The organism is Prevotella sp. CAG:592 (assembly GCF_000436015.1).
Classification (GTDB): domain Bacteria; phylum Bacteroidota; class Bacteroidia; order Bacteroidales; family Bacteroidaceae; genus Prevotella; species Prevotella pectinovora.
The window spans coordinates 1-45,011 of record NZ_FR892623.1; the positions used below are offsets into that span (position 1 = coordinate 1).

Here is a 45,011-nt window from a genome sequence, read left to right on the forward strand (position 1 = left end):
AGACAATGCTCGTGCCGAGCATACAACATAAAGGGAGCCATATCAAAGAAAAATATTGATATGACTCCCTTTAACTATATTTTACTTGACAGGAATGATAATTCTTGCTTACAGCAGACAGACCGCTAACATCATTCCATGTCATTATATAAGATTTTCATCTTATTCTGTCGGCTGCACGGATAAGAGCCTCGTCTGCCTTTATGGCTTTGCGGGCCATGAATATCAATATCATTGAAACCAATGGCAGTACTGATACAAAACCGATTTTGAAGTCTGCATCCAACTCCCCTTTGAACATCCATGCGAAAACAGCATAAGCTATATACCATACGACTATGAGCAAATTGTTCCATCCGCAAAGCTTTATCTGCAATTTTCTGTTGTTAAACTTGAATATAGTGAAGAAGCTTGTAACAGTAGCCAGGAGCAATATGCAGAAGAGAGGACATACAGTATAGCTTACGCTTCCGTTGCCGTATTGAATCCACAGATTATACATTGCCGTATCCACTCCAAGATTCTTGGGATGAAATACTCCTATGGGAAGACACAAGCATACAATCGTCAGAATAGCCGCTACCAAGAGGAAAACGGACTGTTTGCGCTGTATCATATTTAGTTGTTGTCTTTTGATGGGTCGCGCCAATAAATCTTTCCCTCAACGAATTCCTGGGTAGCAAGCAATGTTGGCTTTGGAAGTTTCTCGTAGTAACGGGAAATCTCTATCTGCTCACGGTTCTCGAATACTTCCTCAAGGCTGTCATTGTAGGAAGCAAACTCTGCCAGCTTCTTGCTGAGATCCTGCTTGATCTCAATTGAAATCTGGTTGGCACGTTTGCCGATGATGGCTACACTCTCGTAAATATTATCGGTCTCATCGCAAAGATCCATAATATTGCGCGTAACGGTATTTACCGGTGCTTTTGACTTTTTGTAATCCATTCTTTAAAATTATTATTATTGTTTTCTGTTTTTATTCTCAAGATGGCAAGACCACTTGCTCGAAATGGAGGCCGTACCGATTGTTAGTCTTTAACGTATTTCTTGCAGATATTGATGTATTTCTCAGCCAGGCTGCGGCTCTTGGAGTCTGGATATTCGTTAATGAATCCATAGCATTCATCCTCTGCGTCTCTATAGCGGTCGATGCGTTTTGACTCTACGCTCTGTTCTGCCAACTCGAACTTACTCTTAACGATAAGCAACGCGAAGTCTTCTCTCAGTTCGCTGTACGGATAGTCGTTCAGCGCATTCTGCGCTGTGATGATACATGCCTGATAATTGCTGCCTCCGTTAGTGCAGTTGCCGAAATATGTTCCGAGATTATAATACAGCTGTGCGGAATATAATTCTTTCTTTACCAACTTATCCTGCAACTGGAAGAGTCTGCCCTGCGCTTTGTCTTTCATCCTGGCATCCTGAAACAAATCCATATAATCCTGAAAGGCCGATATGGCTGACACCGTCTGAGACTGGTCAAGACGAGGTTCCGGAGTGCACATATACAGACTTTCGCCGATGTAGTAAGAAGCAAGTTCTGCATACATGCCCTTAGGATACGACTTGTAATACTTCTTGAAATATTCAGCAGCGGTTTCATAGTCTTTGTCCTTGAACTCAGCCATTGCCAACATGAAGAGAGACTCCTCAGCATTGTCTGTACCCTTCTGTATTGTCACAAGCTCCCGCAGAAGTGTCGTGGCCTTGACATATTTGCCACGAGCATAGCACTCCTTGGCATACTCGTATTTCAAATCGTTGTCTGTCGACTTATATATCTGGTTGAATTGGTTCACGCAACTCGTGAAAAGGAGCATCGCTCCGGCCATTACGACGATTATCTTTTTCATATAAGCAAATTAATTCGAGTTGCAAAAATACACATAATAATTTATACTTCAAAATATTAGCTTTCGATTTACCTGAAATATCCGCATTTTTAGCCGTTTATTCGATTTTTTACAATTCCTTAAACACAAAACGGCGATTAGGGCTTGCTTGTATTTTGTTTTTTAGAAGAGTGGATTTTGTTTGGCTTTTTAACCAAGACTCGAATAAACCGCAATGCAATGAGGACATTTACAATCAACAGTATTACGTATAAGAAAACGCTTGTCTACATGGCAAGAACTATAGGAATACAACTATGGAAGCGGCAAGTTGCAACTGCGAATACGGCTTTTCCTTGATATTCCCAAAAAGTTAATTCTCCATCTCCTTTGTGGCTTATGATAAAATGAGTACTTTTGCAATTCGGACATGTTCTTCGCCTTTTGAAGTCATGCTTAACAACATAAGGAAGAATCATTAAACGATGGATAAATTCACTCTCACTTCTAAATACCAGCCAACTGGTGACCAGCCTGAAGCAATCCGCCAGCTCACCGACGGATTGAATAATGGAGACAAGGCACAGGTGCTGCTTGGCGTAACGGGTTCAGGTAAGACATTTACAGTAGCAAACGTAATTGCCAACGTGAACCGCCCTACTCTTGTGCTTAGCCATAACAAGACATTGGCTGCACAGTTGTATGAAGAGATGAAAGGATTCTTCCCGGAAAATGCCGTGGAATATTATGTCTCATATTATGATTATTACCAGCCAGAAGCATATCTTCCGCAGACAGATACATATATAGAGAAAGACCTTGCCATCAATGAAGAGATAGACAAGCTGAGGCTGTCTGCCGTGTCTGCGTTGCTCTCTGGAAGAAAGGATGTCATTGTAGTGTCTTCCGTTTCATGCATTTACGGTATGGGTGGTCCTGCTGCCATGGCGCAAAGCGTGATAACGGTCAAACGAGGACAGGTTCTTTCGCGCAACATGTTCCTTCGCCGTCTTGTAGACTCGCTTTATGTGAGGAACGACTTGGAGCTGCAGCGTGGCAATTTCAGGGTTAAAGGCGACACAGTGGACATATTCATGGCATATAGCGACAACGTGTTGCGCGTTACGTTCTGGGATGACGAAATCGATTCCATCGAGGAAGTTGACTCTGTAACGTTCCACAAACTTGCATCATTCAACGAGTATCAGATTTATCCAGCCAATCTGTTCATTACTTCAAAGGAACAGACACAGGAAGCCATCAGCGAAATATCCAAAGATCTTGACGAACGCATTGAATTCTTTAACGAAATTGGCGACAACATTAAGGCACAGAGAATTAAAGAGCGTGTAGAATATGATATTGAGATGATAAAAGAGCTTGGACATTGTTCTGGAATAGAGAATTATTCAAGGTATTTTGACGGACGCTCGGCAGGTGACAAGCCTTATTGTCTTTTGGACTTCTTCCCTAAAGATTATCTCATGGTCATTGACGAAAGCCACGTCAGCGTGCCTCAAATAAGAGCAATGTATGGTGGCGACAGGGCACGCAAGCAGAATCTCGTGGAGTTTGGCTTCAGACTACCTGCCGCATTCGACAACCGTCCTCTGAAGTTTGAGGAATTTCAAGAAATGACAAATCAGGTGATTTACGTATCTGCCACTCCCGCAGACTTTGAACTGCAGGAAGCAGAAGGTGTCGTAGTGGAACAGGTGATACGCCCTACAGGACTGTTGGATCCGGAGATTGAAGTGAGGCCAAGCGAGAATCAGATTGACGACCTGATGAACGAAATACTGATACGTTGCGAAAAAGATGAGCGTGTGCTGGTGACCACTCTGACAAAGCGTATGGCGGAAGAGCTGACTGAATATCTTTTGAACCATGAAGTGAGGGCAAATTATATACATAGCGACGTGGCAACTCTTGACCGTGTGAAGATAATGAATGATTTGCGGGCCGGTCTCTTCGATGTCCTGGTTGGTGTGAACCTTTTGCGCGAAGGACTTGATCTGCCGGAAGTGTCATTGGTTGCCATTCTCGATGCTGACAAAGAAGGGTTTCTGCGTTCTCATCGCTCGTTGACACAGACTGCGGGTCGTGCTGCACGAAATGTTAATGGCAAAGTCATCATGTATGCTGACACCATCACAGAAAGCATGCAATTGACAATCGACGAGACGGAACGTCGCAGAATGAAACAAATGGCGTATAACAAGGAACATCATCTCACGCCAAAGAAAATCGAGAAGGAAATCAAGACAAGCGCCCTGGGAGTCCAACGCAATGACTCTAATGAAATGGAAACAAAGGTTGGACACAAGACCACCACGTACGCTCCATACGTTGAAAAAGATTCGTTGGCATTTGCAGCTGATCCTATAATGATGAAGATGAGCAAGGCTGAAATCGAGACAAGCATTGCCGACACTACGGAATTGATGAAGAAGGCTGCAAAGAATCTTGACTTCATTCAGGCTGCGCAATACAGAGATGAGATATTGCGCATGGAGAAATTATTGGATGAGAAGCGATAAACCATCATATTGGCGCTTAATCAGACAATTTGTCGATTTCCTCAATATCGATGTATCCTTGCATTACTGCATAAACCGTGAGTGCGCCCACACTTTTGCGCTTCAGCTTTTCCGTGATGTTCTTTCTGTGGGTAATTACAGTAGACAGGCTGATGCACAGCTTGTCAGCGATTTCCTTGTTGATATACCCACGCACAATATGAGTCAGGACCTCTATTTCCCTTGGAGACAAACCCTTTGACATTTCTTTTGCGGTGTGTTCAGGAAACTTGTTGCCATGTGCATGTGCACTCTGTTCAAGATGAAGCAGAGATTTTACGAGTTCACTTTCTGATACATTCACGTTAACGCTGTGGAATTTTTCCACTACCAGACTTGGTTCATTGGTGGATGTCAACACAATAGTCTTTTTCTTGTTATCTCTGAAGAACTGCAGGTTTGTGAACAATATGTGTTCGGTCACGAAGAAGTGATAGTACAATTGCATGTCATTTGTTTCCAATTCAGAAAACGAGCGGAAACAATCAACAGTAATTTCTGGCATTATGTCCTTCAATAATGATCTCAATCCAATTGCCGCAAAAGTGTTTGAATCAATGATTGCGACCTGTGGCTGCTGTGGTAGTGTGGAATGTGCTGTATTCATCAATTAAACGTGTTGAACTAATAATTGTACATTGATTAAATTATGCATGATGCTATAAAATTGCATGACAACATATGGATAATTGCATGACGATAATGGATTGTAGCATGACACATAAGGATTGTAACATATGAAAACAACAAGCAGGAGATAGTCGTTATCTCCTGCTATTATTTATTTGCCATAACAGATTCTGCTGTCAGGTCAGCTTTATGAGAAGAATCCCAACAATGCTCCTGCTGCTACAGCAGAACCGATCACTCCTGCCACATTCGGTCCCATGGCATGCATGAGAAGGAAATTATGGCGGTCGTATTCAAGTCCCATGTTGTTTGAGATACGTGCACTCATCGGAACGGCACTCACTCCGGCATTACCAATCAGCGGATTTATCTTCTTGTGCCTTGGCAGGAAGATGTTCATGAATTTCACGAAAAGAATACCCGTAGATGAAGCAATGATGAATGCGAAAGCACCAAGAAGGAATATGAATACCGTATTCATCGTCAAGAACTCACTCGCCTGTGTAGAGCATCCTACAGTCAGACCAAGGAGAACAACTACGACATCATTGAGCGCACTTCCCGCAGTCTTTGCCAATCGTGTGGTCTTGCCAGACTCTTTAAGAAGATTTCCGAAGAAGAGCATTCCGAGAAGCGGAAGACCTGACGGCACCATGAAAGTAGTGAGCAGCAATCCAATGATAGGGAACATGATTCTTTCCAACTGGCTTACCCTTCTTGCAGGCTGCATACGGATATGTCTTTCCTTCTTTGTGGTGAGAAGACGCATCAATGGAGGCTGGATAACAGGAACCAGCGCCATATATGAATACGCACATACAGCGATTGCTCCCATCAGGTTAGGACTGAGCTTGGAAGACAGGAAGATAGCCGTAGGACCATCTGCTCCTCCGATAATGGCTATGCCGGCAGCCTGGTTGGGTTCAAAGCCCAGAGCCAAGGCAATCATATAAGCTCCAAAGATTCCGAACTGGGCAGCAGCACCTATAAGGATAAGCTTAGGGTTGCTGATAAGTGCAGAGAAATCTGTCATCGCTCCGATACCCAAAAACACGAGTGGTGGATACCATCCCTGACGCACGCCCTGATAGAATATGTTGAGTACGGAGTTGTCTTCATACAATCCTATCTCAAGTCCGGCATCTGCACGGAAAGGTATGTTACCCAAAACTATACCTAAGCCTATAGGCACCAACAGCAACGGTTCGAAATCCTTCTTGATTGCCAACCAGATGAAGAAGATTCCAACAACGATCATGATGATGTTTCCCACTGTGGCATTGGCAAAACCAGTAAAGGAAAGGAATTCATTAAAGTTGGAAACTATGAAATCTATAATGTTCATAATGTTCTATTCTATATTTTATAATAACTCGAACTATCTTGAACCTTTATCAGGCGATTGTTATCAAAGCGTCACCTTCCATAACGGTATCGCCCTCTTTCACGAGAACAGAGCTAACGGTACCAGACACCTCAGCCTCTATGTTGTTCTGCATCTTCATTGCCTCAAGAATGATGACAGCATCACCGGCTTTAACGGTGTCACCCACTTTCACCTTCACTTCCGTGATAGTTCCTGGCAATGGTGCTCCGACCTTCGTTCCGGCTCCTGCCGCCGGCTTGGCTGCAACAGGTGCCGGAGCCGGAGAAGCGGCTGCTGCAGGTGCTACACTTGCAACCGGTTTCTTCACAGCTATTGGATGCTTAGGCATTGTCGAGGCATGGATAGGCTCTTTCAGCTCCACCTCAAACTCGATGCCATTGACTTTGACTTTTGCGATATTGCCTTCCACTTCAACGATTTCTACATCGTAATCTACACCTTGTACTTTATATTGATATTTGTTCATGATTTTTTATGCTGTTATTAAATTGTACAATCATTAAAAATGTTTCTCTTCGATATGGGCATTCCACATAGTGCTATGCGGCTTGATGGTAATGATATTGCTTTCATTGTCATGCACATCATCCAGATATTGCTTGAGAGCCATTGATATCACGGCAATATAGACCTCTTTATCAATACCCGACGACTGCAGACCGTCCTTCAATATCACTTTTGTCTTGTGTCCAGTCTCTGCGATCACCTCTCCGGCAGCTACGGCAGCCTTTACAGGCTGTTTGTTCTTTGCCTTCTTGATGGTCTGCTTGTGAGACATGAATATACCCAAAACACGGAAGAAAACATAAAGCAAGGCAAGGCAAGAGAATACGATTCCCATTGACAGGATGGCAATGCCAAATCCGTATGGATCTTCTCGTTTCAGTTTAGCCACTTTTGATTCACCTTCTTTCAACAAGTTGTTCGTACCAGGAGTCACTTCTGCCGGGCTTTTGATTTCCCATTTCACAGAGCCGTCCTTTTCTCTGGCAAATGAGCAATCATCCTTCAGAGCAGGTACGCTGACTGAATCAATCAGGTCAACAGCATTACCGTCATAGATGGCAATCCACATCGGCTCGTTTGGCATAGCCTTCTCGCCGATATAGAAAGAACCTTCGGCTCTATGTGAATCAAGATAGAACACGACATGAGTCCTGGCGGTAAGCAAAGTGCGGTCATCTCCACTTGGAATAATGCTCATCATCGAAATCCTCTGTGGAACAGTCAACGACTTGTCCAACACTTTCCTGTCCGTAGTGATATACATGCCACGGATGTTGTAGGAAGAGTATGCGATGTTTGAAAGCTCTACCCAAGGCTTGTGCCTTCCATACTCATCTGTGATACTTGCTTTATTACTCGTCATCACCTCGTTGATCTTGATGTTTCTGGCACCTTGACCATATGCGGATAATAATGTAGTAAGTGCAGCAAAGAGAATTAAACTGAACTTTTTCATACGAATTATATAAGTTATTTATATGCAATCATCGCTACAGACCGCAGAAGAACAACACAATGATCTGTGCGGTAAATATTCTAAGGAACATACTCAGCGGATAGACTGTTGAATATCCTACAGCTGGTGCTTCCTTTGAGCATAATGAGTTGGCATATGCCAATGCTGGTGGATCGGTACATGTACCAGCCAGCATACCCATGATAGTGAAATAGTTGAACTTGTATTTCATTCTTGCTATCGTTCCGATTACCAATATTGGTATGATGGTGATGAGGAAACCGGTGAATACATATTTCAGACCGTCTCCCTGTGCTACAGTGTCCCAGAAACTGTTACCTGCTTTTACACCTACACTCGCCAGGAACAAAACCAGTCCTATTTCTCTCAACATCATATTGGCACTTGTCGTGGTATACGTTACAAGATGGAACTTGTATCCATATCTACCGATGAGGATGGCTATGATAAGCGGTCCACCTGCGATACCAAGTTTGATAGGCACAGGAATGCCATGAATGGCAAAAGGCAGACTTCCGAAAATGATACCAAGGATAATTCCTACGAATATAGTCGCGATGTTAGGAGCCTCAAGACGCTTGATAGAGTTACCCATCACAGATGCCACCCTGTTGACTGCGTTCTCTGGTCCGACTGCCATGATTCTGTCGCCCACCTGAAGAGCAAGGCTTGGACTTGCGAAGATATCCATTCCCTGACGTGTCACTCTAGTCACGTTTACGCCATAGACACTTGGGAGATGCATCTGTCCCAAAGTCTTTCCGTTGATAGAAGAACGGGTAACGAGTATTCTCTTGCTTACCATAGGTTCATCCTGTTCATTCCAGTCAACTTCAATCTCCGGTCCGATGAAAGCGTTGATCGGCTCGGCATCATCCTCTGCACAAACGATGAAGAGCAAGTCTCCCATATGGAGTCTGCTTTCGCCTGTAGGAATCGTCACGTGGCCTTCATGAAGTATGCGTGTACATACAAAATCCCTGTTGAGGAATTCATGAACCTGTTCTACCGTGCGGTCTTCAAGATACGAGTTGGTGACCTTGAGGTGCATCATGTACGGTTTCACCGCTGTATTCTCAGCTTCCTCCTCTTCCAACTTCTTTTCTTCACTTTCAAGCTTCACCCTGCAGATATATCTGACGGCGATAGTAGCGCCAATAATACCGAGCACGCCAAGCGGGTATGCGCAGGCATATCCGTTTGCAATCTGAGGTACCTGTCCGGCAGGGAAGATTGTAGACAAAGCCTCATTGGCGGCACCAAGGCCAGGAGTGTTGGTCACGGCTCCATAGAGCGTTCCAACCATCATTGGCAGGTTGTTGTGGTCGCTTGTGTCGAAGAAAATGAAATAGCATGCGAACATAACTGCGATATTAAGCAGGATCATGCATGCAGACAGGGCGTTAAGCGTAACGCCACCTTTTCTGAAACTTTCTAAGAAACCAGGACCAACCTGAAGTCCAATCATGAACACGAACAAGATAAGTCCGAAATCCTGTATGAAAGACAGGATATTCGTAGGAGCTGTAAATCCGACATGGCCTGCGGCGATGCCTGCAAACAATACGAATGTCACTCCAAGTGAGATACCACCCAGCTTGATCTTGCCAAGATAAACACCAACAGCTATGACAATAGCGTATAGCAATGCTATATGCGCTATCGAGTCAGTTGTTGTGAATAAAGCTATTAGCCATTCCATCTCTTAGTAATTTAATTTTTCTCTTAGGTTTTAGATAAAAAAATGTTTTAAAAAATTATGTGCGCAAAGGTAATGAAAAAAAAGTGTTATTGCTAATTTTTATCAATTTGTTTTCGCTATATGCCAAAAAAGTAGGGATTGCAAACAATTTGCAACCCCCACTCTCTTTATTTTATGGTCAGTTCCCTATTCTTCAATGCCGTTTAGGTGTATGTCGAATATAGAACTGACATTATGTCAACCTATTGACAGTTCTGTCTGATTAAGCCTCTGTAGCGTCAGACCAATCCTCCTTAGACTTGCGGATATAGCTTTCGTAGCGGAGCTGGGCCATTCTCTGAGTAGCAGCGAAGAGTTCGTCAGCCTCGTTAGGATAAGCCTTCTTGACAGACATGAAGCGCACCTCATTCATCAGGTAATCCTGGAACAGACTCCAGTCCGGCTCCTTAGAGTCGAGTGTGAATGGATTCTTGCCCTCGTTTGCCAACTCTGGGTTGAAACGCCACAGATGCCAGTAACCGCATGCTACGGCACGAGCCTCCTCAGCCTGGCTGCGTCCCATACCACCCTTGATCTTCAGACCGTGGTTGATACATGGAGCATAAGCGATTATGAGTGATGGTCCAGGATAAGCCTCTGCCTCACGGATAGCCTTCAGACACTGAGCGTTGTCAGCACCCATGGCAACCTGAGCTACGTATACATAACCGTAAGTAGTAGCGATCATACCGAGGTCCTTCTTGCGGATTCTCTTTCCACGGGCAGCGAACTGTGCGATGGCGCCAAGTGGAGTAGCCTTAGAAGACTGACCACCGGTGTTAGAGTAAACCTCTGTATCGAGAACAAGCAGGTTCACATCCTCACCAGAAGCGATAACGTGGTCGAGACCACCGTAACCGATATCATAAGAAGCACCGTCACCACCGATGATCCACTGTGAACGCTTAACGAGATAGTGGTCGAGAGTCTTCAGCTCCTTGCAAACATCACAGCCAGCAGCAGCACCCTCCTCGAAGAATGGCTTCAGCTTGGCGGCAGCAGCCTTAGAAGCTTCAACATCATCCTTGCCGGCAATCCACTCCTTGGCTGCAGCCTTGAAGTCGTCGGCAACCTTCTCGTTTGCGATAATCTCATTGAGAAGACCTTCAACACGCTCCTTCATCTTCTTGTTAGCCATCACCATACCGAGACCGAACTCGCAGAAGTCCTCGAACAGAGAGTTAGCGAATGCAGGACCCTGTCCCTTCTCGTTTGTTGTATATGGAGTAGATGGTACAGAAGCTGAATAGATTGAAGAGCAACCAGTAGCGTTAGCGATCATCTCGCGGTCACCGAAGAGCTGAGAAACCAACTTCACGTATGGAGTCTCACCACATCCTGAGCAAGCGCCAGAGAATTCGAACAATGGCTGTGCGAACTGTGAGTTCTTAGGATTAGACTTCACGTCTACGAGATCCTGCTTAGACTTCACGTTCTTAACCAGATAGCTCCAACCGGCAGCGAGGTCTATCATATCCTTTGCGTCTGGGTTGTAAGGAACCATCTTGAGAGCCTTGACAAGCTCACCAGTCTCCTTATCCTTCTTGCCAGGACATACGTCAACACAGTTGCCGCATCCCAGACAGTCGAGTGGAGATGGCTCGATAACGAAGTGCATACCCTTCATTGCTGCAGGAGCCTTCATCTCGATAGTGTTGCCGTTGAAGCCAGCCTTCTCCTCGTCAGTGAGCACGAATGGACGGATTGCAGCGTGAGGACAAACGAATGAACACTTGTTACACTGGATACAGTTCTCAGAGTTCCATACAGGTACGAATGCCTCTACACCACGCTTCTCATAAGCAGCAGTTCCGTTCTTCCATGTACCATCGGCAGTACCGTGGTTAACGAAGTCAGAAACCTTGAGCAGGTCACCAGCCTGTGCGTTGATAGGACGAACGAGTTCCTTAACGAATGCAGGTGCGTCATCCTTCTTCACTTCATCGTCTGGCAGGTTAGCCCATGCCGGATCAACGGTGAGCTGCTTGTACTCACCACCGCGGTCAACAGCCTGGTAGTTCTTGTTCACAACGTCCTCACCCTTCTTGCCGTAAGACTTCACGATGAACTTCTTCATCTGCTCAACAGCGAGGTCTACAGGGATAACTCCTGTGATGCGGAAGAATGCGCTCTGCAGGATGGTGTTTGTACGGTTGCCGAGACCAATCTCCTGGGCGATCTTTGTAGCGTTGATTGTGTAAACGGTGATATTGTTCTGTGCGAAGTAACGCTTTACCTTGTTAGGCATGAAGTCAACAAGCTCCTGTCCGTCGAAGATTGTGTTCAGCAGGAATGTACCGTTCTTGCGGAGTCCACGTGTCACGTCATACATGTGGAGATATGCCTGTACGTGGCAAGCCACGAAGTTAGGAGTGTTCACCAGATATGTAGAGCGGATTTCCTCGTCGCCGAAACGGAGGTGCGAGCATGTGAAACCACCAGACTTCTTAGAGTCATAAGAGAAGTATGCCTGGCAGTACTTGTCTGTATTGTCACCGATGATCTTCACAGAGTTCTTGTTAGCACCTACAGTACCGTCAGCACCGAGTCCGTAGAACTTAGCCTCGAAGAGACCCTCGCCACCCATTGGGATTTCCTCAACGGCAGGAAGAGAAGTGAATGTAACATCATCAATGATACCCAGAGTGAAGTGATCCTTTGGCTCTGGCAAATTGAGGTTGTCGAATACAGAGATGATTCTGGCCGGAGTAGTGTCGCAGCCTCCGATACCGAAGCGTCCGCCAACAATTACAGGTCTGTTCTCTACGTTGTAGAATGCGTTCTTCACGTCGAGATACAATGGCTCTGCATCAGCTCCTGGCTCCTTTGTACGGTCGAGCACAGCAATCTTCTTGACTGTCTTAGGAACGGCAGCCAGCAAGTGCTTGTTGCTGAACGGACGGAAGAGGTGTACGCTTACCATACCTACCTTTTCGCCCTTCTTTGTCATATAGTCGATAGCCTCGCGAGCAGCCTCAGAACCAGAACCCATGAGGATGATCACGCGCTCAGCGTCCTCAGCTCCGTAGTAGTCGAAGATGTGGTGCTCACGACCTGTGATCTTTGTCATCTCGTTCATGTAGTGCTCTACGATTTCCGGCAACTTCTCATAAACATCGTTGCGAGACTCACAATGAGTGAAGAAAGTCTCAGGGTTCTCAGCTGTACCGCGTGTTACAGGGCGCTCAGGTGTGAGTGCGCGGTCGCGGAAACGCTTAACGTCAGCTGGGTCTACGAGCTTGGCAACATCCTCCTGGTCGAGGAGCTCTATCTTGTGGTACTCGTGTGATGTACGGAAACCGTCGAAGAAGTTTACGAAAGGAATTTCAGACTTCAGCGCTGCGAGATGAGGAACTGCCGAGAGGTCCATAACCTCCTGTACAGAACCAGAGCAGAACATGGCGAAACCTGTCTGGCGGCAAGCCATGACGTCCATGTGGTCACCGAAGATACACAACGACTGCGTAGCCAATGAACGTGCAGAAACATTGAATACGCATGGAAGCATCTCACCTGCGATCTTGTACATATTAGGGATCATGAGCAACAAGCCCTGTGAAGCTGTGTATGTGCTTGTAAGCACACCAGCCTGCAGTGAGCCGTGCACAGCACCAGCGGCACCACCCTCTGACTGCATTTCCTGTACGCTAACAGTCTGTCCCCAAATGTTCTTTCTGCCACGTGCAGACCATTCGTCAACATGCTCAGCCATTGGAGACGATGGTGTGATAGGATAAATGGCAGCTACCTCTGTAAACATATAGCTTACGTGAGCGGCAGCCTCGTTACCATCACAAGTGATAAACTTTTTTTCTTTTGCCATTTTAGTAAAATATTAATGTTAATGTATTTGTTGTTTACTTATTTAATTATTACACTTTAAATAAATAATATATTAGCCTCTTCTGTCAATACAGGAATCCGAGCAGCCACAGCGGCATTTGGTTCCCCTGTCCTATTTCCGTGTTGTATCTTGCGGAATACGTGTTCGCCGAGCCTCTCGACCTTGATGAATGTGTGGCGTCGGATATGGTGAAGTCGTATTTCTCGTCCACGATGAAATGTCCGTTCTTGTTTCCCTTGTTCACCACATGATCTTTCCACAACGCATTGATGAAGAAATTCTCCATCACAGCCTGCTTGTCGGCGATTATCGGATATATCGCATACATGAGGTTAGGGTTGTGCATCACCACCATCGGTGGTTTTTTCGGGAACTCCTGCCCCACCGGATACAATATGTTTATAAGTCTTGCGTCTGCCAGATATTTGATGTAGTTCATCACGGTGGCACGGCTTGTCTCTATGTCGATTGCCAATTGGCTTATGTTCGGGGCTTTCGTTCCGTTCACAGCCAGGAGATAGAACAGCTTCTTTATTTTGGCAAGATATTTGAGTTCGATTTGCTTTATGAACAGTATGTCCACCTCCGTCATCATGTTCATCGTCTTGAGCAGGTTTTCCGAATAGTTCCTGTGCTCGCGATAGAACGGATAGAACCCGTGGTGAACGTAATCCTGGAAATACTTCAGCGGCGAAACGTATGGCAGGATTTTCCTGACAAGCTTCTCGTGGTTTTCCACTATGTCGTCAAGCGTGAAAGGTTCGAAGTTGTTTCCCGTCTGCAGGTTGATGAATTCTCTGAACGAGAACCCTCTCAGGTTGTAGCTCTTCACGATGCCGCTGAGCTCGTAGTTCTCATCCTTGAGCCGCATCACGCTGCTACCGGTAAAGACGATGTGAAGGTTTGGATAGAGATCGTAGCATTTGCGCAGTTCGCTTGCCCAGTTCGGCTCTTTGAACACCTGATCGATAAGCAGCACTCTTCCTCCGTTTCTGTAGAACTCCCCAGCGAAGTCTGCTATTCCCCTGCACTGGAAATAAAAGTTGTTCATATTTACATACAGACACTTTTTGTTTCCGAGTTCAAAGTTTTCTTTTGCATACTGCAGGAGGAAAGTGGTTTTTCCCACTCCTCGCGACCCCTTGATTCCGATCATGCGGTCGTTCCAGTCTACCTCGTCCATCAATAGACGACGTACCGGTGCATCCGTGTGCTCCACCAAATAGTTATGTGTTCTAAAAAACGCTTCCATCCCTATCATTTAATTCATTTGCAAAGTTAATGGTTTTCCACCAATTTTCAAACTCTACATTGCAAAATCTTGCATTTTTTATCATTTTTAATCCAGTTTCGATGGTTTGCAGGATAAAATTACTCAAAAGCGGGGCTTTGTGCATGTAAAAATTCACGAACAAGAAGGATGACAAAGAAACTGCAGGCAAGATGCCGAATCGTTAAATAATGCATAATCAACGATGCATTGCGCTTTTTAGTGTTATCTTTGCATGTCGTTAAACAACTTAAAGATTAATTGGAATGAAAAAATTTTTATTGTCACTATTATTTATAAATGTGTCGTTCTGCAACGTTTGGGCACAGAACGAGTGGGAAAGACCGGATGCAGCAGTCGGGAAACAGAAGGAAACAGTAAAGACCGTAACCAGAAAGGAAAAAGTAGAAGATCCGAAATACATGGCCGGCGCCGTGACGGAGAATGAAGGAAAGGTGGAATGGACCTGCAAAATCAACATGCCAGGAAAATCCTCCCAGCAGCTTTACGACCTGTGTTTGGGCTATTTGCAGGATTTCGTTAAAGAAGAAGACCAACTTCCGGAAAGCAACGTCACGCTTGTGAACAAGTCGCAGCGGGTGATTGTGGCAACACTTAACGAATGGCTTGTATTCAAAAGCACCTTCCTCTCGCTCGACAGGGCAAAGCTAAACTATGTGCTGGTGGCAAACTGCACGGACGGTTGTGTGGAACTGACGATGCGCAACATATTCTTCAGATATGACGAGAACGACGGTAAGGGCATGACGAAAATCCTTGCCGAGGAATCCATTAACGACAAGAATGCGCTGAACAAGAAGAAGACAAAACTCGTCACAGGATGGGCGAAGTTCCGCAGGATGACTATCGACAGGAAGGACGAGGTGTTCGACAAGTTCAGAACCTATCTGGCGGATAAATGATCCACGATCTGCCAACCTCAACCCCATCTCCTACTGACTCTCGCAGATAAACAACGGCGACACAGAGGGTGACATTTTCCCAAAAATTCCCATTTTCCCATCTTCCCATCTTCCCATATAACGAAGAATAAATGTAATAAAAAAGATAATATATTGATATATAATGACTTATATAAAAACACCATTTCCCATTGGGAAAATGGGAAAATGGGAAAATGGGAAAATGGGAAAAATGTTATAAAGACTTTTCAAACGGCCATACATTCTCCGACAAACAGACTACGGCAAACTTCACACCTCTGTTCTTGAAAATCTTGCAAATACAACAACATGAGGCATGGCAAACATGAACCTCAAGGAAAAGGCAAGAGAAAAGAGAGGAAAAGAGTACCAAGTGTCCCAAGTGTCCCAAGTGTCCCACTGTCCCACTGTCCCAAATAAGCAATAAAAAATGTAATAAAAAAGATAATATATTGATATATAATGACTTATACAAAATACATGATTCCACTTGGGACAATGGGACAGTGGGACACTTGGGACACTTTTGTAAAAACTTTTCCAACAACCAGCATTCTCCGACAGCCAGACTACGGCAAACGTCACACATCTGTTCGTGATTTTTTGCATCTACAATGACCAGGGGCATGACAAATGCAGACTTCAAGTGAAGATGAATTATTCTGGTTATCATCTTCAGCCCCCTCTCGTTCTCCCCCGTAGGGGAGATGAAGATTACTCTGTTAGCGGATAAGTGACTGATAATAAGGCTACAGATAATCAGATAGCCAATGGTAACTGTCCCTCCCCTACGGGGGAGGCTAGGTGGGGGCTGAAGTGGTGAGAATTTTCCCACAACTATACATTCTCCGACAAGCAGACTAAGGCAAACGTCACAACTCTGTTCTTGTAAATCTTACAAATACTATGACATGAGGCATGGCAAGTGTGGACTTCAAAGAAAAGACAAGAGAAAGAGGGAAAAGGAAGGAAAAGAGTCTCAAGAGTCTCAAGAGTCTCAGAGTCTCACAGTCTCATATAACCAATAAATAATGTAATAAAAAAAGATAATACATTGATATATAACAACTTATACAAAATACCGGATTTCACGTGAGACTGTGAGACTCTGAGACTCTTGAGACTCTTGAGACTCTTTTCCTTCCTTTTCCCTCTTTCTCTTGTCTTTTCTTTGAAGTCCACACTTGCCATGCCTACCGACAATTTGGATACGGCAGCCCCCTCCCCTGTTCTTGAAATCATAAAACACCGAAAACGAGGGCGCAAACAGCCGGTTTGCGAGTCACAAACCGCCTGTTTGCAACAAGCTATATGTGATATTTGTATTTCTTTGTAGCCCTGCGGGGAGTCATCACACCGTCTGCATCGTAGGAACCGCTGGAAATCCCCTCCACAGAAGGCCCCGTATATTTGCATCCGCGATACTGGGCATAGCGCTTGCGGATGCGATAAACATAGTCTACAGTCTCCCACCCTCGCATATAGCCATATCTCACCACAGGATCGTTATAGAATTCCGGCTGCTGAAGCTTCAGCACGTATGGTGCCACATCATTCCATCTCGACGGATTGCCGCCATGCTTCCGGGCAAGCGCCATGGCGTCTTTCACGTGGTTCGCACCGCCATTGTATGCTGCGAGTACGAAGCACTGGCGCTCCTCGGCAGAACGCACGTTGCTGAAGACAGACGACAGTTCGGCAAGAAGGCGCACAGCAGCCTCAATGCTCCTCTCCGGGTCGTGCATGTCGCTACGGGCGAGACCGAGATGGTCTGCCGTGGAAGGCATTATCTGCATCAGTCCGCAGGCTCCAGCCCACGACCTGGCATTGGGGTCGAAGCACGACTCCTGATAACATTGTGCCGCCAACAGCCGCCAGTCCCACCGCGCCACGGGGGCATAGCGGCGGAAAAGCGGGTCATATTTAGAGATTACGCCATTTTCGCGCGACAGGAACGGAGCATAGACATGACGCGAAACGCTACGCGAAGACAACAGAAACCGCTCCTCCTTCTTTATGTCGGCAAGCATCTTGGGCTTATACCAGCCGTCAAGGGCTTTCGCCAATTCGCCGTTGTCCTTGGCCACTGCCCATTGCATGCCATCAGAATAGGCACCGCAGAACTTCAGTCCTCCACCCTGCTTCATGCCCTTAGGCAACATACACATTATAAGGTCGGCACTACCCTGCCTCACCCTCTCGGCAAGCTCCGCCGTGTCTTTGCACACCTCCACACGAAGGGCGACACCAAGCTGCTGGGCGAACTTCTCACAAAGCAGATACTGGGTGCCGAAGCCCCTGCCGTGGTATTCGAAATATGTCTGCGGACCGCTTAGCGTCACCACTATCAGTTCGCCGTTGCTCACTATCTCCGAGATGCTGCAAAAGCCTCCAGCCGACACGGAGTCTGTCATCACCTCGCCCCAGGGAGTGACGATAGACTTGTCTGCCGCCTTGTCTCTGCAAGAAACGGCAAGCATGAGAACAGGCAAAAGCATGATGATGAAAAGCAAATGGCCTTTACGGCAACGAAGATATCTTGTCATGAATTGTTTTTAATTACGGGTAAATATCGTTCCGGCACAACAGCATGCAGAACAAATAGCCCACAAAGATAGCTATTTCCTTGCAAATATATCACAAAATGACTAAATTTGCGGTATGATAAAGAAAAAGATTGCCTTCGCAACCGAAGCCACCAGATGCCACGAAGCGCATTCAAGCCACGTTTCGAATGAAGACAATCATGACAACCATATCACAACAAAGATTTAAAGAAACCGCACAACATGAAGCGACTCAACGAATTAGTACGTCAAAACATATTAAGACTCGAGCCATACGGACATGAAAGAAGCTCAAACGGCAACAAGACCGGATTGGTGTTTCTCGATGCCAACGAGAATCCTTACAACACCCCGTATAACAGATATCCCGAAATACGACAGACGGAGCTGAAGAGGGCAATCGCAAAGATGAAGAAGCTGCCAGCCGAATGCATACTTCTGAGCAATGGAGCAGACGAAGCCGCAGACATCATATACAGATGTTTCGCCGAACCTGGCAGAGACAATGTTGTGGCGATAGAACCGACATGCAGGATGTATGAAAGGCTTGCCGAGATAAACAACGTGGAATACAGGAAGGCGGCACTCGACGAGAATTTCCAGCTTTCTGCCGGGAGAGTACTCGCAGCATGCAACGGGAACACGAAGGTAATATGGCTCTGCTCACCCAACGACCCGACGGGCAACGAACTGCAACGGGAAGAAATAATCAGGATTATAAACGGGTTTGAAGGCATTGTGGTGGTTGACGAGGCTTATTCAGACTTCTCAAGCGCCACGCCCCTGAGGCACGAACTATACAAATATCCTAACCTGATAGTGCTTGACACCTTCAGCAACTCATGGGGATGCGCAGGACTACGGCTTGGTGCCGCCTTCGCCTTTCCGGAAATCATCGACATATTAAATAAGGTGAGAAATCCATATAACGTCAACACGCTGACCCAGGAAAGCGTGTCCAAGCTCCTCGACAGACAATACGACGTGGAGAAATGGGTGAACATACTATTGGCGGAGCGCGAAAGGATGGTTGAAGCCTTCAGACTGCTGCCTTCGTGCAAGAAGGTTTATCCGACAGAGACGAACTTCTTCCTTGCCCAGATGACCGACGCCAAAAAAGTGTACGACCACCTCAAGGGAAACGGCATATTGGTGAAGAGCATGGCAGGCGTGCCGCTCTGTGAAGACTGCCTGAGAATCACCGTAGGCAGCAAGTCGGAAAACAGCGAACTTCTCGCCGCACTAAGACTCCTGAAGACGGAAGAAGAATAAACAAGTCCATAACCTAACGGAAGACAAGCCGCACATTCCTTGCCTGTTCTCCAATTATTCATAAAAAATCAATATAAACAAATGTTTTTCACAGGTATCATAATAGCCGTAATGGCATTGGCGATAATAGGCGTGTTCCACCCCATAGTGATAAAGACGGAATACTACACCGGAGTAAGATACTGGTGGGTGTTCATGCTCCTCGGACTCCTGTGTCTGGCGGCAGCGCTTTTCGTAGAAGACATTATCGGGTCGGCAGCGCTGGGACTTGCCGGGGCGTCATTCCTATGGTCTATCCTCGAACTCTTCGAACAGAGAGAAAGAGTGAGAAAAGGATGGTTTCCGATGAACCCAAAGCGAAAAGACGAATACGACAAATAGAAAGCGCAGCCTCTCGTTGCGCATACAGGCATTGCCACGCTTCATCATGAAGCCGAAAGACAGGACAAAGAACAGAGGAAATGAAGACAAAACTTTTAGTCGTGGGAAAGACAAACGACAAGAACATAACGAAAGGGATTGACGACTATGTGGGAAGAGTGAAGCATTACATGCCTTTCGACATAGAGGTAATCCCCGAACTCAAAAACACGAAAAGCCTCACACAGAGCAACCAGAAGGAGATGGAAGCGGAACAGATTCTCAAGAGGCTGCAACCGTCAGACACCGTGGTGCTGCTCGACGAACACGGCAAGGAATACAGAAGCATAGAGTTTGCCAGATGGATAGAGAAGCAGCAGCAGACTGCACGGAGCCTCGTGTTCATAATCGGCGGACCGTACGGCTTTGCCGACTCCGTATACGAGAGAAGCGACGCCAAGCTGTCGCTCTCAAAAATGACTTTCTCACACCAGATGATACGCCTGCTCTTCGTGGAGCAGATATACAGGGCGTGCACAATCATAAAAGGCGAACCGTATCATCACGAATGAAGACAATCAAACATGAATGCCTGTCACCATTACGGCTTTTCAGAAGAATAAATACACGTAAGTGTTAAAGTTTTGTTAAAATCATTGACACGGGAGGATATTTTTAGTACCTTTGCATCGTTTTTTCAGGAAAACAACATTAAAGTATTAATAATCAGCTACTTATAAGGTTTTAAAGAAAATATCAGGCATGAGACAACTAAAAATTCAGAAAAGTATTACCAACCGTTCCAGTGAAGCACTCGACAAATACCTCGTTGAGATAGGTCGTGCGCCGTTGATTTCCATCGACGAGGAGATTGAACTCGCACAGAAAATCAAGAAAGGCGGACGTGAGGGCGAAAGAGCAAAGAACAAGTTGGTGACAGCCAATCTTAGATTTGTCGTATCTGTTGCCAAGCAATATCAGCATCAGGGCCTTACTCTGACCGACCTTATAGACGAAGGCAACATCGGACTCATCAAGGCCGCACAGAAATTCGATGAGACCAGAGGCTTCAAGTTCATCTCCTACGCCGTGTGGTGGATCCGCCAAAGCATCCTTCAGGCAATAGCAGAGCAGAGCCGCATCGTGAGACTCCCGCTGAACCAGGTGGGTTCGCTCAACAAGATAAACCATGAGATCAACAAGTTTGAGCAGGAAAACCAGCGCCATCCTTCAGTTTCCGAGCTCTCTGAAGTAACGAAGCTCGACGAAGAGAAGATCGGACAGTCGCTTGCTGCCGACGGTCACCACGTGAGCATCGACGCCCCATTCCAGGACGGTGAAGACAACTGTATGCTCGACGTGATGCCTAGTGGAGAGGACAGCAGGACCGACCGCGTGGTAGACCACGAATCCATGGCCCTTGAGCTTAATTCCGTATTGAGCAAGGTGCTCAAAGAGAGAGAGATAACCATCATCCGCGAATGCTTCGGTATAGGATGTCAGGAAAAGGGCCTTGAGGAAATAGGCGACCAGCTCGGTCTTACACGTGAGCGCGTGAGACAGATCAGAGAGAAGAGCATCGCCAAGCTGCGCGACAGCGGCAACGCCAAGATTCTCATCAAGTATCTGGGCTGATGCCCACCCCCTCTGTTGGGGAAGAAATGAGACAAAAGACGGGAAGCAATTCCCCATAGCAGACAATATATGCGTCTTGCCACAGACATGATTCATACATCATGGCGGCATGACGCATTTTTCTTTCCAACTTACTTTATTTGAACCCAAACCGACGGTTACGGTTTGCATGGATTCCGTTTTTATTGAAGAGTAGATTTTGTCTGGCTTCTAATGAGTATTAGCAAGTTGTTGAGAATAAAAAAAACACAAAACGCAAGGCTTTTAATAATAAATTTATTAACTTTGCAAAATCAAGCATTAAGGTATAGGAGTTCAGCAAGTTTCCGAACTTGCTTACAGGCAGACAAGATGCAGGTTGGTCACTTGTCAACTGATGTCCGAAATGCCTTTTCAACGTAAAAAGAAAATTACAAGATAATATAATATGAACATTCTAGAATTGAGCGAACAAGAGATTGTACGCCGCCAGAGCTTGCAGACGCTACGCGATATGGGCATCGACCCATATCCTGCCGCAGAGTTTCCAACAAACGCTTTCAGTACTGACATAAGATCTGAGTTCAAAGACGAGGACGAACCTCGCCAAGTGATGATAGCGGGCCGACTGATGGGCCGCAGAGTCATGGGAAAGGCATCCTTCGCTGAGATACAAGACTCCAAAGGAAGAATACAGGTGTATGTTTCACGCGACGAGATCTGTCACGGCGACAACAAGGACCTTTATAATGTAGTATTCAAAAAGCTCATGGACATCGGTGACTTCATCGGTGTCAAAGGATTCGTATTCCGCACACAGACAGGCGAGATTTCAGTTCACGCACAGGAGCTGACCCTGCTCTCGAAAAGTCTGAAGCCGCTGCCTATCGTGAAATACAAGGACGGAGTGGCATACGACAAATTCGACGATCCGGAACTTCGCTACAGACAGAGATATGTAGACCTCGTTGTGAACGACGGAGTGAAGGACACTTTCCTGAAACGCGCCACGGTGTTGCGCACGCTGAGAAAAGTGCTCGACGAAGCCGGCTACACGGAGGTGGAGACCCCTACCCTGCAGAGTATCGCAGGTGGTGCGTCAGCAAGACCGTTCATCACTCATTTCAACGCCCTCGACCAGGATATGTATATGCGTATTGCCACAGAGCTGTATCTGAAGAGGCTTATAGTAGGCGGTTTTGAAGGTGTTTATGAAATCGGAAAGAACTTCAGGAACGAGGGAATGGACCGCAACCACAATCCAGAGTTCACATGTATGGAGCTCTACGTGCAATACAAGGACTACAACTGGATGATGGCATTCACAGAGAAACTCCTCGAGACAATCTGTATAGCAGTGAACGGTTCGCCTGAAAGGGAAATAGACGGCAAGATGGTGAGCTTCAAGGCTCCATACCGCCGCCTGCCTATCCTTGACGCCATCAAGGAGAAAACAGGTTTCGACTGCAACGGAAAGACAGAAGAGGAAATCCGTGCGTTCTGCCTTGAAAAGGGAATGGAAGTCGACGAGACATTCGGCAAGGGAAAACTCATCGACGAACTCTTCGGAGAGTTCTGCGAAGGAACATTCATCCAGCCTACATTCATCACAGACTATCCCGTGGAGATGTCTCCGCTGACAAAGATGCACCGTTCGAAACCAGGTCTTACAGAGCGCTTCGAGCTGATGGTAAACGGCAAGGAACTTGCCAACGCATACTCTGAGCTCAACGATCCAATCGACCAGGAGAACCGTTTCGTAGACCAGATGAAGCTTGCCGACAAGGGCGATGACGAGGCAATGATCATTGACAAGGATTTCCTGCGTGCGCTGCAATACGGCATGCCTCCTACCAGCGGTATCGGCATCGGCATAGACCGCCTCGTAATGCTCATGACGGGAAAGACTTACATCCAGGAAGTGTTGTTCTTCCCACAGATGAAGCCGGAAAAGAAAATGCCGCAAAGCACCATAAACGAATGGGAAGAAATCGGAGTGTCGGAAAATTGGGCTTACGTAATGCGTAAGGCCGGATTCAACCTCATCTCAGACATCAAGGGTGAAAAGGCGCAAGGTCTCCAGCAGAAAATAGGAGAAATAAACAAGAAATACAAATTGGGCTACGAAAAGCCGTCTCTCGACGAAGTGCAGAACTGGATTGACAAAGCCAATCCTTCGGCTGAAGCAAATGCTTCGACAGAATCTTAATAATTCATATCTCCAGATATGTCCGGACGACAAAGAACAATGGGTCCGGACATATCTCACCCAAACAAATTTGACAGAATGTTTAACTGTGGTAAAATTGCAATAATTGGCGGAGGTAGCTGGGCTACGGCTATTGCAAAGATTGTTGTGGAAAAAACCCACCACATTGGATGGTACATCCGCAGAGATGACCGTATTGACGAATTTCGCCGATTAGGACACAACCCGTCTTATCTGATGGGAGTTAGATTTAATGTAGATGAGATTTGTTTCTCTTCAGACATCAACGAGATTGTAGAAAAATACGATACGCTGGTGTTTGTAACACCATCACCATACCTGAAAAACCACCTGAAAAAGCTCAAGACAAACATTTCAAACAAATTCATCGTCACAGCCATAAAAGGTATCGTACCCGATGAAAACCTGGTATGCTCAGAATACTTCCACAACGTATTCGACGTGCCGGAAGAAAACATCGCTTGCCTTGGAGGACCGTCGCACGCAGAAGAGGTAGCACTCGAAAGGTTGTCGTATCTGACCGTGGGATGCTGCGACGAGGAAAAAGCCCAGGCATTCACAGACATACTGGTGAACGACTATATCAAGACGAAGACAAGCCTCGATGTAGTCGGAATAGAATATGCTTCCGTATTGAAAAACGTATATGCAATAGCGTCGGGAATATGCAGCGGACTGAAATTCGGCGACAATTTCCAGTCGGTACTCATATCTAATGCCGTGCAGGAAATGTCAAGATTCCTGACTGCAGTACACCCTATCGAGCGTTGCGTATATGACTCCGTCTATCTTGGCGACCTTCTCGTCACGGCATACAGCAACTTCTCGCGCAACCGCACATTCGGAACGATGATAGGCAAAGGATATAGCGTGAAAAGCGCACAGATAGAGATGGAGATGATAGCCGAAGGATATTTCGGAACGAAATGCATGAAAGAGATAAACAGACACATGCATGTGAACATGCCGATTCTGGATGCTGTATACAACATCTTGTACGAACGCATAAGTCCGCAGATTGAAATAAAGCTGCTGACAGATTCTTTCAGATAAAGAAGACAAACATAAATCACAAACGAATATGGAAAAAATAAAATTGAACACAAAAAAAGCCGAACAGTTTCTGAAAGCAGGAGCTGTGGAAGGTTTTGAAGGAAAAGTCAAGAAAGCTCAAGAGGCATTGGAGAATGCCACATGTGAAGGAAACGATTTTCTGGGCTGGCTCCATCTGCCATCAGAAATTTCTGCAGACTTCATCGCTGAGCTCCAGCAATGTGCAGACACCCTACGCAGCAACTGCGAGGCAATCGTAGTGGCAGGTATCGGCGGAAGCTACCTTGGCGCAAAAGCCGTAATCGAAGCTCTGAGCAACTCTTTCCAGTGGCTCGTCAACGACGGCAGCAACCCTACAATACTTTTTGCAGGAAACAATATCGGCGAGGATTATCTTTCCGAACTGACATCATATCTGAAAGGCAAGAAATTCGGCGTAATAAACATATCCAAGTCTGGCACGACTACTGAAACAGCACTCACTTTCAGACTGCTCAAGAAGCAATGTGAGGAACAGCGCGGAAAGGAAGAAGCAAAGAAGGTAATAGTGGCTATTACTGACGCCAAGAAGGGTGCTGCCCGTGCAGCAGCCACAAAAGAAGGCTACAAGACATTCGTGATTCCGGATAACGTCGGCGGACGCTTCTCAGTACTCACTCCAGTAGGACTCCTACCTATCGCATGCGCAGGATTCGACATCAAGAAACTCGTAGAGGGTGCGGTGGAAATGGAAAAAGCCTGTGATATCAACGTGCCGTTCGCAGAAAACCCTGCCGCACAATACGCTGCCGTAAGAAACGGACTCTATCAGGAGGTTGGAAAGAAAATCGAGATAATGGTGAACTATCAGCCGAAGCTCCATTTCTTCTCAGAGTGGTGGAAGCAGCTCTATGGCGAAAGCGAAGGAAAAGAAGGCAAGGGAATCTTCCCCGCTTCCTGCGATTTCACAACAGACCTCCATTCTATGGGACAATGGATACAGGAAGGCGAGCGCACTATCTATGAAACCGTTATCAGCATAGAGAAGCCTAACCGTGAATTGCTCTTCCCTAACGACGAAGACAATCTGGACGGTTTGAACTTCCTTGCAGGAAAACGAGTGGACGAAGTGAACAAGATGGCTGAACTCGGAACAAGACTCGCTCATATCGACGGAGGAGTGCCAAACATACATATCAGCGTTCCGAAACTTGACGAATACTACATCGGTCAGCTGATATACTTCTTCGAGAAGGCTTGCGGAATAAGCGGACTGCTTCTCGAAGTAAACCCATTCAACCAGCCTGGCGTGGAAGCATACAAGCGCAACATGTTTGCTTTGCTCGACAAACCTGGCTATGAAGAAGACAGCAAGGCTATCAAAAAACGTTTGGCTGAAGAGGCTTAAACTTGAAAGCAAAATACATTATATATATAAGGCAAATGTCAGACATGGCATTTGCCTTATTTTTTGCAGCATCCAGACATGTTGCCAGATAGGGAAAAGACAAGAAGAGAAGGGAAACATTATTATATTGTGGACAGACTTTTACACGAAAAAACTTTGTGAAAATTTGTTTTTCAAACAAATTAAATGTACCTTTGCAATTGATATGGTAACAGAAGCAAAGGGAATCACAATAATTTCAAAGCTGTGATTTACGATGCTGACGTGCAAGGGAATCAGGTGAAAGACCTGAACTGTTCCTGCAGCTGTAATCCACATTATGGAGCTAACATCAGAAAGCCACTGACATGAAACAAAAGGGTTTCAAGTATTGTCGGGAAGGCGTTGGCTCTGTGGAAAGTCAGAATACCTGCCAGATCACAACTCGTAGATAACATGCTCCCAGGATAGGAGAAGATAATCTAATTATGCAAAAGAATAAAATCATATTATTGGCTATTGCCGCAGGTGCTTATAGCATCAGCACCAATGCCCAGAACAGCAAAGATAATATTGCTGGCGACAAGACGCTGCAAGAGGTTGTCGTGACCGCTACCGGTACCGGCCACCTGCTGAAGGATGTGCCTGTGCAGACAGAAGTCATCTCGCACAAGATGATAGAGAGTTATGGAGGTAAATCCCTGGAAGACATCCTTGAAGGGCTTACGGCCTCGTTTGCCTTCAACGAAGGCGACATGGGCAGCAAAGCACAGCTTGGAGGACTCGGAAACAACTATATACTGATTCTCATCAACGGCAAAAGGCTACATGGAGACAACGGAGGCGAAAACGACCTCGGACTGATCGACCCGAACAATATTGAGAGAATAGAAATAGTAAAAGGTGCCCAATCTGCTCTCTATGGTTCTGATGCCATGGCTGGAGTGATAAACATCATAACAAAGAAACACGACACGCAAGGTCTGCTTCTAGAAAACACAACTCGCTACAGTCGTTTCAACGACATCAGACAACGCAATGGATTGGGACTGAGAATAGGCAAAGTGCAGTCGTATACCAGCTTCCAGCTGCAACACAACGATGGATGGCAAAACACTTCAAAAGAATTTGCAGAAGGCCAAGTAGTACCTGATTCAAGAAACAAGACAACAAACAAATTCACGAACTGGCAGATCAGCGAAAGACTGACATATAATCCGACAAAGAATCTTGAACTGTATGCCGACGGGTATTTCTACAAGAAATCCATCAACAGACCCACTAACGGCAACTATGCCTCATGCGACGTCTACACATACGACCTGCTCTATCGCAACGCTTCTGCAGCGATAGGCGGTAAACTGTTTACAAACAAAGACAAGAAGGACTATATATCGATTGACGTGGACTGGAACAAGCATGCCTACTATTACCACTATACAAGCAAGACATACGAAGATGCCTATATAGACGGCAAACTGGAACACGGAGTGCCCTTCTATCCAGGCAAAGAGCGTCTGCAAGCCGACCAGCAACGCGTGATGGCTATGCTGAAAGGCGTTTTCCATCTGCCTTATGCAAACACCTTGAATGTTGGAGCCGAATACAGATACGACTATCTTAAAGCCCCAATGAGGACTGCAAACGGTAGCGCTGACGACAACACGGGAGCTATATATGCACAAGACGAATTCAACATCATTCCATGGCTGAACATAACGGCAGGAGCAAGACTCGTGGACAATTCAAGATTCGGATTCCACTTCACGCCTAAAGTGAGTACGATGGCCAGTCTTGGCGACTTCCGACTGCGTTTGGGATGGAGTCAGGGATTCAAGGCGCCAACTGTTAAAGAATTGTATTACAGATATTTGCACGTGATGGGTTCGACCACTTTCTTCAATATGGGAAACACGTCGCTCAAACCACAGACAAGCAACTACTTCAGCGCTGGACTCGAATACAGGAACGAGAGATTCACTGCTTCTGTAACCGGTTACTTTAATAAACTGGAAGACATGATAGAACTTGTCAACGTTCCGGTAGACGAGTTGCCAAAGGACGTGACGACCGGTTATCTCGGGGACGGCAGCGGAAAGGTAACGGCAAGACGTTACAAAAACATGGAAAACGCCAAGACTTATGGCATAGACGTCAACCTGTCGTATAATATATACAAGGATCTGAGCATCGTCGGAAACTACAGTTACCTCGACACTCAAGCCAACATGTATGACACAGACCACGACAGGATGAAAAAGGCCGTGATAGACGGTATGGCACACAACAAGTGGAATGCATCGTTGGTTTACGGACACAGATTCTCTACGGTATACCGATTTGGAGCCAGCCTCTCCACACGCGGCAGCAGCAAACGCTACTACGAAAACAACGGAAACGGCAAACACTATCAGATATGGCGAATCAACACCACGCATGATTTCGGAAAGGCAGGGGCTGAGATGTCGTATAAGGTTGAGTTGGGAGTGGACAATATCTTCAACTACAAAGACACCACGATGCGTCCATACCATCTCGGAACAAACAATGGCGGCACAAGCATATATGCCTCATTCGCCATAAAGTTCAACAAAGGAAAGAAGATTTTCAACCATAATTATAAACAAAACAAAAAACAAGATGAAGAAGATTAAAATCTTTCTGATGATGTTGCTCGCTGTATTGAGCTTTACAGCTTGCGACGATGATGATGACTCTAAGCAGAGCATCATCTCTGAGTATTCCATGAACGACCAGCAGGTGGCTGCACAGAAAGCCAAGTCGGGCAAAGACAAAGCCGTGCTGCTCGTAGCCTTCGGTTCTACTTGGACAAATGCCTTCGCCGCTTTTGATGACACGAAAAAGGCTTATGAGGATGCTTTCCCAGATGCAGACGTTTACTTCTGCTTCTCTTCTGACATCTGCATCAACCGTGCCAGTGCTGGAGAACATGGCGAGTCACGCAACTATTATGAGCCACGTTATTTGCTCCACGCCATCGGTGCTGCAAAGTACAAGACTGTTTACGTGCAGAGCCTCCAGGTTATCCCTGGAGAGGAGTTCGCAAATGTTGTTGCTGCCGTAAAGAAATTCGCCAACAACGGTTATGTAAAGGATGCACACCTCGATGACGAATATCTGAAGACCGTAGAGATCCACCTCGGTATGCCTTTGCTCAACGACCTTGACGAGGTTGACGACGTGGCAAAACTGCTCAATGACCTCTATCAAGACGAGGCGGCACAGGGCGTTGTTGCTTTTATGGGTCACGGAAACCCTGACAACTACGACTCTTTCAAGGCAAACATCCGCTACACACAGCTTGAAAAGGCCCTGCAGACTTACAGCAAGAACTACTACGTAGGTACTGTTGACATGAAGGACAACTACAAGCAGAATGTAATGGCACGTATGCAGAACAACAACATCACTTCTGGCAAGGTTTATCTCCACGCTCTGATGTCTATAGCCGGTGACCACGCACACAACGATATGGCTGGCGAGGGAAACGACTATTGGGACGCAAGTGAGCCGACAAGTGAAGACAACAGCTGGTTTGAGTTCTTCAACCACAATGGCTTCACATCTGTAGTTCCTCAGACCAACGGCAACCCACTCGGACTCCTGGAGTTGCCTACTATCCGCCAGATATGGATAAACCATACGAAGAATGCTGAGCTTCTTGAAGACGCTTACCATTCAATGTATCCAGAGGAATAATAATCAATCATAGAACCGGTTTATATATAACAGGGACGCGGAACAACATGCATGTTCTGCGTACCTGTTTTTACCGTTTATTTAGACACATGAAAATTTTATATTATTTTGCAGTAATAATGACTATGCTCATTTCTTGCGCCACAGCTCAGGACGGCAAGAAAGAGCTTGTTGCAGACAGCCTGTACCACGACCAGGACTCTGTACTTTCACACATTGAAGACTATAGCGACACGATAGAGATAAAATATGCCAAAGGACTGAAAGTAGAATACAAACCCGACGGCATTCATGTCACTATAACAAACCCTGACCCTGCTGCCAAAGCAAGCAAGCCTCAACACATCACAATCAGAAAATCTTCTTCACGCTTTATATGCACCACGGCTTTACAACTCGGAAATTTTGAAGTACTCGGTCTGGAAGACAAAATCGTCGGAATCAATTCTCTACGACATATCTTCTCACTCAGGATGCTTGACCAACTTGAAAGCGGAAAGACAGCTGAGATAGGGAAAGAAGGAAACTTCGACCTTGAAACCGTGATGCGCACAAAACCTGACTTTATCCTCGTGAGCGCAAGCAAATATGGAGGCTTTGAAGCTCTGAAAGAATGTGGCATTCCACTTATCTTCCATCACGGATACAAAGAAACTAACCCACTGGGACAGGCTGAATGGATAAAGCTCGTTGGCATCCTCACAGGAGAAACGAAAAGGGCTAATGCCGTTTTCGCTGACATCGAGAAAAAATACAACACTCTGAAGGAAGAAGTGGAAAAGGCAACCTCTGACAACAAGAAACTCCCAACCGTGATAAGCGGCAGACAGCTTCGAGACGGATGGTATATCGTGGGCGGCAGAAGCTATATGGCACAACTGTTCAGAGATGCAGGTGCAGACTATATAATGAAAGACAACAAGGAGTCTGGTGGCATTGCCCTCGACTTCGAATCTGTTTATGCCAAAGGAATTCATGCTGACTTCTGGCAGACGGATGGTTCGTCGAAAGGCAATTTCTCATTGAAAGAACTTGCAAACGAAGATGCCAGATATGCCACTATGGACGCTTTCAAGAACAAGAGGGTAATCTTCTGCGACTTGAGCCAGACGCCTTACAGAGAGCTTGGCGGAGTGCAGCCACACTTCTTGCTCGCAGACTTCGTGAAAGCTTTCCATCCGGAAATACTGCCAAGCTATATTCCTAAATACTATAAACTAATAAAGTAACATTCAATTAAACAATCAATTATACAACTTGAAAAAAGCAAGATATTTATGAATCGCCTTATATTTTTACCCTTTGCCCTGACTATACCAAGCATTGCATCAGCACAGAATGACAAAGTTCGCGAGAATATACTCAATCCTGTTATCGTAACAGGTACAGGCACCTATAGAAAGGCAGAAAACTCACCCGTTGAAGTGAAGGTAATCTCGGCAAAAGAACTGAAAAATGCCAATGTGACAAGTCTTCAGGAAGCCTTGGCCAAACTCACATCAAACATAACCACCTATACAAACGGAATGGGCACCACCGTGAATTTCAACGGAATAAGCGACGCATACATGCTGATTCTCGTAAACGGCAAGAGAATGTCGGGCGACGACAGATGGAACCGTATCAGCATTGACAACATCAAGCGCATAGAAATCCTGTCGGGAGCAGCAAGCGCCCTTTATGGAAGTAATGCCATAGCCGGAGTGATAAACGTAATCACAGACGATGGCAAAAACAACCTTGAGGTGACAAGTAGCACAAAAGTGATGAACAAAGGCAGATTCGACCAGGATATCAACGTGGATATAACAAAGGGAAAATTCTCAAGCCACACAAGCTATAACCACCGTCAGGCTGACAACTGGCAAGTGAACAGATATCAGGAATTCAAGGAAGGCGACGAATCCGTATTGAAGCTTACCGGCAGACCGATGTCTACGGCTTTCAAGTCTGACAACATCAGCGAGAGGCTGGAATGGAGATTCAATGACGAAATCGACATCTACCTATCCGGCAACCTATATGGTCACAAAACCGGACGCGACAGAAACGCTACATACTACACACAGAAAGCAACAACCGACAAGACTACGGGGGACAAGACTTATACTTATACTTCAAAGCAAGCCTACACCTACGATATAAAACACAGGACATACAACCTGGGAGCTGGTGCAAGATGGGTGCCAAACAGAAATGTGCATCTCTACTTTGACGTATACATGGACAACTTCAAGTCGGCTTATGACTACTGGCAAACGGCAACCAAAGAAGCTTACGACGAAACACGCAAGAACACACAGTATATAAACGAGACCATAAAAGGTATTTTCAGGCTCAACAACTGGAACAAGCTATCGGCTGGCATAGAGATGGAACAGGAAAACCTGAAGAGCGCCTCTGACAATATTGACAAGGAGAGCACATATACATACAACCTGTTCGCACAGGATGAAATCCGCATTGTCAAAGGTCTGGAAGCTGTTGTGGGACTGAGATATACCTACAACAAGCACTTCGGAAGCAATGTGACTCCAAACACGGCCCTCTTCTATCACATCGCCGGATTCAGAGCCAGAGTAAGCTATGCTGAAGGCTACCGTACCCCTACCCTCTCTCAGCTTTATGCTACCGACCAGACTAAGACATCTGCCCGATACACAATCAACAACACCATGCTGAAGCCCGAAAAGAACAGATTCTGGAATGCCAACCTGGAATATGCCAACAAGTGGTTCACCCTGAGCGTCAGCGGATTCCTCAACAATATCCGCAACATGATAAACTACCGCACCATGACACTGGCTGAGATTGAAGCCAGTGAGAAACTGACGGCTCTCTATAATGAAGGCTGGACAACTATACGTCAACGCGACAATATAGACAAAGCCACCATAAAGGGAATATCAACAAACTTAAAGCTTCTTCTCCCATATGGATTCTCTGCTTCTGCAGGCTATACATTCTGCGATACCAAGGCAAAAAGCGTGACGCTTGACAAAAAGACTCAACAATATAAGATGTCAGAAACTCCAGTGGACAAGAGCGTGAAAAATGTTGTAAATGTATCTGCCGCATGGGACAAAAGCTGGGGTTCATATCATCTAAACACCCAGATCAACGGTCACATACAGGGCAAAAGATACTCAAATACATATGGCTACGCTCCTGAATATCAGCAATGGGACATTGTTACGCGGCACACTTTCAGCCTGAAACAATTTACCATAACACCAGGTGTAGGCATAGACAATATCTTCAACAAGCGTGACACATCTTACTGGAATTCTAATTTCTCTACAATAAATCCTGGAAGATCCGTTATATTGAGTGTAACTTTAAAATTCAAAGACTGATATGAGAATATATGTGGCAGGCATCGGACCTGGCAGTGCGGAAGATATAACTCCCGCACTTCAACAGGCCGTAGCAGACAGTAACGTAGTTGTAGGATACAAATATTACTTCCAGTTCATCGAGAAGTTCATATCCGACGATACAGTCTGCATAGACACCGGAATGAAAAAAGAACGCCAACGTGCCGAGATGGCCTTTGAATATGCCGAGAAGGGGAATACCGTGTGTGTGGTTTCCAGCGGCGATGCCGGCATATATGGCATGGCTCCTCTCATTTATGAGATGAAGCGTGAGAAGGAATCCAAAGTGGAAATCGTCTCAATACCCGGCATCAGCGCATTCCAGAAAGCAGCCTCCCTCCTCGGAGCTCCGATGGGACATGACTTCTGCGTAATATCCATGAGCGACCTCATGACGCCCTGGCATGTGATAGAGAAAAGAATTGTTGCTGCAGCGGAAGCTGACTTCATCACTGCCGTATATAACCCTAAAAGCAACGGCAGATACTGGCAGTTGTACCGTCTGAAAGAACTGTTTCTCAAATATAGAAGCGAGGACAATATCGTAGGATACGTGAGACAAGCAGGACGTGAGGAACAAAGTGTAAAGATCACAACGCTGAAGGATTTCAATCCTGAGGATATAGATATGTTTACAGTGGTAATAATTGGCAACAGCCAGTCTTACAACTGGAACGGATCGTTCATCACCCCACGTGGCTATTACCGCAAAGACAAGGAGGATGAAGATTGCAAAGTGGGGCAAAGCATAATGATAAAGTCTTTCCGAACTATCAGAAATGAACTGAAGAACCGGGACATCCCTACATGGAAACTATGGCCACTCCTTCATGCCATTCATACTACGGCAGACTTCGATATGGAAAACCTGTTGTGGATGGACAACGAAGCCACAGCAAAGATTTACGACAAGGTAAAAAGCAGAGAAATAAAGGTTATTGTTACAGATGTCTCTATGGTAGCATCCGGCATACGCAAGGGAGCACTGGAGCGACTTGGAATAGAAACCGTATGCTACATCAATGACCCCCGCGCCATAGAAATGGCCAAAGAAAAAAACATAACCCGCGCTCAGGCCGGGATGCGGCTTGCTTCACAAGAGCATCCCAACGCCCTATATGCCTTCGGCAATGCTCCTACAGCACTGCTGGAACTCTGTTCGCTGGTAAGAAAACAAATTTGCAGACCTGCAGGAATAGTGGGAGCACCTGTCGGATTCGTACATGTTGAGGAAAGCAAACACGCTGCCAAGGCTCTCACCGATATACCTAAAATCATAATTGACGGAAGAAAGGGCGGAAGTAATCTTGCAGCAACGCTCATAAACAGCATTCTGACATTCGACGATGCAGAACAATTGAGACCGGGCAGAGACGTATAACCCTATTATAAGTAGTGAAGACATGAATAAATGTTATATTATAGGACTCTCCGACAGCCACAGACTTTGCCTCACACCAGAGGTCATGAAAATCATATCCGCAGGAAGAGTCTTCTCCGGTGGTATGCGCCATCATGAAATCATAGCCAGCATGTTGCCCACCAGATACGTATGGATAAACATTACCATACCAATTACCGACGTACTGGAAAAATACAAGCACCATGATGAACTGGTAATTTTCGCCTCAGGCGACCCCCTGTTCTATGGTTTCGCCAATACCGTAAAGAGGTCTTTTCCTGAAGTACAAATGAAAGTGTTTCCCACATTCAACTCTCTTCAGCTACTTGCACACAAACTGAATCTCGCTTATAATGACATGTACACGGCATCGCTTACCGGCAGACCGTGGGACCGGTTAGACGAAGCCCTCATACGCGGAGAACGTCTCATTGGCTGTCTCACCGACAAGAACAAGACTCCACATGAGATATGGCAAAGAATGCACACCTATGGCTACGACAACTACGAAATGTATGTGGGTGAAAACCTTGGCAATGAAGAAAAAGAGAGCATTGGACAATACGACCCTGCCAAAGGTTACTCTACCCCTAATTGCATAATATTGGAACAAAGAAAACTCATACGCCAGAATATCGGCATCCCAGACGAAGCCTTCCACTTGCTGGATGGCCGCAGCAGGATGATAACTAAAATGCCCGTACGTATGGCATCTTTGTCGGCCCTTCAGTTGGCTGAAAAGAAATCCTTCTGGGATATAGGATTCTGTACTGGTAGCGTGAGCATTGAGGCCAAGCTCGCCTATCCTCATCTGAAGGTCACGGCATTCGAAATACGCGACGAGGGAAAGGAACTCATGCTTGCAAACTCCAGGAAATTCCATGCCCCTGGCATTGACGCAAGGATAGGCGACTTCTGCAATATGGACATAAGCGACTGCCCCCTGCCCGACGCCGTATTCATCGGCGGTTATGGAGGCAAGATGAAAGAAGTACTTATAAAAGTAAAAAATGTCTTGTCTCACTCTGGTTGCATAGTTTTCAATTCTGTCAGCGAAACAAGCAAAGACTCTTTCTTCAGCATTACGAGAGAGTTAGGCATGACAACAGAAATACTACACACGATAACTGTTGACGGCAACAACCCTATTACAATAATGAGAGCGATATGAGCTCCTGTGTTGTAGAACACAATACGTTTGAAAGCAATATGATAAAATACGAGACAATAAACGATGCAGGCAGACGTCTTGCAGACAAAATACGAAAAGGAAACTTGTGCTTTGATGGTGAGGCGATAGTCTTCATCGGAGCATTGGGCATCTGCGTGAGAAAAATACTTCCCATTGTCAAAGACAAACACACCGACCCCGCAGTAGTATGTGTAGACTCAACAGGGAAATACGTAATTCCTGTTTTGAGCGGACACGTGGGCGGTGCCAACGGCCTTGCCCGAGAAATAGCGAAAGTTATAAATGCTGAGGCTATTATAACCACCCAGAGCGACAATACCGGTCTGTGGTCTCTCGACACCATAGCCAAGCGCTTCGGATGGCAAATCACCAAAATGACAAATGAGGAAATGAATAAAGTCATCGCTACATTTGTCAACAAATGCCCAACCGCCCTCGTGTGTGAAGTGGATGACGAAGGAACAAGATATTTGAAATCCTCATGCCCGACACATGTCACAGTCTACGACAGCTATAATGACTATTTGTCAGATGGCAATTCTAACGACAAGACTACCGGTAATGACAAATGGAATAAAGAATTGCTGATCTTGGTGTCTCCACACAGATATGACATAAGCAGAGTGAAACATATCCAGTATTGTCCGCAATGCCTCAATCTCGGCATTGGTTGCCAGAAAGACGCTCCCACTGGTATTGCCAACGAAATATTGTCGAATGTCCGCAATGAAGGCTATGCTATGGAGAGCATACGAACTGTCTCAACCATAACATTGAAGAAAGACGAGGCTGCATTGAAGAAACTCCAAGCCCTATTGCCATGGGCCGAACTGAATATCTATCCTGCCGAGACTCTTTGCCAGATAGAGGTTCCGAACCCTTCCGACAAGGTATTTGAAGTGACAGGCTGCCATGGTGTTGCTGAGGCTTCCGCATTGGCTGCAAGCAGAAACGGCAGTTTGGTGGTGGAGAAACAGAAAGGTAGTGTGTCTGCCGACGACAAGACGTTTTTCTATACATGGGCTCTTGGTGAAGACGAATTTGCATGCCACAAACCAGACATGAACAATAGCCTTGACAACGGACACATAGAAATAGTGGGGGCTGGTCCAGGCGACCCTGATCTTATAAGCGTGCGCGGCAGGAAATTCCTCGAGCAGGCAGATCTTATCCTTTATGCAGGAAGTCTTGTACCCAAGGAACTGACATACTGTGCCAAAGCGGGAGCCACAGTACGCTCATCTGCAGGAATGGACCTTGAGGAGCAATTCCACCTGATGAAGAAATTCTATGACGAAGGAAAACTCATAGTGCGTCTCCATACAGGCGACCCTTGTATCTATGGTGCCATACAGGAACAGATGGCATATTTCGACGAATACGGTATGCACTACCACATCACTCCTGGTATCAGCAGTTTTCTTGCTGCCGCTGCAGAACTCAGAAGCCAGTTCACAATCCCGGAAAAATGTCAGACTATCATCCTGACCCGTGGCGAAGGACGTACTCCAATGCCCGACAAAGAGAAGCTCCATCTCTTGGCAGAACATCAATCCACTATGTGTATATTCCTCAGTGCCAGCATTGTAGACGAAGTGATGAAAGAACTCCTCGATGGTGGTTATCCTCCCGAAACGCCTGTTGCGGCATGCTATAAATTAACATGGAAAGAGCAGCGCATTTATCGTGGCCAACTGAAAGACCTGTCCAAGATTCTCAAGGACAACAACCTTACTCTCACAACAATGATAGTTGTAGGAGAGGCTATCGACAATCGTAATGGTCTGAGCAAACTCTACGACGGACATTTCACTCATCTATTCAGAAAGGGTAAAGAATGATACTTATCTTTGGCGGCACAACAGAAGGCCGCATCGCTGTGGAGGTATGCGAAGAAGCAGGAAAGCCATTCTACTACTCCACAAGAAGCAAGCTGCAAGAAGTGGAGATGCACAACGGCGTGCGTCTCTCTGGAAGCATGTCCGCCACTGAGATAAAGTCATTCTGCCACGACAATAATATCGGCTGCATCATCGACGCTGCCCACCCCTTTGCCGAAAACCTGCACAAGGCGATTGAAGAAGCAGGCATTCCTGTAATAAGGGTTGAACGTTCTTTCCCACGCCATGCCATCGGTGTGACATATTGCCATAGCTATGAAGAAGCTATCAGTAGACTCGAAGCTGACGACATCAACTGTCTGCTGGCGTTGAGTGGAGTAAACACTATCAGTAAGTTGGAAGCTTATTGGCGGAAACATACAACTTTCTTCCGAATCCTCGACAGACAGGAGAGTCTTGACAAAGCGGAGGTCTCAGGTTTTCCAAGTGAGCATCTGGTAATGTATAACGAAAACCTTGAGATACCATCAGCCGAAGCTGAAAAGGCCATGATGAAGCGCATTGGCTGCGATGCCATACTGACCAAGGAAAGCGGATTGTCCGGAGGATTCGACGCAAAGATAGAGGCAGCACAAAAACTAGGGCTGAAAATCTACGTAATCGAGCATCCTGCACTTCCCGGCGATTGGGTTTACGTAACAGGAAAATACGGACTAAGACGAAGCATCGAACAGATGATGCCCGATTTCTTTCCACTGAAAACAGGTCTCACTACCGGTGCCTGCGCCACAGCTGCTACAAAAGCAGCACTTCTCTCCCTCTTGTTTGATGATGACGACGAGGAAGTTTCCTTTTCTCTTCCTGATGGTGAAATACTCACTATCCCCGTTGAACACAACGCCAAAGGAATTGCCACCGTCACAAAAGACTTCAGCGACGATCCGGATGTGACAAGAGGCTGTAGAATAACATCTCGCATCTCTTGCCCTGTCAGACAACAGGATACAGGCAATCCAACGATGAGCCGACAACAGATAAGGTTTCTTCATGGCAGTGGCGTTGGCACCGTCACTCTTCCAGGCTTGGGCATCCCTATCGGCGAACCTGCCGTGAACCCAACGCCCCGTAAAATGATTATAAATGAAATAAGCCGTATCACGAACATGGACGTTGATGTAACGATAAGCGTGGAGAACGGAGAGGAAATAGCCAAACATACTTTCAATCCGAGGGTAGGTGTGGTTGGTGGCATTAGCATCTTAGGCACATCAGGCATTGTCCACCCTCTTTCCAACGATGCCTTCATACGAAGCATACGCCGCGAACTGGAAGTGGCATGGGCCATGGGGCGACGAGAGATCGGACTCGTTGCCGGAATGAAAAGCGAAAAGGCATTGAGGGAAGAAAGGGACATACGCTGCATACACTACGGCAATTTCATTGGCGAGGCGCTGAAAGCTGCCTATGATATTGGATTCAGGCGTGCAACTCTCGCCATCATGATAGGAAAAGCAGTGAAATTGGCGGATGGAAACCTAGACACTCACTCACACAAAGTGGTTATGAACAAAGATTTCCTTATCTCCACCGCCAAGCAACTCGGCATAGACCCATCTCCCATCAGCCACATAACAATGGCAAGGGAGCTATGGAACATCATGCCAGCCTGTTTTTTCGAAAGGATAAAATCTCTCTGCCATGAAAACACCAAGACTGTTTTCCCGCAAGGAGAAATAAAAATAAAACTGATATGCGACACTCTACAATGATGACATTGCTCATACTGGGCATCATAGTTCTGGCTATGCTGAATCTGGCTGTAGGCTCAGTAGCCATTCCCGTAAACGCTGTATTGACAATCCTCAATCCCTTCAGCGACAAGGCCCTGCAAGGAGCGAATGCTGAGGTGTGGACAAATATCATAATATACACGCGATTGCCTCAAACCATCACAGCCATGGCCTGTGGCGCAGGCTTGTCTGTAGCCGGACTTGAGATGCAGACCGTCTTCCGCAATCCCCTTGCCGGACCTTCCGTACTGGGCATTTCCAGTGCTGCAAGTCTTGGTGTAGCTTTCGTTGTATTGCTAAGCGGAGCCATCGGCGGCACAGCCCTGTCGAGTTTCGGCATTATCGGCAACACAGCCATAACCATTGCCGCCATTTTCGGTGCCATGCTCGTGATGTCGCTGATAGTCTTTCTCTCCCATAAGGTGGAAGGCAACGTCACTCTGCTCATCACCGGTGTACTCATAGGCTATATTGCCACAGCCATCATCGGAGTGCTCAAATATTTCTCAAGCGAGGAAGATATACGAGCCTACGTAATCTGGGGGCTCGGTTCCTTCTCCCGCGTCACAGGCGGACAGGTATATGTATTCACCGGTCTCACCGCTTTTCTCCTGCCATTTGTCATGCTACTCGCAAAGCCACTGAACATCTTGCTCTTGGGTGACCTCTATGCCACGAATCTCGGTCTCAATGTCAAACGGGCACGAATGCTTACTATTGCCTCCGCCGGCACTCTCACCGCTATCGTTACCGCCTATTGTGGTCCTATAATGTTCCTCGGTCTTGCCGTGCCTCACATATGCCGCGGTCTTTTCAACACCACCGACCACAATATATTGCTGCCAGCCAACGTGCTTTGCGGAGCGGCATTGGCTCTGCTTTGCAACTTCATTGCCCGAATGCCAGGCTTCGAAGGAGCACTTCCGATTAACTCAGTCACATCGCTCATCGGAGCACCGATAGCATTGTCTATCCTACTGAAAAAGAAAAGAAACCTGATCTGACAAACATAAACATAGCGACAATGAAATCATTCCTCATAGGAGCCGCCACATCAAACAGCGGCAAAACGACATTCACAATGGGACTGCTGCGTGCTCTCACCCAACGAGGACTCTGCGTGCAGCCTTTCAAATGCGGCCCTGACTATATCGACACCATCTTCCACCATATGGCGTCAGGCAACGAGAGCCTTAACCTCGACACCTTCATGGCCTCTGCCCAACATGTAAGAAAAATATTCTCGGATTATTCACAAAATGCCGACGTTGCAATAGCAGAAGGCGTGATGGGACTCTTCGACGGCTACGACGGTTTTCACGGCAGCAGCGCCGAGATTGCCATCATGCTCCATCTTCCTGTCATCCTCATCGTCAACGCAAAGTCGATGGCCTACAGCGTGGCACCGCTGATCTATGGTTTCAAGAATTTCAACAAGAATCTTCAGATTGCCGGAGTGGTGTTCAACAACGTAGGGTCTGAAAATCATTTCCGGTTTCTGAAATCTGCCTGCAACGACGCCGGAGTGGAATGCTTTGGCTATATGGCCAAGAACAGCGAACTGACAATCCCAGGCAGGCATCTTGGGCTTACAATATCCGAAAGACAGGAAATGAACCGCATCATAGAAGCTGCCGCCAAAGAAATAGAAAAGCATGTAGACATTGACAAAATCCTTGAATCATGAGAATCCTGATAGCAAAAGACGAGGCTTTCAACTTCATATATCGTGCCAACATCGACTCGCTCCGCACAATGGGCGAAGTCAGGTTTTTCTCACCTCTTCACGACAGTCATCTGCCTTCGTGCGATATTCTCTATCTGCCAGGAGGCTACCCCGAACTATATCTCGACGACATCTCGGGAAATTCTGAAATGATGGCAGAAATCAAGGCCTATGCCGAAAACGGAGGCAGGATATTTGCAGAATGTGGAGGTTTCATGTACCTGTGCCACGATATTGACAACATTCCGATGTGCGGTGTCTTCCCTTTCAGCGCCTCGATGCGCGACGCCCGCCTGCATCTGGGCTACAGACAGATGTATCTGACAATCGATGGCAGGAACCAATGCATAAGAGGACATGAATTCCATTATTCCGACATCAATGATGACGTTACACTGACAGACGAGACCTCTCACAACAAGAGCTTTTACAATGGGGAAATACACAAAGAATGCATACAGCTTTCTGCAAAAAACACCAAGACCACCACGGCTCTATACAGATATAAAAATGTAGTAGCAGGCTACACCCACTGGTATTGGGCAGAGACTGGATTCCCCTTCTTCAAAATTTCAACAATCAGACTATAACATTATGACACACAATATATTACACCCTTTAATGCTTGCAGGCACTGGAAGCGACGTAGGCAAAAGCATAATTGCCACTGCCCTCTGCCGCATCTTCTTGCAGGAGGGCTACCACCCTGCCCCTTTCAAGGCGCAGAACATGGCTCTCAACTCTTATGCCACACCCGACGGACTGGAAATCGGCCGTGCCCAGGCTGTACAGGCTGAAGCTGCCGGAGTGGTCTGCACTACAGACATGAACCCCCTGCTGCTGAAACCCAACTCCGAACACACCACACAAGTGGTACTGAACGGACGACCGATAGGCAACCGCTCGGCATACGATTATTTCCGCAAAGAGGGTCGCGAAGAACTACGCAAGGCAGTGAACGCAGCCTTCGACAGGCTCAGCCAATCTTTCTGTCCGATTATCATGGAGGGTGCCGGGAGCGTGTCTGAAATAAACCTACGCGACTCAGACCTCGTGAACATGCCAATGGCCCGGCATGCCGACGCTGACGTAATTCTCGTGGCTGATATAGACCGTGGCGGTGTATTTGCATCATGCTATGGCAGTGTGATGCTGCAGACTCCCGATGACAGGAAGAGGATAAAGGGCATAATAATAAACAAGTTCCGCGGAGACATTCGTCTCTTCGATGAGGGAAAGAAACTACTGGAGCAGATATGCGGCATCCCTGTGCTGGGCATAGTACCGATGTTCAAAGACATCGTGATAGAAGAGGAAGACAGCGTGGAACTGGAGCGCAAAGCCCGTCAGATGGCTACCGACAAGGTGAACGTTGCGGTGGTGCTGCTCCGACATATATCAAACTTCACAGACTTCAACATACTGGAGCGCGACGAGCGCGTCAACCTGTTCTATACCAACAATACCGCCGATATAGAAAAAGCCGACATCATCATTCTGCCCGGCACGAAAGCAACCCTCGACGATTTATACGAATTGCGCAAAAACGGTGTTGCCCAAGCAATAGTAAGGGCACATCGCAACGGGAAGACCGTCATCGGCATCTGTGGCGGCTATCAGATGTTGGGGCAATCGGTGCTCGATCCTCATGCCGTGGAAGGCAGCATTCCACAACTGCCCGGACTCGGCCTTCTCGACACCATAACCGAGATGTTGCCAGAAAAGACCACACGGCAGACGGATTTCATTTTCAACGGTAAAGAGTGCAAAGGCTACGAAATCCATCAGGGCATTACCACCTACAGCCAGGGCAACGACAGAGCAGGCCAGAAAGCCGACCTTATTGTCAGCGGAAACAACTGCACGGGCACCTACCTCCACGGATTTCTCGACAACTCTGCCGTGACAGACCATTTCATCACCCCCCTCTGCAAGAGTAAAGCCAAGGCAGGCAATGTCAGCATTGAGGAATTCAAGAACAGACAGTACGACCTCCTTGCCGACCACGTGAGAAAATATGTAGACATAGAAAAACTTATCAAAATAATGACACCATGATACATGGACACGGCGACGACCTATATAAATACAAGAATGTGGAGATGAACTTCTCCACCAACATATTCAACCACTTCGACCATTCGCGGCTTTTCGCCTATCTCTCCGAAAAGTTGCCACTCATAACAAGCTACCCTGAACCTGCGCCAGCATCTCTCGAAAGAGCGATAGCACGGCAGACAGGTGTTGAGGCAGACTGCATTATGGTGACCAACGGAGCCACGGAGGCCATATACCTCATTGCCCAATGTTTCAGTGGGAAGACACAACACATCCTGCAACCCACCTTCGCAGAATATGGCGACGCCTGCAGCATGTACGGCAGCCGGATCCACACCCTGTCAAAGATAACGCCATCCGACCGGTTCGGCAACAACGACACCGTGTGGTTCTGCAACCCCAACAACCCCACAGGCACCGTGACAGACCACGATGTCGTGTCTGCCGTCATCAGCAACAATCCCGACACATTGTTCATTATCGACCAGAGCTACTCCCACTACACGCTCAAGCGTACTCTCCAGCCCCGGGAGTGTGCCCGTCAAGGCAATGTGCTTCTGCTGAACTCCATGACAAAAGACTTCGGAATCCCCGGACTGCGCCTCGGCTTCGTCACTGCCAGCCGCCGGCTCATATCCCTGCTCCGCAGCCACCGCATGCCGTGGTCGGTAAACAGCCTTGCCATCTGCGCCGGCATGTTTCTGCTCAAACACCATGAAGACTATAGCATCGACACGGCAGCTCTCTGCTCTGAGCGGGAACGGGTAGGCAGGCTCATTGAGGAACTTGGCATAATGACGTATCCTTCAGACTCAAACATGCTGCTCTGCAGACTGCCGGAATCAGACGCTGCCACGCTGAAGGAATTCCTCGTTGCTTCACACAGCATACTGATACGTGACGCAAGCAACTTCGAGACGCTCACTCCGCAGCATTTCCGCATAGCCGTGCAGACTCGCGAAGAAAACGACAAACTGATAAAATCTCTGGAAGAATGGATGAAACAATGAATTTTCTGAATACCCACATCATGTTAGCAAGCCTTCTCACAGGTTGGGCTCTCGACATCATCTTCGGCGACCCCTCACGGCTCCCCCACCCCGTGGTATATATGGGCAGATGGATTTCCATGGGCGAACACAGGCTCAACCGCGGCAAAAGAAAGCGACTTAAAGGTGCTGTCTTTGCCGTTTCAAGCATCTTGATGACGTTCGGCATCATGTGGCTGCTGACAGAGGCGCTCAGAATGCTGACAGACAGCTACGACACGGGATGGGCTTTTCCGCTGCTCTCCTATGCGTTGGGGTCGCTCTGCGTCTTCTTCTGCCTTGCCGGAAAGACGTTGCGCCGCGAAGTGAGGATGGTATTCGGAAAACTAGAACTGGGACTTGACGAGGGCCGACAGCAGGTGGCCAGGATTGTGGGCCGCGACACTCTGTCGCTCTCCCGGCAGGAAGTGTCTACGGCAGCTCTGGAGACACTTGCCGAAAACCTCTCCGATGGTGTCATTGCTCCGCTTTTCTGGTTTGCCCTGCTTGGTGTGCCGGGAATGATGGCCTATAAGATGATAAACACCCTCGACTCCATGATAGGCTATCAGAACAAGCGCTACAAAGACTTCGGCTGCTGGGCAGCCTGCATCGACGACATAGCCAACTATCTGCCTGCACGCCTCACCGCCCTGCTGATGATATTGGCAGGATGGGGCTATATGCAGTTCTCCAGATCGCGCT

Annotated in this window: 32 protein-coding genes, 1 pseudogene and 1 riboswitch; of the genes and pseudogenes, 22 read left to right on the top strand and 11 right to left on the bottom strand. The window is 46.7% G+C overall.

The features are described 5' to 3' along the window. Positions 1 to 157: 157 nt before the first annotated feature. The 3 genes from QVO99_RS08880 to QVO99_RS08890 form a co-directional block, all read right to left on the bottom strand. Positions 158 to 616 carry a DUF4293 domain-containing protein gene (locus QVO99_RS08880; protein WP_022317247.1) on the bottom strand — a complete coding sequence of 153 codons (459 nt, stop codon included), beginning with the start codon at positions 614 to 616 and terminating at the stop codon, positions 158 to 160. A gap of 2 nt (positions 617 to 618) precedes the next feature. Beyond that, positions 619 to 945, bottom strand: a complete 327-nt coding sequence (locus tag QVO99_RS08885) for a DNA-directed RNA polymerase subunit omega (RefSeq protein WP_022317248.1) — start codon at positions 943 to 945, stop codon at positions 619 to 621. 83 nt (positions 946 to 1,028) lie between these two features. After that, positions 1,029 to 1,853, bottom strand: a complete 825-nt coding sequence (locus QVO99_RS08890) for an outer membrane protein assembly factor BamD (protein WP_022317249.1) — start codon at positions 1,851 to 1,853, stop codon at positions 1,029 to 1,031. A gap of 464 nt (positions 1,854 to 2,317) precedes the next feature. Between QVO99_RS08890 and uvrB the strand changes: the two genes are divergently transcribed. Further along, complete coding sequence (uvrB, locus tag QVO99_RS08895; RefSeq protein ID WP_022317250.1) at positions 2,318 to 4,372, top strand: excinuclease ABC subunit UvrB; 2,055 nt, start codon at positions 2,318 to 2,320, stop codon at positions 4,370 to 4,372. A 16-nt stretch (positions 4,373 to 4,388) separates the two neighbouring features. Here the strand turns inward: uvrB and QVO99_RS08900 are convergent, their stop codons facing one another. The 7 genes from QVO99_RS08900 to QVO99_RS08930 form a co-directional block, all read right to left on the bottom strand. Continuing rightward, positions 4,389 to 5,018 (bottom strand): response regulator transcription factor, encoded by a 630-nt coding sequence (locus QVO99_RS08900; RefSeq protein ID WP_022317251.1) that lies wholly within the window; start codon positions 5,016 to 5,018, stop codon positions 4,389 to 4,391. A gap of 210 nt (positions 5,019 to 5,228) precedes the next feature. Then, a complete protein-coding gene (locus QVO99_RS08905; protein WP_022317252.1) occupies positions 5,229 to 6,386 on the bottom strand; it encodes a sodium ion-translocating decarboxylase subunit beta in 1,158 nt (385 codons plus the stop codon). A gap of 49 nt (positions 6,387 to 6,435) precedes the next feature. Then, positions 6,436 to 6,894: a biotin/lipoyl-containing protein gene (locus QVO99_RS08910; protein ID WP_022317253.1), complete on the bottom strand. Its 459-nt coding sequence runs from the start codon at positions 6,892 to 6,894 to the stop codon at positions 6,436 to 6,438. 33 nt (positions 6,895 to 6,927) lie between these two features. After that, positions 6,928 to 7,890, bottom strand: coding sequence for an OadG family protein (locus tag QVO99_RS08915; protein WP_022317254.1), 963 nt, complete (start codon positions 7,888 to 7,890; stop codon positions 6,928 to 6,930). Positions 7,891 to 7,924: 34 nt separating this feature from the next. After that, the gene (locus tag QVO99_RS08920; protein WP_022317255.1) at positions 7,925 to 9,613 is read right to left on the bottom strand and encodes a putative transporter; all 1,689 of its coding nucleotides are present in this window, start codon (positions 9,611 to 9,613) and stop codon (positions 7,925 to 7,927) included. A 262-nt stretch (positions 9,614 to 9,875) separates the two neighbouring features. Beyond that, a complete protein-coding gene (gene nifJ, locus QVO99_RS08925) occupies positions 9,876 to 13,475 on the bottom strand; it encodes a pyruvate:ferredoxin (flavodoxin) oxidoreductase (protein WP_022317256.1) in 3,600 nt (1,199 codons plus the stop codon). Positions 13,476 to 13,560: 85 nt separating this feature from the next. Next, on the bottom strand, positions 13,561 to 14,748 hold the full coding sequence (locus QVO99_RS08930) for an ATP-binding protein (protein ID WP_022317257.1): 1,188 nt from the start codon (positions 14,746 to 14,748) through the stop codon (positions 13,561 to 13,563). 284 nt (positions 14,749 to 15,032) lie between these two features. Here QVO99_RS08930 and QVO99_RS08935 point away from each other — a divergent pair, with 284 nt between their 5' ends. Further along, positions 15,033 to 15,689, top strand: a complete 657-nt coding sequence (locus tag QVO99_RS08935) for a DUF4468 domain-containing protein (protein WP_022317258.1) — start codon at positions 15,033 to 15,035, stop codon at positions 15,687 to 15,689. A gap of 1,328 nt (positions 15,690 to 17,017) precedes the next feature. Here QVO99_RS08935 and QVO99_RS08940 read toward each other — a convergent pair. Then, the gene (locus tag QVO99_RS08940) at positions 17,018 to 18,256 is read right to left on the bottom strand and encodes a transglycosylase SLT domain-containing protein (RefSeq protein WP_022317261.1); all 1,239 of its coding nucleotides are present in this window, start codon (positions 18,254 to 18,256) and stop codon (positions 17,018 to 17,020) included. 243 nt (positions 18,257 to 18,499) lie between these two features. Here QVO99_RS08940 and hisC point away from each other — a divergent pair, with 243 nt between their 5' ends. The 20 genes and pseudogenes from hisC to cbiB form a co-directional block, all read left to right on the top strand. Beyond that, positions 18,500 to 19,549 carry a histidinol-phosphate transaminase gene (gene hisC / locus QVO99_RS08945; protein WP_022317263.1) on the top strand — a complete coding sequence of 350 codons (1,050 nt, stop codon included), beginning with the start codon at positions 18,500 to 18,502 and terminating at the stop codon, positions 19,547 to 19,549. Between the two features lie 81 nt (positions 19,550 to 19,630). Continuing rightward, positions 19,631 to 19,930, top strand: a complete 300-nt coding sequence (locus QVO99_RS08950; protein WP_022317264.1) for a DUF4491 family protein — start codon at positions 19,631 to 19,633, stop codon at positions 19,928 to 19,930. Between the two features lie 80 nt (positions 19,931 to 20,010). Beyond that, positions 20,011 to 20,481: a 23S rRNA (pseudouridine(1915)-N(3))-methyltransferase RlmH gene (gene rlmH / locus QVO99_RS08955; protein WP_022317265.1), complete on the top strand. Its 471-nt coding sequence runs from the start codon at positions 20,011 to 20,013 to the stop codon at positions 20,479 to 20,481. Between the two features lie 190 nt (positions 20,482 to 20,671). After that, entirely contained in the window at positions 20,672 to 21,544 is an 873-nt protein-coding gene (locus QVO99_RS08960; RefSeq protein WP_022317266.1) for a sigma-70 family RNA polymerase sigma factor, read from the top strand. A gap of 427 nt (positions 21,545 to 21,971) precedes the next feature. Continuing rightward, a complete protein-coding gene (lysS, locus tag QVO99_RS08965) occupies positions 21,972 to 23,732 on the top strand; it encodes a lysine--tRNA ligase (RefSeq protein WP_022317267.1) in 1,761 nt (586 codons plus the stop codon). Between the two features lie 78 nt (positions 23,733 to 23,810). After that, on the top strand, positions 23,811 to 24,806 hold the full coding sequence (locus tag QVO99_RS08970) for an NAD(P)H-dependent glycerol-3-phosphate dehydrogenase (protein WP_042520089.1): 996 nt from the start codon (positions 23,811 to 23,813) through the stop codon (positions 24,804 to 24,806). A 28-nt stretch (positions 24,807 to 24,834) separates the two neighbouring features. Continuing rightward, the gene (locus tag QVO99_RS08975) at positions 24,835 to 26,193 is read left to right on the top strand and encodes a glucose-6-phosphate isomerase (RefSeq protein WP_022317269.1); all 1,359 of its coding nucleotides are present in this window, start codon (positions 24,835 to 24,837) and stop codon (positions 26,191 to 26,193) included. A gap of 235 nt (positions 26,194 to 26,428) precedes the next feature. Next, positions 26,429 to 26,624, top strand: a riboswitch (cobalamin riboswitch). Between the two features lie 36 nt (positions 26,625 to 26,660). Beyond that, positions 26,661 to 28,826, top strand: coding sequence for a TonB-dependent receptor plug domain-containing protein (locus tag QVO99_RS08980; RefSeq protein WP_288177105.1), 2,166 nt, complete (start codon positions 26,661 to 26,663; stop codon positions 28,824 to 28,826). Further along, complete coding sequence (locus QVO99_RS08985; RefSeq protein ID WP_022317271.1) at positions 28,813 to 29,892, top strand: sirohydrochlorin cobaltochelatase; 1,080 nt, start codon at positions 28,813 to 28,815, stop codon at positions 29,890 to 29,892. Before QVO99_RS08980 ends, QVO99_RS08985 begins: the two co-directional genes overlap by 14 nt. Positions 29,893 to 30,017: 125 nt before the next feature. Then, entirely contained in the window at positions 30,018 to 31,121 is a 1,104-nt protein-coding gene (locus tag QVO99_RS08990; RefSeq protein WP_022317272.1) for an ABC transporter substrate-binding protein, read from the top strand. A gap of 48 nt (positions 31,122 to 31,169) precedes the next feature. Next, on the top strand, positions 31,170 to 33,248 hold the full coding sequence (locus QVO99_RS08995) for a TonB-dependent receptor plug domain-containing protein (protein WP_022317273.1): 2,079 nt from the start codon (positions 31,170 to 31,172) through the stop codon (positions 33,246 to 33,248). Between the two features lies 1 nt (position 33,249). Beyond that, the gene (gene cobJ / locus QVO99_RS09000) at positions 33,250 to 34,650 is read left to right on the top strand and encodes a precorrin-3B C(17)-methyltransferase (protein WP_022317274.1); all 1,401 of its coding nucleotides are present in this window, start codon (positions 33,250 to 33,252) and stop codon (positions 34,648 to 34,650) included. A 22-nt stretch (positions 34,651 to 34,672) separates the two neighbouring features. After that, on the top strand, positions 34,673 to 35,842 hold the full coding sequence (locus tag QVO99_RS09005) for a bifunctional cobalt-precorrin-7 (C(5))-methyltransferase/cobalt-precorrin-6B (C(15))-methyltransferase (protein ID WP_022317275.1): 1,170 nt from the start codon (positions 34,673 to 34,675) through the stop codon (positions 35,840 to 35,842). A gap of 38 nt (positions 35,843 to 35,880) precedes the next feature. Then, positions 35,881 to 37,704, top strand: coding sequence for a precorrin-4 C(11)-methyltransferase (gene cobM, locus QVO99_RS09010; protein WP_278839861.1), 1,824 nt, complete (start codon positions 35,881 to 35,883; stop codon positions 37,702 to 37,704). Next, positions 37,701 to 39,473, top strand: a complete 1,773-nt coding sequence (cbiD, locus tag QVO99_RS09015) for a cobalt-precorrin-5B (C(1))-methyltransferase CbiD (protein ID WP_022317277.1) — start codon at positions 37,701 to 37,703, stop codon at positions 39,471 to 39,473. The genes cobM and cbiD overlap by 4 nt, the downstream gene beginning before the upstream one ends. Beyond that, positions 39,455 to 40,498 carry an iron ABC transporter permease gene (locus QVO99_RS09020; protein WP_022317278.1) on the top strand — a complete coding sequence of 348 codons (1,044 nt, stop codon included), beginning with the start codon at positions 39,455 to 39,457 and terminating at the stop codon, positions 40,496 to 40,498. Before cbiD ends, QVO99_RS09020 begins: the two co-directional genes overlap by 19 nt. Positions 40,499 to 40,518: 20 nt before the next feature. Beyond that, a pseudogene (locus QVO99_RS09025) lies at positions 40,519 to 41,810 on the top strand (cobyrinate a,c-diamide synthase). 4 nt (positions 41,811 to 41,814) lie between these two features. Beyond that, a complete protein-coding gene (locus QVO99_RS09030) occupies positions 41,815 to 43,278 on the top strand; it encodes a cobyric acid synthase (protein ID WP_022317281.1) in 1,464 nt (487 codons plus the stop codon). Continuing rightward, complete coding sequence (locus tag QVO99_RS09035; protein WP_022317282.1) at positions 43,275 to 44,288, top strand: aminotransferase class I/II-fold pyridoxal phosphate-dependent enzyme; 1,014 nt, start codon at positions 43,275 to 43,277, stop codon at positions 44,286 to 44,288. The genes QVO99_RS09030 and QVO99_RS09035 overlap by 4 nt, the downstream gene beginning before the upstream one ends. After that, positions 44,285 to 45,011 (top strand): adenosylcobinamide-phosphate synthase CbiB (cbiB, locus tag QVO99_RS09040; protein WP_288177106.1); only part of this gene is annotated, 727 nt, incomplete at its 3' end. The genes QVO99_RS09035 and cbiB, both read left to right, overlap by 4 nt.

Coding starts and splice junctions, on each gene's coding strand:
- hisC (WP_022317263.1), top strand. CDS start 18,500: ATGAAGCGACTCAACGAATTAGTACGTCAAAACATATTAAGACTCGAG.
- uvrB (WP_022317250.1), top strand. CDS start 2,318: ATGGATAAATTCACTCTCACTTCTAAATACCAGCCAACTGGTGACCAG.
- rlmH (WP_022317265.1), top strand. CDS start 20,011: ATGAAGACAAAACTTTTAGTCGTGGGAAAGACAAACGACAAGAACATA.
- cobM (WP_278839861.1), top strand. CDS start 35,881: ATGATAAAATACGAGACAATAAACGATGCAGGCAGACGTCTTGCAGAC.
- QVO99_RS08995 (WP_022317273.1), top strand. CDS start 31,170: ATGAATCGCCTTATATTTTTACCCTTTGCCCTGACTATACCAAGCATT.
- QVO99_RS08910 (WP_022317253.1), bottom strand. CDS start 6,894: ATGAACAAATATCAATATAAAGTACAAGGTGTAGATTACGATGTAGAA.
- QVO99_RS09035 (WP_022317282.1), top strand. CDS start 43,275: ATGATACATGGACACGGCGACGACCTATATAAATACAAGAATGTGGAG.
- QVO99_RS08880 (WP_022317247.1), bottom strand. CDS start 616: ATGATACAGCGCAAACAGTCCGTTTTCCTCTTGGTAGCGGCTATTCTG.
- QVO99_RS08915 (WP_022317254.1), bottom strand. CDS start 7,890: ATGAAAAAGTTCAGTTTAATTCTCTTTGCTGCACTTACTACATTATTA.
- QVO99_RS08950 (WP_022317264.1), top strand. CDS start 19,631: ATGTTTTTCACAGGTATCATAATAGCCGTAATGGCATTGGCGATAATA.
- QVO99_RS09005 (WP_022317275.1), top strand. CDS start 34,673: ATGAATAAATGTTATATTATAGGACTCTCCGACAGCCACAGACTTTGC.
- cobJ (WP_022317274.1), top strand. CDS start 33,250: ATGAGAATATATGTGGCAGGCATCGGACCTGGCAGTGCGGAAGATATA.
- QVO99_RS08935 (WP_022317258.1), top strand. CDS start 15,033: ATGAAAAAATTTTTATTGTCACTATTATTTATAAATGTGTCGTTCTGC.
- QVO99_RS08890 (WP_022317249.1), bottom strand. CDS start 1,853: ATGAAAAAGATAATCGTCGTAATGGCCGGAGCGATGCTCCTTTTCACG.
- QVO99_RS08960 (WP_022317266.1), top strand. CDS start 20,672: ATGAGACAACTAAAAATTCAGAAAAGTATTACCAACCGTTCCAGTGAA.
- lysS (WP_022317267.1), top strand. CDS start 21,972: ATGAACATTCTAGAATTGAGCGAACAAGAGATTGTACGCCGCCAGAGC.
- nifJ (WP_022317256.1), bottom strand. CDS start 13,475: ATGGCAAAAGAAAAAAAGTTTATCACTTGTGATGGTAACGAGGCTGCC.
- QVO99_RS08980 (WP_288177105.1), top strand. CDS start 26,661: ATGCAAAAGAATAAAATCATATTATTGGCTATTGCCGCAGGTGCTTAT.
- QVO99_RS08985 (WP_022317271.1), top strand. CDS start 28,813: ATGAAGAAGATTAAAATCTTTCTGATGATGTTGCTCGCTGTATTGAGC.
- QVO99_RS08975 (WP_022317269.1), top strand. CDS start 24,835: ATGGAAAAAATAAAATTGAACACAAAAAAAGCCGAACAGTTTCTGAAA.
- QVO99_RS08885 (WP_022317248.1), bottom strand. CDS start 945: ATGGATTACAAAAAGTCAAAAGCACCGGTAAATACCGTTACGCGCAAT.
- QVO99_RS08905 (WP_022317252.1), bottom strand. CDS start 6,386: ATGAACATTATAGATTTCATAGTTTCCAACTTTAATGAATTCCTTTCC.
- QVO99_RS08930 (WP_022317257.1), bottom strand. CDS start 14,748: ATGGAAGCGTTTTTTAGAACACATAACTATTTGGTGGAGCACACGGAT.
- QVO99_RS08970 (WP_042520089.1), top strand. CDS start 23,811: ATGTTTAACTGTGGTAAAATTGCAATAATTGGCGGAGGTAGCTGGGCT.
- QVO99_RS08940 (WP_022317261.1), bottom strand. CDS start 18,256: ATGACAAGATATCTTCGTTGCCGTAAAGGCCATTTGCTTTTCATCATC.
- QVO99_RS08990 (WP_022317272.1), top strand. CDS start 30,018: ATGCTCATTTCTTGCGCCACAGCTCAGGACGGCAAGAAAGAGCTTGTT.
- QVO99_RS08900 (WP_022317251.1), bottom strand. CDS start 5,018: ATGAATACAGCACATTCCACACTACCACAGCAGCCACAGGTCGCAATC.
- QVO99_RS08920 (WP_022317255.1), bottom strand. CDS start 9,613: ATGGAATGGCTAATAGCTTTATTCACAACAACTGACTCGATAGCGCAT.
- QVO99_RS09020 (WP_022317278.1), top strand. CDS start 39,455: ATGCGACACTCTACAATGATGACATTGCTCATACTGGGCATCATAGTT.
- QVO99_RS09030 (WP_022317281.1), top strand. CDS start 41,815: ATGACACACAATATATTACACCCTTTAATGCTTGCAGGCACTGGAAGC.
- cbiD (WP_022317277.1), top strand. CDS start 37,701: ATGATACTTATCTTTGGCGGCACAACAGAAGGCCGCATCGCTGTGGAG.